Genomic DNA, 57,671 nt, shown 5'->3' with positions numbered 1-57,671 from the left:
TGAATTACTAACTAGCACGCTTTTTGGCTATGTTAAAGGAGCCTTTACTGGTGCCGATGATGACCATCCTGGTCTTTTCGATGATGCAGATGGAGGTATGCTGTTTTTAGATGAAGTGCACCGACTTGATCCTAAAGGACAAGAGAAATTGTTTTCTTATCTTGATACGGGAATGATTTCGCCGTTAGGTGATGCTGGTAAAAATAAAAAGGTTAACGTTAGACTAATATGTGCTACAACGGAAAATGTTGAAAGTAATTTTTTAGCGACTTTTATCCGGCGAATACCAGTACAAATTACTATGCCACCGTTAAATGAACGGACAATAAATGAAATTAGTGCTTTAATTATTTATTTTTATATAGAACATGCAAAAAAAATAAATAAAGCAATCAAAATTAATAATCAAGTCTTTTCTACGTTAACCAATACAAGTTTCACAAATAATATTGGCCAATTGAAAAATGATGTGCTTTTGTCAGTAGCCAGTGCTCTTGAGAAGAATCCTCAAGCAGATACTGTAAGTATAAAGCTTGCCGACTTACCGCAATCTATTTTGCTTACAAGTGCTAATGAAGAAGAAGTGCTAACGCCTAGCAAAGCTGACCTGATTATCAGACCCAAAAGCAATGTTGCAGACTTTTTAGAAAATCAGCAGCGTGATAGCTACATCAAAAAAACAATTGAAAAAATCTTTCTGCTATATAGGCAGGAAGATTTTACAAATTTTAAAACCAAGGCCTTTGAGGCAATCAACTCATTATGTGATTATTTGATTTTTAAAAAAGATGATTTGAATATAGGTGAGTTACCGCTTGAATTAATCAAGAATATGCTTAACCGCAAGGTTGGGTATCTTCAAGATAACCTTAATAATGATTTCAATGGGAATATTATAGTTGCTATTTCTTATTATTTTTATTTCCGTCAGGAAAACCATTGGCAGGTTACTATTGAGGATAGTAAGTTAGTTGATGAAATAATCGGTAAAATGAATGAGGCGAATTATATTAAACCAGTTGTGCAGCTGATTATAGACACGATTGGTAACACCTTGAATTTATATACTGATGAAATTGATCAATTATTTTTGACCATATACCTTGAAAGCGTCCAACGCGAAAAGAATTCAGATCTAATTCACTGTATATTACTAGCACATGGATATTCAACGGCAAGTAGTATTGCGGACACGGTTAATAAAATAATTGGTGAGCCGCTACTTGATTCATTTGATATGCCTATTGATATTAAACCTGAAGACATTGCACAAAAAGTGTCAGATTACATTCATGTTCGTCATGTAAAAGATGGCATAATTTTAATGGCTGATATGGGTTCATTAGAAAAAATTCCTGAATTGTTAAAAACAGAAATAAATTTTCCAATTGTAATATTTAATAATGTTTCAACACAGTTAGCATTATTTGCGGCTGACTATATCAAAAAGAAAAAGCCAATTGAAGCAATGATTAAAAATATGAACGATAGTATTCATAATGATTATCGAATTATTTATCCTAAAATGATTAAACAGGATGTAATTATTGTTTGTTGCACAACTGGTGTGGGTACAGCAATCAAAATCAAAGATATGATAAAAGAAAGTTTGCCAAGCAAAACAAAAGTTGTAGTTAAAGCTTATTCCTATGATTCATTAAAAATTGAAGATCAAGAAAATGCAATTAAGCGTAAATACAACATCTTGACAGTTATTGGAACAGCTAACCCTGAATATCAAAACATTCCATTTATATCGATTGATCAGCTAGTGAACGGTTCTAAACTAAACGTACTAAAAGACGTACTAAAGGGCGACTTAAACAGTCAAGATTTATATGAGTTTAACGATTCTATACTTAGGAACTTTAGTATTGAACGAGTTATTAACTCATTAACAATTTTAGACACCACGGCAGTAATTAAAAATATTGGAACATGCATTGAACGGCTAAACAAGTGCTTGGATAAGAGATTATCTAATCAAACTGTAATGTCTCTATATGTTCATATTAGTTGCATGATTGAACGAATTATCCGCAATCAGTCATTAGAAAATGGTCCACGTGATTTTCAGGAAGACCAAAATAACAAAAAGGGGATGGCTGATATTCGCATGGCATTAAAGCCGCTTGAAGAGATTTATAATATAAAGATACCTTTAACTGAGATTCAATATATCTATGAATTAGTATTTAATTCTGGAAATCAATAGAAATAACTTTTGACACTATAGCTCTGCTTATTGAGACAGTGTCAAACCAGTAAACAAAAAAGAGAAACCAGCAGCATATAGTACTGCTGGTTTTTTTAGACACTAACTTGGCACGATAATTGCTAATAAAATGGTGAAAGCAATAAACATTATTCTTAAGGAGGAATAAGCATGAGTGTTGTATTAGCAAGAATAGATAATCGGTTGTTACATGGAATCATTGTAACGCAATGGGCGCCACAGTCAGGATCCAATCGTGTAATGGTAATTGATGATGATACGGCAAACAATGCGGTTAGCAAGGCAACTATGAAAATGGCTCGCCCAGCTGGTAATGCAATTTCAATCATTACAGAAGAAAAAGCACTAACTAATTTTAAGAGTGGAAAATATGATCCAGAGAAATTACTTATCTTGGCTAAGGAGCCTAAAACTTTTCTCGATTTAGTTAATAGTGGGATCAAAATTGACAAACTAATTATTGGTGGAACAACTGCACGTGAAAACGGCATTGAAATTTCAAAAAGGGCATTTGCAGACGATGCTGAAATTGCAGACTATGAAAAATTACTAGAAAAGGGTGTTGAACTAATTTCACAGTATGTTCCTGCTGATAAAGAAGTTGTTGTGACCAAAGAGTTTTTAGAAGATAGGAAGAATAAATAATATGCACTTTACAGTTTTACAAATAATTCTTTTAACACTTTTAGCTTTTATTAAGCATATTGATTACTACGGTATACCGATGCTATTTGTCAATTATCCTGTATTTTGGGGTTTATTTACAGGTATCATCATGGGCGATGTTCAAACAGGTTTATTAGTTGGTGGTACAGTTCAATTAATGTCATTGGGTGTAGCTGGCTTTGGTGGTTCATCAGTACCAGATTACGGAACGACTGCAATTATCGCAACTGCCTTTGGTGTTTCGATGGGTAAGAGTGCTGGTTTAGCAATCGGATTACCAGTTGGGATGTTAGGTGTCCAATTAGATGTTATCGTTAAGATTTTGAACGGTTTCGTTGCTAAAAAAGCTAAGAGCTATGCTGATGCACGTGAATTTAAAAAGATGAACGCCGTAACATGGTTAGGACCAATCTTCTTTGGTTTGTCTGCAGCTATCCCAGTTTTCATTTCAGTTACTTTAGGTCAATCAGCTGTTAACTTTATACTACAAGTTATGCCGAAATGGTTCATGAGTGGTTTAACAATTGCTGGTGAAATGTTACCTGCTGTCGGAATTGCAATGTTACTTAACTATATGCCTACCGGTAAATTAGTTAATTACTTATTAATTGGGTTCTTCTTGGCAGCCTTCTTAAAAGTTCCAATTATCGGTGCTGCAATTATTGGTTTTGCCGCTGCATTTTCAACTTACAAACAAGCTGAAAAAGAAGGTCAGGCTAGAGCAGCTGCTGATGCTGCAAATGTAACTTCTGGTATTGGAGAGGATGAATAGAATGAATAAGAAAAATCAAAAAGATGTTTATGGTCCAATTGTAACTAAGAAAGACTTACACAAGGCTAATTACCGCTGGCTGATGAGTGTTGAGACATACAATTACGAAACTCAACAAGGTGCTTCTGTAGCCTATGCATTGTCTCCAATTTTGCGTAAAATATATAAGAATGATGATGATTATGTAGAAGCTTTGGACAATCATTTCCAATACTACAATACTCAACCTTGGCTTGCTGCTATTGTTTTGGGTGCTTGTGTGGCAATGGAAGAAAAGCAAGGTTTAGCTGCTAAGACCGCAATTAACGATTTTAAAGTTGGTACAATGGGACCATTAGCTGGAATCGGAGACTCATTATTAATGACAATGATTCCAACGATTATGGGTTCAATTGCTGCCTATATGGCTTTACAAAATAATCCATTTGGAATTTTGCTTTGGGGAGTTCTAATTGCAATTATCTTTTTCCTTCGTATGCATTGTTTCGAGTTTGGTTATCGTCAAGGGTCAAAAATTATTACCGAATACGGTGATAAAATTAATTATTTAACAGAAGCTGCTTCTGTTTTGGGAATTACAGTTGTTGGTTCATTAATTGGCTCGGTTATCTCAGTTACTTCACCATTAAAATTTCAGTTTGGTAAAGTTTCAATGCAGATTCAACCAATGTTAGACAAAATATTGCCACAAATGATTCCGGCATTACTTGTTTTGTTAGCTTATAAGCTATTGAAGTCAAAGAAACTAAGTATGACTTGGGTTATTTTGTTATTTATTGTAATCGCAATGTTTGGAGCAGCTTTTGGATTTTTAAAGTAAGGAATACCTATGAAGAAAATAATTGTTATTACTCATTACACGCTGGCAAAAGGCTATCAAGAAACGTTAACTGGTTTAACAAGCGATCAAAAAATTGTCTCTTCGATTTGTGCTTACATGGATAATGAAGGAACAGATGAATTGAAGGATAGAATTAGCAAATTGCTTAATCCAGATGATGAGTTTTACTTGCTGACAGATTTGGGTTTTGGTAGCGTCAATCAAGTTGTTAGTCAATTCATGTCTGACAACGTTCATGTGATTACGGGCGTTAATTTACCCTTCACACTTGAACTCGCTTTAGCAGTAAAAAATAACCAACCAATCAATATTGCTAATATGGTTGATGAAGCAAGACAACAATTATTTCAGGTATCAACGATTGATTCAACTGGCGATGACGATGATGAATAGGTGAGATGATGAGCACTTTAGATGACGTATTACACTTTAAAAATGAAAAAAGCAGAACGATTTCTGCTGAGAATAAAACGGGTGCACCTGGTCAAGCTGCAATGGCAACTGGTAAGTTAGGGCCACAAAGAAAGGGTAGTGCTGATATTTCGCTAGAAGAAGGCGAGACGGTCACTTTAGCTGATATTGATGGTCCAGGTGAGATTCGTCATATGTGGTTTACCGTTACAGATAAAACAACTATGGGTAGCTTTGTACTGAGGGATTTAGTCTTAAGAATGTACTGGGATGATGAGGAAACTCCTTCCGTTGAAGTTCCACTAGGCGATTTCTTTTGTAATGGTTTTGGAACACGCTGTATTGTGAATTCTGTGCCAATTGTTGTTAACCCAATTGGCGGCATGAACTCCTACTTTAAAATGCCTTTCAACAAGCACGCTAAAATTACTATTACTAATGAGCATCCAGCATTTATAAAGCATTTTTTCTACACTATTAATTATGTAGAAAAGCCTGAACCAGAGGATGATTTATTGTATTTCCATGCTTATTGGAATCGTGAGGATCCAGTTAAAAAAGGCCAAGATTACACTTTGATTGATGGTGTTAAAGGTAAAGGCTACTATGTTGGAACCTACATGGCACTTTGTGCACTGCAAAGGTATTGGTGGGGTGAAGGCGAATTTAAATTCTATATTGATAACGATGAGCAATATCCAACGGTAACTTCAACTGGTACTGAAGACTACTTTGGAGGTGCGTGGGCCTTTCAAAAGCAAGAGTATGGTCATTTACCGGAGACGTATACTTATTCAACACCATATCAAGGCTATCCATTCCATGAAACTCAAGACCATACTAGAGATATGTTCAGTGCGGGTAAGCCTGATCCTAACTCAGTTCACGCTTGCGGAAATGATGGACTACCACAACACGGTTTGTATAGATGGCATTTGCCTGACCCCATTGCTTTTTCTGAAAGCTTAAAAGTTACTTTCCAGGATATCGGTAATAACGACATTACTTTGTATGAACGTTCTGATGACGTTTCAACTGTCGCATATTGGTATCAGAGCGAGCCGCACAATCCTTTCCGAAAATTTTTATCAAGAGAAGAACGGTTACCTAGATAAGATGTATTTATTAAGGCACTGGTATTATCGCAAGATAATGTCAGTGCTTTTTTATTGGAAAATGTGCACAAAAAAATCCCAGTACTGACTACCTAACAATACTGAGATAAATACCATTTTAACGGAAATACTTATTTAATGCCACTGCAAATTAATAATAACAATAAAAAATTATTATAATTATTTGTCACCACTCATAATAGTGTTTTTAACAATAACGTAATCAACTAATTTAATAGAACTAAGATCTTTTCCACCTGCGTAGGAGATAGAAGACTGTAAATCTTCTTCCATTTCTGTCAAAGTATCAGCAATTGACCCACGGTATGGCACTAGCATTTGCTTACCTTCAACGTTACGATAAGCGCCCTTTTGGACTTCTGAAGCAGATCCCCAGTATTGCTTATATGTTTTGCCATTGATTTTGATGACATTACCGGGAGATTCTTCATGACCAGCAAGCATTGAGCCAATCATTACCATTGTTGCACCAAAACGGACAGATTTAGCAATATCGCCGTTATAACGAATACCACCGTCAGCAATTACAGGTTTACTTGCAACTTTACTACACATTCTTAAAGCGGCTAATTGCCAGCCACCTGTACCAAAGCCAGTCTTTAGTTTGGTAATGCAGGCACGGCCAGGGCCAACACCGACTTTAGTGGCATCTGCTCCTGCATTCTCTAATTCGCGAACTGCTTCTGGGGTAGCAATGTTTCCAGCAGTTAAAAAAGTGTCAGGCAATTTTTCTTTGATGTACTTAATCATGTCAATGACATAAACCGAATGACCATGTGCAACGTCAATCGTGATGTATTCTGGAACAATGTTCTCTTTGGCTAGTTGATCGATAAAGTCGTATTCACCTTGTTTAATTCCTACTGAAATTGATGCAAATAGCCCTTTTTCGTGCATCATTTTAATGAAGTCAAGGCGCTTTCCAGGCTGAAAGCGATGCATTACATAGTAATAACCATTTTTGGCCAACCAGACAGCAAGTTCATCATTAATGACACTTTCCATGTTAGCCGGCACAACTGGAATTTTAAATGTTCGGTTTCCAAACTTAACACTTGTGTCTGCATCGTGTCTACTTTTGATGATTCCCTTATTGGGAACAAGCTGAATGTCATCATAGTCAAAAGCTTCCACACTAAAATAATTACTCATGAGTAAATTAGCTCCTATATAAATCTTGGTTTTGAACCAAATTACTATAATCAAAAAGCCTTTTTTTGTCAATATAAAAATCGAACTATTTAAAATAACCTTGTGGTTATAATTCGCATTTAAATTTGACTACATAGCTATAAATTGCTAGACTATTTACGTGATATTTGTAGATTTTGATGAGGTGAATGAAAATGACAGCAGTTGCAGTTGTTGGAAGCCAATGGGGCGATGAAGGAAAGGGTAAAATTACCGATTTCCTTAGTAAGGAAGCTGCTTATGCAGTTCGCTCGAATGGTGGTAATAACGCTGGACACACAATTGAAATTGATGACCAAACTTTTAAGATGCGCTTGATTCCATCCGGAATTTTTGCATCAGCTAAGGGTGCGGTTATTGGTAATGGTGTAGTAATTAATCCAGAAGTATTATTAGGTGAAGTAAAAAGCCTAGAAGAAAGTGGAATTGACACCAGTAAACTAAAGATTTCAAACCGTGCGCATATTATTATGCCGTACCATATTTTGCAAGATGAGTACCAAGAAGAGGCCAAGGGTGCAAACAAGATTGGAACTACCAAAAACGGAATTGGCCCGGCATATATGGATAAGGCATCTAGAGTTGGTATCAGAGTTTGTGACTTGCTTGAAAAAGACACCTTTGAAGAAAAACTACGGGCTAATTTAAAAGAGAAAAATGAACTCTTTACCAAAGTCTATGGTAAAGATGCACTTAAATTTGACGACATTTTTGACCAATACTATGAATATGGTCAAAAAATGAAGAAATACGTTACCGATACCTCAGTTTTGGTTAACGATGCGCTTGATAACAATGAAAAAGTTTTGTTTGAAGGTGCTCAAGGAATTATGCTTGATATTGATGAGGGAACATACCCATTTGTCACTTCATCAAACTCAATTTCAGGTGGAATTGCCAGTGGAATGGGTGTCGGCGCTAATCGCTTAAACACAGTAATTGGTGTCTGCAAGGCTTACACAACTCGTGTAGGTGCTGGCCCATTCCCAACTGAACTTAATGATGAAACTGGGGATTTAATTCGTGAAACTGCACATGAATATGGAACAGTTACAGGACGGCCACGTCGTGTGGGTTGGTTCGATTCAGTTGCTTTGCGTCACGCTAAACGTGTTTCTGGAATTAATGGACTTAGTCTTAACTTGCTAGATATTTTTAGTGGTTTTGATACAGTAAAAATTGCTACAGCATATGAACTTGATGGCCAAGAGATCGATTATTACCCAGCAAGCTTAAAAGAATTAGAGCGTTGCAAGCCAGTTTATGAAGAACTTCCTGCTTGGCAAGAAGATATAACTGGTGCAAAATCTTGGGATGATTTACCAGAAAACGCTCAAAAGTTTTTAAACCGCATTTCTGAATTAGTTGATATTCCACTAGTAACAGTTTCGGTTGGTCCTGAACGTGAACAAACGATTGTTTTACGAAATCCATGGGAAATATAATCTATGCTAGAACGTTACACACGCCCAGAGATGGGCAAAATTTGGTCAGATGAAAACAAGTATGCTGCTTGGTTAAAAGTTGAAATTGCGGCTACTAACGCTTGGTGTGAAGCAGGAGAAGTTCCAAAAGAAGATGCAGAAAAGATAGCTAAGAATGCTAGCTTTACTGCTGAAAGAGTAGCAGAGTTGGAACAAGTTACGCATCATGACGTTGTTGCTTTTACGAGAACGGTATCTGAAAGCCTTGGACCTGAGAAAAAGTGGGTTCATTTCGGTTTAACCTCAACTGATGTTGTTGACACTGCACAAGGATATATTCTAAAACAAGCAGATGAGATTATTCGTCAAGATCTGCATGAATTAAAAAAGACGATTGCTGAAAAGGCGCGTAAATATAAAAATACTGTAGAAATGGGCCGAACACATGGTGTCCAAGCCGAGCCAACAACTTTTGGCTTGAAACTTGCACGTTGGTATGCCGAAATTAATCGTGATATCGAACGTTTCGAGCATGCAGCCAAAGGTGTTGAATCTGGTAAAATTTCGGGTGCAGTTGGCACTTTTGCTAATGTTCCGCCAGAGATTGAAACGAGTGTTTTAAAGCAGTTAGGATTAACGCAACAACCAATCACCAGTCAAGTTTTACCACGTGATTTGCACGCTGAGTATATTGCTACTTTAGCATTGATTGCTACTAGTATTGAAAATTGGGCAACTGAAATTCGCGGTTTGCAACGTTCAGAGATCCATGAAGTTGAAGAGCATTTCCGTGCTGGGCAAAAAGGTTCATCTGCGATGCCGCATAAGCGTAATCCAATTGGTTCAGAGAATCTTTGTGGAATGGCACGAGTACTGCGTGGACATATCGTAACGGCATATGAAGATGTAACGCTATGGCATGAGCGGGATATTTCTCATTCAAGTGCTGAGCGTATCATTTTACCTGACAGCACTATTGCAATTGATTATATGTTAGATAGGTTTAACCGAATTTTGACTAACCTTGATATCTTCCCAGAAACAATGCTCAAAAACATGGACAAGACATATGGCCTAATCTATTCGCAACGCTTACTGCTGAAACTAATTGATGAAGCAGGTCTTTCTCGTGAAGATGCTTATGATATGGTTCAAAAGCTAACAACTAAATCATGGAATGAAGGAATTTCATTTAGAAAACTAGTTGAAGAAAGTAAAATAATGGATTATTTGTCAGAAGCTGATGTAGCGGATGCATTTGATTATCATTATCATTTACGTCATGTTGATGAGATTTTTAAAAAAGTTGGATTAGAATAATTAAAAAAGCAGTTCATATCACAATGAACTGCTTTTTGTTTGTCTATAATTGTCCACTTAGTTCGAGATAATTGCCACTTGGACAAAAAGGCTAGATTTAAAATAAAAATAATAGTTTAATTAAATCATTAAGTAATGAAGGGCAGGTGAGAATTGTGAAAATAAAAATAGAACTAAATCCTGATTTAGATGATGAAGATACATGTGTAACTATTAATGCTAAAGCTGTTACTCCAGAAGTTGAACAGATATATCAGCAATTACAGGGGATTAATAGTCATCCTGATCAAATTGAAGGAAAAAAAGAGAATGTTTCTTATTATCTGAGCTTGAACGAGATTTTATTTTTTGAAACTGAAGATAAACAGGTAATTGCACACACGTGCAGGGATGCATTTATTGTTGATTATAAACTGTATGAACTGGAGAAGTTATTAAGTAATCAGTTTATGCGTGTTTCAAAATCAACCATCTTAAATTTAAATCAAATTTATTCATTAACACGTTCAATTTCGAACTGCAAAATTAATTTTCGCGATTCTTATAAAACTGTCTATGTTTCGCGGCACTACTATCGTAATCTAAATGATCGACTCAATGAAAGAAGGTCTTAATAATGAGAAAGCATAAAATTAGAGAACTATTTTGGGGGTTGGCATTCGTTGCTGCAGCTGTTTTCTTAGTTCTTAACCAATTACATTTATTAACATTTCATTTGGGAATAGGCACAATTATCTGGACAATAGTCTTTGGTATTTGCTTAATTGAAAGTGCCGTAAATAAGAGCTTGTTTGGGGCAATTTTCTCAATTGCTTTTCTATTAATTGTTTATGCAAAGCCACTACATATCGTGAAGCTCGTTCCATGGACGATTTTAATCGCAGCACTATTACTTTACATTGGTTTCACAATGATCTTCAAAAAAAGCTTCTGGCCCAAATTTTATTTTGGCTATAAAAAAGATGATTCTGATCAAGGCGATTTTACTGAATCTAGCAACAGTACGATTGAGGGCGAAGACATAGTAATTAATCAGCATTTATCATCCGTTTCGCGCTATGTTCATTCACAAAGTTTACGTAGAGTTACGGTTAACTCATCTTTAGGCGAAGCCGAGATATACCTTGATCAAGCTAAACCTGCAGGCGCATTTATCACTATGGATATTAATGCTTCGTTAGGAGAAGTAGAGATTTACATTCCTAAATCATGGAAAATTGATAGCAGGAGACTAGATGTGACTTTGGGCGAACTAGAGATTAACGGGGAGTCAACTGGTGGAGGACCTACTTTAGTTCTAACTGGTCAGAGCAGATTAGGAGAGTTAGAAATTTACTATGTATGATGAGATATTAGCTGACGTTATTGAGGATAGGGAAATCAAGATTGCAACAAAGCAATATCCTCAAAACGTGAGAACTTATTGCCTGGGAAATAAAATAGTGGGTATAAGTACTTACTGGAAAAATGGATTTCATCCTTATTCTTTAAGTTTTGCGGCTTATCTCAGCCCTAACTTTTCCGCAGCGGAGTTAGAACGAGTTTATCTTCAAATTGTTGCAGACTTAACTAAGAAGGCGCAGCAGGAGAACTGCCAGGCTTTGATTACTTATGACTACGTGCCACAGTTACTTTTCAATTTTTTAGCGCAAGATGCTGGCTTCAACTTGATTCGGAAAACGGTTGAACCCAAAATGTCATTGCAAAGTGCTATGGAGGGCTTAACACCAATAAAGAAGAGTAACTTAAAAGCTATTACTTTACATCAAGTACAACTTGATTCTGAGATGCGTGAAAAAATAGCGCAAATTTCTTTTAGGGATTATCAGAGAAATCACTTAGCCAATCCAGTAGCTGAAATACCTCTAGCTGAATGGGATAACATGGTTTTTGCAGATCAGTTAGAAGATGCACCATTAGCATTGGTTTCTATGAATCAAATTGAGTCGTATTGCTTTTCTTTTGAAGATAATCCAAAAGAACTAACATTAGGTTGGATGGGAGCAGGTGACTTGAGTAGATTAATGGAGTTACAACAAATATTGTTACTGTGGGCAAACAAGAACTTTCAAGTTTTATCTGGAGAGTTTGATTCGACCGATCAGCTTTCAATGAAAACATATTAGCAATATGCATTTGAACTTTGTCCAGTTTATGAGACATATTTAAAACGGCTATAGAAAAAGACGCTATTACTTTGAAGTGAGCGCCTTTTTTCTATTAAAACTGATAGCGATATGAATAATAAGGAATTTCCCAAGTTTGCTTATTTGCTGGGACCAAATCATCACTGATTAAGTATTTTGGCAGAAGTGCTGTTGCTTTGCCTTGCTTCACTAGTTGCAAGATCATCTCGAGTGAATCAATTTCGATGATTTCGCTTTTATTTGATGCTAGCTGTAAAGTTAAATCTCGAAACGGACAATTGAAATCAGCGTTGATTGCGATAGGTATTTTATTGTTTTCAGTGCCTTTTCCAGTTAAAAAGCAGGACTGTAAGCTACTTTTCTCTGTTAATAGGTAGTTGGAGGAGCTGATTGGAACGAAAGTCATTACAATATCATAGGTCTTTTTAGTCAGCATTTCCTGAATCGCATCAGTATTTTTAATAATCACTTCGTAGCGATCAATTAAGAACTTGGTCTTCTTAGTAATCAGATAGCCAAAAAGAAGTTCAGCAATCAAGATTTGTGGTTTGCTGGTTGTTAAGCTCGCTTTTAAGTCCTGATAATTTTGTAAGGTTGTAGTTGCAAATTTATACATTTTTTCCCCACTGCTAGTTGGTCTAACACCTAAATTAGAACGAACAAAAAGTGGAGCATTAACTTCTTTTTCAAGGGCTTTAAGTCGTGCGGTAATATTTGATTGGGTATAGCCAAGCTTTAATGCAGCTTTGTTGATTGATTTTAGCTCATAAATTGTTTTAAAAATAGATAAATCGTTAAAGTTCATGTTACACCATATCATTAAAAGTGATAGCCCTATTATAATCTCGGATTATGCAGAGCGATTTTTGTCTAATATACTAATTTTGTAATCAAAGGGGGAACTTAATATGACTACAAAAATTGGTATCAATGGTTTTGGCCGCATTGGCCGATTAGCTTTACGTCGTATATATGACATCGATAGTAAAGATTTGGAAATCGTTGCAATTAACGATTTAACCTCACCAGCTATGTTAGCACACTTGCTAAAATATGATACAGCACATGGAAATTTTAAGCACGATGTTTCTGCAACAGATAATAGTATCGTGATTGATGGCAAGAGTATTCCAGTCTATGCTGAAAAAGATGCAGCTAAAATACCTTGGGTAAAAAATAACGGAATCGAAATTGTACTTGAATGTACAGGTTTCTATACTTCTACTGAAAAGGCTCAAGCTCATCTAGATGCAGGAGTAAAGAAAGTTTTAATTTCTGCTCCAGCTGGTAACATGAAGACAATTGTCTATAATGTTAATGATGACCAGATAAAGCCAGAAGATCAAATTCTTTCAGCAGGTTCGTGTACAACTAACTGTTTAGCACCACTTGCTAAAGCTATGAATGATGAATTTGGCATCAAAGAAGGAATCATGACCACGCTTCATGCTTACACTGCTACCCAAATGATACAAGATGGTCCAGATCGCGGAGGCAATGTGCGTAACGCTCGTGCTGCAGCTGCTAATATTATTCCGCATTCAACTGGAGCTGCTAAGGCAATTGGCTTAGTTATTCCCGAACTAGAGGGTAGACTTACAGGAATTGCTGAACGTGTTCCGGTAATTACTGGTTCATTAACTGAGTTAGTAGCAGTTGTGGAAGAAAAAGTAACCGTTGAAGAGTTCAACAGAAGAGTTAAAAAACATACTGAGAACAGTGTAACTTTTGGCTGTAATGAAGATCAGATTGTTTCTTCTGATATTATTGGGACAGAATTTGGTTCTGTCTTTGACCCAACCTTAACTCAAGTTGTTTCAGGTAAAGACGGAAGTCAAATAGTTAAAGGTTATGCCTGGTATGATAACGAATCAGGCTTTGTAGCACAAATGATTCGTACCTTGGAGAAAGTCGCAAAAACAAACTAAACTAATTTTAAAATCATATTCTAAATAAAAGTAAACTCCTAAACTGAGACCAACAGTTTTGGAGTTTTTATTGATTTTCCTAATAAGCAAAAATAGCTCCGAAAATAATTCGGGGCTATTTGTTTTCATTATATTTATGCGCTAACTCGTTCATCGTGCCAAGATAAAATCATTTTGACAATGGCATTAGCAACATTGAGATTTTTTAAGAGCGGACCATGTGAATAGGTTCCGATAAAATTGCGGTAGCGGAGCCCTTCAACATGATCTTGGGGATTATTGCCGTAACCTTCAATCATTTCACCCAGGGGATGCAACTTATCTGAATCGTCAAAGTAAGTCTGACCGGAGTGGTTTTCAAAGGCTCTAACTTCGCCCCATTCACTCATATAGCGGGTATCGCCAATCATTCGCTTATCTGCTTTAAAAACGGTATGAAACGGTAGAATGTCTAGGCCTTTAATTGTGACACCGGAATTAGTTTTGTAATAAGTGCCAACAAGCTGATAGCCACCACAAACTCCTAGCATCGGCTTACCGTCATTGATGTATTTAGTTAAAGTTTCCTTGTGTCTTGGCAAGTCCTTAGCAATGACAGTTTGCTCAAAGTCCTGACCACCGCCAAAAAAGACGAAGTCGTAGTCAAAGGCATTAAATTCATCACCTAAAGAGACGTTATCAATTTGGGTTGAATAGCCTTGCTTTTTTAACAAGTAGCGAATGATTTTGACATCTCCGGAATCACCGTAAGTATTCATCAAATCTTCGTATAAATATGCAATTTTAATTGTTTTGTTTGCCATAAAAACCACTCCAACTATTACTATCTCGTTAAAGTATATCTTAAAGGAGCAGGAGGGGCAAAAGATAATTACTTCGTATCTTCTTGTGCTGCGAAATGATTAATTGGACCATATTTTGAGCCGACTTCAATTGGGTGGGCGATTGCTTCATAAGTAAATTCCTTGGCAATCCTGACACTATCAAGAATAGAATTGCCTTTAGCTAATTCAGCCGCAATAACGGCAGATAGGGTATCTCCTGTGCCGTTAATTCTTTCAGTATTGATGAAAGGCTTGGTGAATTCGTAGAACTTACCATCTTCAGCTAGTAACACGTCAGTTACCTTAGACTGACTGGTATCGTCATGGCGGCCCTTCATTAAGACATTTTTAGCACCCATTGCTTGCAGTTTCTTAGCACCTTGACGTACTTCATCTGGTGTAGCTAATTCAAGTCCGGTTAATTTTTTCTGTTCATAAAAATTAGGCGTAATGATGTCAGCCAGTGGCATCAGGTCGTCTAAAAAGGCCTGATAAGCATCATCATCTAAGAGGGTATCACCATGTTTGGTCATAATAACGGGATCAAGGACAATTTTACCCATGTCATATTTACGCAGATTTTCAGCAACACAGCCAATAACTTCTTTGTTGGCAAGCATACCAGTCTTTAATGCATCAATTTTGAAGTCGTCATTTAAGACTTCAAATTGCTTTTGGATAAATGGAATAGGCATAACTTCTTGCGCAAAAATACCAGTAGTGTTCCCAGCAACTGCTGCAGTTAGTAATCCCATTCCGTACACTCCACGTGCGTAAAACGAGTGGAGATCGGCAGTCATGCCTGCACTACCATCGCTATCGTTTCCCGCAATGGTTAGAGCAATAATTTCTTTTTTCATTATTATGTATCCTCTTTTTAATCAAAACTTTATGTCCCAAGTATAACGTAAAACAGGTGTAATGTTATAATTATTTCTTGTAAAAAAAGCGGCAAATAGTAGAATTGTAGTAAATCGCTTTCTTCTAGGAAGGAAACACAACATGTTAAAAGAATACATTATGGCAATTGATGAAGGTACAACATCAACTAGAGCAATGATCTTTGATCATGAGGGCCACAAGGTTTCTGCTTCACAAAAGGAATTTTCACAGTATTTTCCGCAACCCGGTTGGGTTGAACATAAGGCCGAAGAAATCTGGCACGCTGTTCAAACTACCATTGCTAATACCATTATAAATTCGGGTATTCGCCCAGAACAAATTAAGGGAATTGGGATTACAAATCAGCGTGAAACGACTGTTATTTGGGATCGAAAAACTGGTAAACCAATTTATAATGCAATTGTTTGGCAGTCAAGACAAACCACAGAATTGGCGGAGAAGCTCAAGGCTGATGGTTATGGTGAAATGATTCATAAAAAAACTGGTTTAATCATTGACCCGTATTTCAGTGCAACTAAGATTCGTTGGATTTTGGATCACGTTGAGGGCGCACAAGAAAAAGCCGAAAAGGGAGATCTTCTATTTGGTACCATTGATAGCTGGTTATTATGGAAGTTAACTGATGGTGAAGCTCACATTACGGATTACACCAATGCATCAAGGACAATGCTTTTTAATATCCACGACTTAAAGTGGGACGATGACATTCTTGAATTACTCAACATTCCTAAGAAAATGTTGCCGGAAGTTAGATCAAACTCTGAAATTTATGGCTATACAAAGTCTTACCGCTTTTTTGGTGGGGAAGTACCAATTTGCGGTATTGCAGGTGACCAACAAGCAGCACTAGTTGGCCAGTTGGCATTTAAGAAGGGTATGGTTAAAAATACTTACGGTACCGGCTCTTTTATCGTTATGAACACTGGTGAAGAACCAACCGAGTCTGATAATAACTTATTAACTACGATTGCGTATGGTTTAGATGGTAAAATTAACTATGCACTTGAAGGCTCGATTTTTGTTTCTGGTAGTGCCATTCAGTGGTTGCGCGATTCGATGAAGATGGTTAAAACGGCTGAAGAATCTGAAAAAGCCGCTTTAGCATCCAAGTCAGAGGATGAAGTTTATGTTGTTCCAGCCTTTACTGGCCTAGGAGCACCGTACTGGGACTCAGAAGCTCGAGGAGCAGTGTTTGGTGTTACACGTGGAACAAACAAAAACGACTTTATTAAAGCAACACTGCAATCCTTGGCATATCAGACCCGAGACGTTGTTGACACAATGCAAATTGATTCAGGAATCGAAATCCCAACTTTACGTGTTGACGGTGGCGCTTCAAATAATGACTATCTACTACAATTCCAAGCAGATATTTTAGGAATAAAGATTGAACGTTCTCAGACTTTAGAGACAACTTCGATGGGAGCTGCATTTTTAGCAGGACTAGCAGTTGGCTATTGGAAAGATGTTGATGAACTAAAAGATATTTTTGTTGTTGGTAAGACGTTTGAAAGTAAGATGGAAGAGTCAAAACGTAAGAAGTTATACCAAGGCTGGAAGAGGGCTGTTAAGGCAACTCAAGTTTTTGCTCACGGTGAATAAGTGCGATAATTAAGTAAAAAGGAGTTGAGCAAATTGGCACATGATCGAATTGTAAAATTAGACGGACCATTAAACTTTAGGGACGTTGGTGGCTATCAAAATAAGGCAGGACAAGCTGTTAAGTGGAACAAAATCTATCGTTCAGATTCCCTTAGTTCTCTATCAAATGAGGATAAAGAGCACCTTACAGATTTACATGTGACAATCGACTGTGATTTGCGTTCGCAATACGAAAAGCAGTCTTCTCCTGATAAGGCTTGGCCAAATGTTCACTATGTTGACTTGCCTGTTTATTCTGAAAATCCAGAAGATCGGCCCAACGGACACAAGATGTTTCGCTTACTTCACCACATCCCAGATTTGAGCAATAATTTCATTGGTCGGATTTATCAGCAAACTTTATTAAGCGAGCACAGTCGAAAAATGTTTGCGCGCATTTTTACCGAATTATTGGAATTGCCAGAAGGGGATGCGCTTGTCTACCATTGCAGTGCTGGGAAAGACCGTACGGGAATGGTATCAGCTTTAATCTTGATGGCACTTGATGTTGATGATGATACAATTGCACGGGACTATTTACTGACAAATAAGTTATATGACTTTGCAGTTTCACGTCAGCTGCCAAGTAACGATGAAATAGCGCAAATGGTTGCAAAAATGAATGTCACCAAAGGAGAAGGGACAGCCATTAGAGGCATCACAGAAACCATCCGTGGTGGCTGGGGCGATTTTGCAACATTCTTTAAAAAAGAGCTTGGCTTTACAGATGCTGATTTAAGCCAATTAAAGGAAATGTATTTAGAATAAAAAGTATTAATCAAAAAGCTGCTAGCCAATTTATTATGAAGAAGGCTAACAGCTTTTTAGTTTAAAGTACTGATACGAAAGGAGACACATAATGTCCAATTTAAAAGTTATCCAAGCAGATATTACAGCCTTAAAAGTAGATGCTGTCGTAAATGCTGCTAACAAGACGTTGCTAGGCGGGCTAGGAGTTGATGGGTCAATTCATCAAGCAGCAGGTCCTCAGCTATTAGGAGAATGTCGTCAGCTTCATGGCTGTGAAACGGGACAAGCCAAGCTTACTAAAGGATATAACTTGCCCGCTAAATTTGTTATTCACACTGTAGGACCAATATACTCCGGGGCAACCAGCGATAATAATCTATTAAGTGATTGTTACATTAACTCACTTGAATTAGCTAAAAAGAAGGGGTTGCATAGTATCGCCTTTCCTGCAATATCAACGGGAGCATATGGCTTCCCAATGGAGAAAGCAGCAAAGATTGCTTTTGCTACGGTTAAAAATTGGTTAGAGTCAAATAGCTCTTATGATATTGAAGTTCTAATGTGTGCATTTGATAAGAAAACACTTGAACTATATCATAATGAATTGATTAAGTAGACTAATTTGAAATAATATAATATATATTCCTGCATTAACATTTTAGTTAATGCTTGAGTATACTAGCTATACAAAGGACAGCCCCCTCGTTACCGTTTAGGACAGATTTTATCTGACACGAGGGGGCTTTTATTAATGAAAAAATATGGGCAAGTTGAATAAAAATATAAACAAAAATGAACTCTAATATTAGAGTTCATTTTTCCTTTCATATGTAGGGATAAACGTCCAAAAGCAGGAAGAAAAGATTTTAAATAAAAGCACCAACTATGAATGTATAGTTGATGCCTTTGAAATCAGCAATTAGCTATTTGTCAGACTTTTTATTTCTTGCCCAAGCAAGTACTAAAGCACTAGTCAAAGTGATTGATCCAAGTGCAATGGTTGTTAATTGTGACTTTTTCTCAGAGCCTGTTTTTGGCAGTTGGTCGTCGGTAGGGGAGTTAGCTGAATTTAGGCTATCAGCATTGTTATCTAGAGAATTATAGCTACTTGGACTCGAAGTAAGGGCAGCTGCTTGACTATTATTTGCTCCATTAGCTATTTGATTATTGCCTGTGTTGGTAGGCTGTGCTGGGCTACCAGTAGTTTCACTTTCAGTTGGAGAAGCGTTTTTACTATAAATATAAATAATGCTCTGTTTAGTATTACTAAAGAACCCTGTAGCATTTTTAGGCCGACTCTTTAAAGTATAACCAGCAATTTCTTTAGCGGTTGAAACATAACCATCATTTAGATTACCGCTTAAAACTTCACTAGATGCAATCGCTTTGCCGTTTTCATCTTGATAATGGACAGTGACATCCTCTCCTTTGATAGGGGCGGAGGATTCAGGATTTTTAATGTAAATAAAGGTAAATTCTTTTTCTCTATCTTCATCGTTATCATAAATACCGGTAATAGGGGACTGACCAGCCTTTAAAGTATAACCTGCGACGTAATCGCCAATAATTGAATAGGGATCGCCAAGATTACCAGGGAAAATAGTATTTTCTCCAATTTTTTTACCTGATTCATCGACATGGTGAATAGTAATAGGTAAACCCATGCGGACATATGTTTCACCCTTTGTAAAATTACGTTTTTTACCATCTAGGGTTATGGCACGTGACTTCATTAATTGTTCAGAAGTAAATTGCTCTGTTCCTTCGGGATGAGTTGTTGTTCCCTTACCGACATTAAGCCAAATTCCTTCAGTATCTAATCCTACATCATCCAAGTATCCTGGAGGTATACTATCTATATCATCGATGTCGCCTCCATATACTGTTGTAAGGTCAGTGTCTTTCCCTAGAACAAGCGTATTTAAGTTAGGCAATCCGGCTAGCATAAGAATATACTCCGGTGCACCTGTAGCAATATTTTCAATATTAAGCTTACGTAAATTTGTACAGCCATAGAAAGTAAGGGAGAAATCAGACTCATCGATATCAGGTATATGGAAGTGTTCTAAATTTAGCTCGGTTAAACTCTTACAATTCATAAACATTTCATATAGGACGTAAAGTGAGGAAGTGTCGAAACTTGATATATTCAAGTCAACGAGGCTTTCATTTCCTGAAAACATACCGCCCATACTTGTCACTTTTGCAGTATTGAAATTAGAGAGATCAAGTGCAGTTAAAGCCGCACAGCCATTAAACATATACTCCATGGTAGTCACGTTAGCAGTATTAAAGCTAGACAGATTGAGAGTGGGCAAAGCAGAGCAACCACTAAACATAAATTCCATAGTAATCACGTTAGCAGTGTTAAAACTGGAAAGGTTGAGTGAGGTCAGGGAACTGCAGTCTGAAAAAATCTCATACATGCTCGTAACGTTAGTAGTATCAAAATTAGAGAGGTCAAGTGAAATTAAGCTACTACAACTATAAAACATGCGGTCCATATTTGTCACTTTTGCAGTATTAAGAGCTGAAACATCTAGGTAGTCTAAATTACTACAGTTGGCAAACATAGCTCCCATGTTTGTGACATTGGCAGTATTGAAACTGGAAATATCAAGTGAGAGCAAATTTTGACAGTTACGAAACATGAAAGCTGTACTGGTTGCTTGAGAAAGGTCGAGATATTCTAGACCTACAATTTTTGATGCATATGAAAAACCGTCGAACAAAAAGTTGGCGTTATTTGAATCATCAAGGCTTATTTTGCCAGTAATGATAATTTGCTTAGCACGTTTAAGCTTTATAGAATTTCCTTCGCTATTAGAAAGGGTATAGTTAGAAATACGATCGGCATAGTTGGTAATATTTGTATATGTTCCACCAAGAATGGTGAGTTCATCAGTGTCAAGATCGTACGAAACTTGTAGTCCAGCGGCAGTTCCATCAATCCGCTTTTTACCTATATCAGTCTCAGTAGCCTGATTTGCTACTGAATCTTGAACCAAAGCTGGTTCACTTATGTTTGTATCATCATTGATAACATCATCTTCTGATGGGGTTGGAATTTCATCTGTAGTATCTCTTTCCTGTGGTGTTGTTTGACTTGTAAGGTCACTATCTGCTTTGACTAATCGGGGATTAATGGAAATCAAACCTAGTAAAATAGCAGCTGAGCTACTAAATAGAGTTTTTCCTCTTAAGTTATTTGTCTTTTTCATTAGTAAAGGCACCTCATCAGTTATTTGTGTACATAGCTAGTTATTACATATGTACTAGTATATTTATATTATATTTGTGTATATGCCAAAATCAAGTCAAGAATTGGTGCACTTAAAACGATAAAGAAGAAAATCATTACAGTACAAGTGAAAATAAATAACACTCCATTTGTAAGAGAACCAATACATTTTCAATGATGATAAGAAAGTTGATTATCAAAAATAACTATACTCAACGTCGATGAAATGGTGCTTAGAATCTAAAAAACAGGTTTTAATATAAAAAATATTTTTCTCAAGAATGAATTGAGAAAATTAAAAACACCAACATAACTGTCCAATTATAGTTGGTGCTTTTTAGGGACAACGCGTAGTTATTTACTAAACTTTTTAATTTTTGTCCAAAGAAGTGCTAAAGCGTTGGTTAAAGTGATTAAGCCAAGTGCAATAGCTGCTAGTTGGGCCTTTTTTTCAGAGCCTGTCTTTGGCAGTTGATTGTTGGTAGAGTGGCTAGCTGAATGCATACTGTCAACTTTGCTACCAAGTTCATTTGTGCGATCACCATAACGACTTGAGCTGGAAGGAGTAGCACTATTTGTTCCATTGCTTTTGTTTACGTTATTCCTGCTTCTGTTACCCTTGTTATCAGTTTGGTCTCCTTCAGCCTTAGAGGAAATCTTACTATAGACGTAAGTAACATTCTGGGTAGCATCACTGAAGAATCCAGTAGCGTTTTTTGGCCGAGCCTTTAAAGTATAACCTGCAATTTCCTTAGCGGTTGAAACATAACCGTCGCCTATATTTCCGCTCAAAATCTCATTAGGTGCAATAGTCCTGCCTTGTTCATCTTGATAATGAACAATGACGTCTTCTCCTTTGATAGGAGTGGACGATTCGGGATTTTTAATGTAGGTAAAGGTAAACTCCCGTTCCTTGGCGTTATCATTATCATAAATACCAGTAACAGGGGACTGACCAGCTTTTAAAGTATAACCTGCAACGGAGTCGCCGATAATTGAATAAGGGTCACCCAAATTACCAGGGAAAATAGTATCTTCTGCAATTTGTTTTCCGGACTCATCGACATGGTGGATAGTAATAGGCAAGCCCATGCGGACATATGTTTCAGCCTTTGTGAAGTTCCGTTGTGTACCATCTATGGTTGCGACACGTGCCCTCATTAATTGCTCAGAGTTGTATTGTTCTGTTCCTTCGGGTCTAATTGTTGTACCGTTGCCAACATTGAGCCAAATTCCTTCCGTATCTAGTCCTACGTTTTCCACATGAGTATTGGGATCATCTATATTGGCTATATCTTCGCTGTATACTGTTGTGAGATCAGTGCTTTCACCAAGAACAAGAGTATTTAGGCTAGGCAATTTGGCTAGCATATCGTCGTACTCTGGAGCACCTGTATTAATATTTTTAATGTTGAGTTTCCGCAAACTTGTACAATGATAGAATGTTTCTTCGAAACTTGCCTCACTTGAATTTGGAATATGGAAGTTTTCTAAATTTAACTCAACTAAACTGGTACAGTTATTAAAAGTTCCAGTTAGGTCTACAGGTAAAGCGGTCTTGAGACTTGATATGTTTAAGTCGATGAGATTTTTATCATCTTTAAACATACATGACATGTCTATTACTTTTGAGATATTGAAACTAGAAAGGTCAAGAGCGGTTAAAGCTGTACACGCCATAAACATACATGACATGCTTGATACATTAGTGGTATCAAAGCTAGAAACGTTGAGTGAGATCAAAGATGAGCAATCACTAAACATATACGCCATGCTAGTCACGTTAGCAGTATTAAAGCTAGAAAGATTGATTGAAGTCAGAGATGAACAACCACTAAACATATACGCCATGTTAGTCACGTTAGCAGTATTAAAGTCGGAAAGACTGATTGAAGTCAAAGATGTACATTCATCAAACATATATGCCATGTTATCTACATTAGCAGTATTAAGGCTAGAAAGATCGAGTGAAGTCAAATCTTCACAATCCCGAAACATGGAAGCTGTACTAGTTGCCTGGGAAAGGTCTAGGTATTCTAATCCTACAATTTTAGATGCAGAACGAAAACCAGCGAATAAATAGGCGGCACTATTTGAAGGGCTAAGACTTATTTGGCCAGTGATAACAATCTGCTTAGCATAGCCAAGCTTTATGAAATTTCCTTCACCGTCAGAAAGGGAATAGTCAGAAAAACGATCGTCCAAAAAACCGATTTGTTTGTATGTTCCTCCCAAAATGATGAGTTCATCAGTGTCAAGGTCATAGGAAACTTGCAGTCCAGCGGCAGTTCCATCAATTCGCTTTTCACTTACGTTAACACCAGAATCTTGAACGGTTATTGGAGCTTGACTCACGGCGGGTTCATCAGTATTTGCGGCTTCACTAGCGATATCTTCTGATGGGGTTGGAATTTCACTGGTAGTAGTTTCTTCCCTAGAAGTCGTTTGACTAGTAGAGAAACTATCGGCTTTGACTAACTGAGGATTAACGGAAATTAACCCAAGCAAAACGGTAGCTGAACTACTAAGTAGAACTTTTCCTGTTACGTTGTTTATTTTTTTCATTATTAAATGTACCTCACCATTTATTTGTATACATCTCGTTCATTATATATGTATGCGTATTTCCACATTATATATTTATGTATGTAAAAATCAAGATAACAGTAAAAGGAAAAATTTCGATAATTTGATAACAAATTACAAAAGAAGCTCTTGATATCTCTGCAAAAATAACAAGCAATTATATATTATAGGTTGGTAAAATTATGTTTAGTAAGAACTTTAAAATTTTAAATAAACTGACTTGAAAGAATAGTTAGGCGAAAAATCACGGTAAAAAGGAAAACTATTATTTTGAAAAATTTTTCAAAAACAGTGATTTTCTGCTGTTTTTTAATGGAAGCTTAATACTTGTAAACTGAAAGGATAATTCAGAGCATTATATTAAAAATGGAGCAGTGGATTTGAAATTTAGAGTATAAAAGAGAATCGTATTGATTCGCTTTTTCATATCGTTTAATAACTAACTCAATTTCTTTCCCTTACGACTATTACGCTCCTATCAAACCTTCAAATATTGATAAGAAACCTAATCCTAGAAGAGCCAATTGCGAACTTTTGTTTTACACCCGTTTGTGGCAAACTCCGGCTTGCAGTGCTTAAAGCTGCGTTCTTTGCTTGTGATTTATAAGTTGTTAGGAGAGCTATCTTTGAACTAGTAACAACTGAGTTGCTCTTTTGCTAGCTGTATTTGCAGCATTGTCTGCTTTAATACCAGCAATGGCAGATTCGTTTAGAGCGTACTGGTGCTTTTGACTGCGAAATGCAAAATACTTTTAGTTAATATTAAAATTTGCATCATACCATTGCCTATATAGCAGAAGACTGTTCCGAAAAACTCAGGAGCAGAGTAGTTTTATTACTATTAATTAATAAATTTCGAAAATAACTAGTTACTATTATATTTAGATGTTATACTTTAACTGTATGCACAGAGCATCTCTTGCCATAATTACACATTAAGAGACTAATTTGGCGTCATGCTTGTTTTTTTATTAATAAGTATGAAAAATTTGATATATATTAAAAAGTCCTTCACTTTCTTTTTTAGTGAAGAATAGATTGTGTTTGGCTAATTGTTCACATAGTTGTTTAAACTGAGCGTACAAAAGTTACTGACAAATCAATAGCATAGGTAAAGGTATAATTATGAAAAAAACTAGTGATTTCAAAAGTAAAATTTTGCTGAGCACCTCAGCATCCATCTTACTTGGATTAATTCTCTCTAATCCTCGGTTAGCTAAAGCGGATAGTTTATCCACTGACCAAGATAACCAGTCTGATTCTCCTGCTACGCGCACAGTAAAGCCTAATAAGGCTGGGAAAAATACCATAAGGAAGTCTGATCAACGTAATCGGCCTAATTCTCCTGCTACGCGTACAGTAAATCTTAATAAAGCTGGGAAAAATACTGCAAGGGAGACTGATCAAAATAAGCAGCTTAATTCTTCTGCTACGCGCACAGTAAACCCTAATGAAGCTGGAAAAATTGCCGCAAGGGAGACTGATCAAAATAATCAGCCTAATTCTTCTGCGACTCCTGATACTCGCTCAATGAGCCCTGATGAAGTTGAAGAAAATAACGCAGTTAATACCGCTGACTCACAAATTGGTTCGACAGGCACCAGAGATACTGTCTCACAAGCTACTTCAGCCAGAACTGATACCGCCCAATCAGTATCCCCGCGTGAATCCAATGTGGTTACAGGTCAACTCTTTTTGGGTGGGGGGTCTAAGTACTACCCCAAAAGTGAACTTCAAGCCTCCTATAATTTCGAAACGGACGAGCTAACTATTTTTGGGGGGACATATTGTGATCCTAAAGTCTATACCACCGGTGTTAGCTATTATACTATTGCTGAAGGTTCTATTTGGGTCAAGACTCCTTGGGGCAATTATAATACGTACGAGCTTAAGAATACCAAAAAAATCAAAATAGTAGGCAAAATTAGTCCTGGATTAGAAATTTTTGATATATACTCTTTTGGTAGTCTGTTTGCTGACCTCACGGACCTAACAGAAATTGAGGGACTCGATAACCTTGACACAACAAATAGAACCAGATTTGATAGGATGTTTGCGGGATGTAGTAGTTTAACTACAATTAATCTTGATGAACTCGACACTTCAAATGTAACCAGCATAGAAAGTATGTTTGCGGTTTGTAGTAGTTTAACTAGTTTTGATCTGAACTCATTTGATACTTCTCGGGTCGAGAATATGTCGGGGCTGTTTTCCGGCTGTAGCGGTTTGACTAATCTCGATCTAAGCTCACTTAATACTTCACAAGTTACAGACATGTCTTATATGTTTGAAGATTGTACAAGTCTAACCCAACTGGATTTATCGAACTTTGATACGTATAAGACAACAGATTTAAGTTGTATGTTCGCGGGTGCGACAAGCCTAGTTGACGTAAATGTATCAAGTTTTACCTTCAATCTCAAAGAACAGATTAGTATGGAGCATATGTTTGAAGATTGTAGTAGCTTAGTTAATTTAGACTTGAGCAACTTTAAAACTCATAGGTCAGCTGAAGTTGAAGGTATGTTTCAGAACTGTACAAGTTTAAAAACTTTGAATATTAAGAATCTTGATCTAGGTTGTCTGTTTTTTGATGACATGTTTAAAGGAGTCAATAATCTAGAAGTTCTTGTTCTTGGTCATAGAACGCCCCTAATGAACGTGCAAGAATTAGAAGATTTAGAAAACTATGATCCTAACGATGACTGGGTACCAGGAGCTGGACTGAATATTCCTGGTATTTGGGCCAATGTTGGTAAAGGCACAATCGAAAATCCTGAAGCATCTACTCGCTGGACTTCCTTTGAACTTATGAAAAATCGCGCATGGTTTGAAGAAGATATTGAAGCTGGTCTAGATGAGGATCCCGATCCCGATGATCCTGATTATGATCCTGACTATAATCCTCTCGATGATTACGACCTTAACCCTGACTTGCCTGCCGAGACCTATGTTCGTGTGTGGGGGAAACCTGTAACTATTCACTATCAAGACGAAAACGGCAATGCTATCAAAGAAGATGATGTTCATCCTGGTCATGTCGGTGAAAATTTCTCTTTTTCCGCTGCTAAAATTCCTGGCTATGAATTAAAAGCAGATAGCCAGAGCACCGTTACTGGGCAGTATACCTATAATGAGCAAACAATAACTTTTGTCTATTCAAAAATAGAGGGCTGGGTCGATTCAGAAGGCTCGGACGGTTCGGATAGTTCCAACGGCTCAGACGGCTCGGACAGCTCAGATGGTTCGGATGGCTCCAGTAGCTCCGACGGCTCAGATGGATCTGACAGCTCGGATAGTTCGGATAGCTCCGACGGCTCAGATGGTTCGGACAGTTCGGATGGATCTGACAGCTCCGATGGTTCTGACAGTTCAGATGGCTCAGACAGTTCAGATGGTTCAGACGGCTCAGACGGCTCAGATGGTTCCGACGGTTCCGATGGCTCGGACAGTTCCGATGGCTCGGACGGTTCCGACAGCTCAGATGGCTCCGACGGCTCCGACGGTTCCGACAGCTCGGATGGTTCGGACAGCTCAGATGGCTCCGACGGTTCCGACAGTTCAGACGGATCTGACAGCTCAGATGGCTCGGACAGTTCGGATGGTTCCGACGGTTCCGATGGCTCGGACGGTTCCGACAGCTCAGATGGCTCCGACGGTTCCGACAGCTCGGATGGTTCCGACGGTTCCGACAGTTCAGACGGATCTGACAGTTCAGATGGCTCCGACGGTTCCGACAGTTCAGACGGATCTGACAGCTCAGATAGTTCCGACGGTTCCGACGGATCTGACAGCTCAGATGGCTCCGATGGTTCAGACGGTTCCGACGGCTCAGATGGTTCGGACAGTTCCGACGGCTCAGATGGCTCCGACGGTTCCGACAGCTCCGATGGTTCAGATGGTTCAGACGGATCTGACAGCTCAGATAGTTCAGACGGTTCCGACAGCTCAGATGGCTCAGATAGTTCCGACAGTTCCGATGGTTCCGACGGCTCGGACAGCTCCGATGGTTCAGACGGTTCCGACGGCTCAGATGGTTCTGACAGCTCCGACGGCTCAGATGGTTCAGACAGTTCAGACAGTTCCGACGGATCTGACAGCTCCGATGGCTCCGACAGTTCCGATGGTTCCGATGGTTCCGACGGCTCGGACAGCTCAGATGGTTCCGACAGTTCCGACGGATCTGACAGTTCAGATGGATCTGACAGCTCAGATGGTTCCGATGGTTCCGACAGTTCCGACGGCTCAGATGGTTCCGACAGCTCAGACGGCTCCGACGGTTCCGACGGCTCCGACGGCTCCGACGGCTCGGATGGTTCAGACAGCTCCGACGGTTCCGATGGATCCGATGGTTCCGACAGTTCAGACGGCTCAGACAGCTCAGATGGTTCCGACGGATCAGATGGCTCGGACAGTTCAGATGGCTCGGACGGTTCCGACAGCTCAGATGGCTCCGACGGCTCCGACGGTTCCGACAGCTCGGATGGTTCGGACAGCTCAGACAGCTCAGATGGCTCGGACGGTTCCGACAGTTCAGACGGATCTGACAGCTCAGATGGCTCGGACAGTTCGGATGGTTCCGACGGTTCCGATGGCTCGGACGGTTCCGACAGCTCAGATGGCTCCAACGGTTCCGACAGCTCGGATGGTTCCGACGGTTCCGACAGTTCCGATGGCTCGGACGGTTCCGACGGATCTGACAGCTCAGATGGCTCAGATGGTTCCGACGGTTCAGACGGCTCAGATGGTTCCGACAGTTCAGATGGTTCAGACGGCTCGGACAGCTCCGATGGTTCAGACGGCTCAGACAGCTCAGATGGCTCCGACGGTTCAGACGGCTCAGACGGCTCGGACAGCTCCGATGGTTCCGACGGCTCCGATAGTTCAGATGGCTCTGACAGCTCAGACGGTTCCGATGGCTCAGACGGCTCAGATGGATCTGATGGTTCTGACAGCTCGGATGGTTCCGACGGTTCAGACGGATCTGACAGTTCAGACGGATCTGACAGCTCAGATGGCTCAGACGGCTCAGACGGTTCCGACGGATCTGACAGCTCAGATGGATCAGACGGCTCCGACGGTTCCGACGGATCTGATGGCTCAGATGGCTCCGACAGCTCAGATGGTTCAGACAGCTCCGACGGTTCTGATGGTTCAGACGGTTCTGATGGATCAGACAGTTCAGATGGTTCCGACGGCTCAGATGGTTCAGATGGCTCCGACAGCTCCGATGGCTCCGACAGTTCAGATGGTTCCGACAGCTCCGACAGTTCAGACGGCTCAGACAGCTCAGATGGCTCTGACAGCTCAGACGGCTCAGACAGCTCAGATGGCTCCGATGGTTCAGACGGTTCCGACGGCTCAGATGGCTCCGACGGATCAGATGGCTCAGATAGTTCAGACGGCTCAGACAGCTCAGACAGCTCAGATGGTTCAGATGGCTCCGATGGTTCCGACAGCTCCGATGGCTCAGACAGTTCAGATGGTTCCGACAGCTCAGATGGCTCCGACGGTTCCGACGGCTCCGACAGCTCAGATGGCTCTGACAGCTCAGACGGTTCCGACGGCTCAGACAGCTCAGATGGCTCAGATGGTTCAGACGGTTCCGACGGATCAGATGGCTCCGATGGTTCAGACAGTTCAGACGGCTCAGACAGCTCCGACGGTTCGGATGGTTCCGACAGCTCAGATGGCTCCGATGGTTCCGACAGCTCAGATGGATCTGATGGTTCCGACGGCTCCGACGGCTCCGACGGATCTGACAGCTCAGATGGCTCGGATGGTTCCGACAGCTCAGATGGCTCCGACAGTTCAGACGGCTCAGATGGCTCAGATAGTTCCGACGGTTCCGACAGTTCAGACAGCTCCGACGGCTCAGATGGATCAGATGGCTCCGACGGTTCAGATAGTTCAGACGGCTCAGATGGATCAGACAGCTCTGACGGTTCGGATGGTTCAGACGGTTCAGACAGCTCAGATGGTTCCGACGGCTCAGACAGCTCAGATGGCTCCGACGGTTCAGACGGCTCAGACGGCTCGGACAGCTCCGATGGTTCCGACGGCTCCGATAGTTCAGATGGCTCTGACAGCTCAGACGGTTCCGATGGCTCAGACGGCTCAGATGGATCTGATGGTTCTGACAGCTCGGATGGTTCCGACGGTTCCGACGGATCTGACAGTTCAGACGGATCTGACAGTTCAGATGGATCAGACAGCTCAGATGGCTCAGACGGCTCAGACGGTTCCGACGGCTCAGACAGCTCAGATGGATCAGATGGCTCCGACAGTTCCGACGGATCAGACAGCTCCGACGGATCGGATGGTTCAGACAGCTCCGACGGTTCAGACGGTTCAGACGGATCCGATGGTTCCGACAGTTCAGACGGCTCAGACAGCTCAGATGGCTCAGACGGCTCCGACAGTTCCGACGGTTCCGACGGATCTGATGGCTCCGACAGCTCGGATGGTTCCGACGGATCTGATGGTTCTGACAGCTCAGACGGCTCAGATGGTTCAGACGGCTCCGACAGTTCAGATGGTTCCGATGGTTCCGACAGTTCCGACGGATCTGATGGTTCAGACAGCTCAGATGGCTCAGATAGTTCCGACGGTTCCGACAGTTCAGATGGCTCTGACGGCTCAGACAGCTCAGATGGTTCAGACAGCTCCGACGGTTCTGATGGTTCAGACGGTTCTGATGGATCAGACAGTTCCGACGGATCTGACAGCTCAGATGGCTCAGATGGCTCCGACAGTTCCGACGGATCAGACAGCTCCGACGGATCGGATGGTTCAGACAGCTCCGACGGTTCAGACGGTTCAGACGGTTCAGATGGATCCGATGGTTCCGACAGTTCAGACGGCTCAGACAGCTCAGATGGCTCAGACGGCTCCGACAGTTCCGACGGTTCCGACGGATCTGATGGCTCCGACAGCTCGGATGGTTCCGACGGATCTGATGGTTCTGACAGCTCAGATGGTTCCGATGGTTCCGACAGCTCAGACGGCTCAGACAGCTCAGATGGCTCAGACGGCTCCGACAGTTCCGACGGATCTGACAGTTCAGATGGATCTGACGGCTCCGACAGTTCAGATGGTTCCGATGGTTCCGACAGTTCCGACGGATCAGATGGCTCAGATAGTTCCGACGGTTCCGACAGTTCAGACGGCTCAGACAGCTCAGATGGCTCTGACAGCTCAGACGGTTCCGACGGATCAGACAGCTCAGATGGCTCAGATGGTTCAGACGGTTCCGACGGCTCAGATGGATCCGATGGTTCCGACGGATCAGACAGCTCAGATGGCTCCGACGGCTCAGATGGTTCAGATGGCTCCGACGGCTCAGATGGTTCAGACAGCTCCGACGGTTCTGATGGTTCAGACGGTTCTGATGGATCAGACAGTTCAGATGGTTCAGACGGCTCAGATGGTTCCGACGGATCAGACAGTTCCGACGGCTCAGATGGTTCAGACAGCTCAGACGGCTCAGACAGTTCAGATGGCTCAGATGGATCAGACAGCTCAGATGGTTCAGATGGTTCCGACAGCTCAGATGGCTCAGATGGATCAGACAGCTCCGACGGCTCAGACGGATCAGACGGATCAGACGGTTCCGACGGCTCAGACAGCTCAGATGGCTCCGACGGCTCCGATGGTTCAGACGGTTCGGACGGTTCCGACGGATCAGATGGCTCTGACGGTTCAGACAGTTCAGACGGATCAGACGGTTCCGACGGCTCAGACAGCTCAGATGGCTCCGACGGCTCCGACGGTTCTGATGGTTCAGACGGTTCTGATGGATCAGACAGTTCAGATGGTTCCGACGGATCAGACAGTTCCGACGGATCTGACAGCTCAGATGGATCAGATGGCTCCGACAGTTCCGACGGCTCAGACAGCTCCGACGGATCGGATGGTTCAGACAGCTCCGACGGTTCAGACGGTTCAGACGGTTCAGATGGATCCGATGGTTCCGACAGTTCAGACGGCTCAGACAGCTCAGATGGCTCAGACGGCTCCGACAGTTCCGACGGTTCCGACGGATCTGATGGCTCCGACAGCTCGGATGGTTCCGACGGATCTGATGGTTCTGACAGCTCAGATGGTTCCGATGGTTCCGACAGCTCAGACGGTTCCGACGGATCAGACAGCTCAGACGGCTCCGACAGTTCCGACGGTTCCGACGGATCTGACAGTTCAGATGGATCTGACAGCTCCGATGGTTCAGACGGCTCCGACAGTTCCGATGGTTCCGACAGTTCCGACGGATCAGATGGCTCAGATAGTTCCGACGGTTCCGACAGTTCAGACGGCTCAGACAGCTCAGATGGCTCTGACAGCTCAGACGGTTCCGACGGATCAGACAGCTCAGATGGCTCAGATGGTTCAGACGGTTCCGACGGATCAGATGGATCCGATGGTTCCGACGGATCAGACAGCTCAGATGGCTCCGACGGCTCAGATGGTTCAGACAGCTCCGACGGTTCTGATGGTTCAGACGGTTCTGATGGATCAGACAGTTCAGATGGTTCAGACGGCTCAGATGGTTCAGACGGATCAGACAGTTCCGACGGCTCAGATGGTTCAGACAGCTCAGACGGCTCAGACAGTTCAGATGGCTCAGATGGATCAGACAGCTCAGATGGTTCAGATGGTTCCGACGGCTCAGATGGCTCAGATGGATCAGACAGCTCCGACGGCTCAGACGGATCAGACGGTTCCGACGGCTCAGACAGCTCAGATGGCTCCGACGGCTCCGATGGTTCAGACGGTTCGGACGGTTCAGACGGATCAGATGGCTCTGACGGTTCAGACAGTTCAGACGGATCAGACGGTTCCGACGGCTCAGACAGCTCAGATGGCTCCGACGGCTCCGACGGCTCAGATGGTTCAGACAGCTCCGACGGTTCAGACGGCTCAGATGGCTCCGACGGCTCAGACAGCTCAGATGGCTCTGACGGTTCAGACAGTTCAGACGGCTCCGACGGTTCCGACGGCTCAGACAGCTCAGATGGCTCCGACGGCTCAGATGGCTCAGATGGATCAGACAGTTCAGACAGTTCAGACGGCTCAGATGGTTCAGACGGATCGGATGGTTCAGACAGTTCAGACGGATCAGATGGTTCAGACGGTTCGGACGGATCAGACAGTTCAGACGGCTCCGACAGCTCCGACGGCTCAGATGGCTCCGACGGCTCTGACGGTTCCGATGGCTCAGATGGTTCTGATGGCTCAGACAGTTCAGACGGCTCTGACGGTTCCGATGGCTCAGACAGTTCAGATGGTTCTGACGGCTCAGATGGCTCTGACAGCTCAGATGGCTCCGACGGCTCCGACAGCTCCGACAGCTCAGATGGATCAGACGGTTCCGACGGCTCCGACAGCTCCGACAGCTCAGATGGATCAGACGGTTCCGACGGCTCTGACAGCTCAGATGGCTCCGACGGATCAGATGGTTCAGACAGCTCAGACGGTTCTGATGGTTCAGACGGTTCGGACGGGTCAGACAGCTCAGATGGCTCTGACAGCTCAGACGGTTCAGACGGATCAGACGGTTCAGATGGCTCCGACGGATCGGATGGTTCAGATAGTTCAGACGGCTCAGATGGCTCCGACGGTTCAGACGGCTCCGACAGCTCAGATGGCTCTGACGGTTCAGACAGTTCAGACGGCTCCGACGGCTCCGACAGCTCAGATGGCTCTGACGGTTCAGACAGTTCAGACGGATCAGACGGTTCCGACGGCTCAGACAGCTCAGATGGCTCCGACGGCTCCGATGGTTCAGACGGTTCGGACGGTTCAGACGGATCAGATGGCTCTGACGGTTCAGACAGTTCAGACGGATCAGATGGTTCCGACAGCTCCGACAGCTCCGACGGTTCCGATGGTTCAGACGGCTCAGATGGCTCTGACGGTTCAGACAGTTCAGACGGATCAGACGGTTCCGACGGCTCAGACAGCTCAGATGGCTCCGACAGCTCAGATGGCTCCGACGGCTCCGACGGCTCAGATGGTTCAGACAGCTCCGACGGTTCAGACGGCTCAGATGGCTCCGACGGCTCAGACAGCTCAGATGGCTCTGACGGTTCAGACAGTTCAGACGGCTCCGACGGTTCCGACGGCTCAGACAGCTCAGATGGCTCCGACGGCTCAGATGGATCAGATGGATCAGACAGTTCAGACAGTTCAGACGGCTCAGATGGTTCAGACAGTTCAGACGGTTCGGACGGATCAGACAGTTCCGACGGCTCCGACAGCTCCGACGGCTCAGATGGCTCCGACGGCTCTGACGGTTCCGATGGCTCAGACAGTTCAGACGGCTCTGACGGTTCCGATGGCTCAGACAGTTCAGATGGTTCTGACGGCTCAGATGGCTCTGACAGCTCAGATGGATCAGACGGCTCCGACAGCTCCGACAGCTCAGATGGATCAGACGGTTCCGACGGCTCCGACAGCTCCGACAGCTCAGATGGATCAGACGGTTCCGACGGCTCTGACAGCTCAGATGGCTCCGACGGATCAGATGGTTCAGACAGCTCAGACGGTTCTGATGGTTCAGACGGTTCGGACGGGTCAGACAGCTCAGATGGCTCTGACAGCTCAGACGGTTCAGACGGCTCAGACGGTTCAGATGGATCAGACGGATCGGATGGTTCAGATAGTTCAGACGGCTCAGATGGCTCCGACGGTTCAGACGGCTCCGACAGCTCAGATGGCTCTGACGGTTCAGACAGTTCCGACGGCTCCGACGGCTCCGACAGCTCAGATGGCTCTGACGGTTCAGACAGTTCAGACGGATCAGACGGTTCCGACGGCTCAGACAGCTCAGATGGATCAGATGGTTCCGACGGTTCCGACGGCTCAGATGGATCTGATGGTTCCGACGGCTCAGATGGTTCCGACGGCTCCGACAGCTCAGATGGATCTGATGGTTCCGACAGCTCCGACAGCTCCGACAGCTCAGATGGTTCCGACGGTTCCGATGGCTCAGATGGCTCAGACGGCTCAGATGGTTCTGATGGCTCAGACAGTTCAGACGGTTCAGACGGCTCAGATGGTTCAGACAGTTCAGACGGTTCCGATGGCTCAGATGGCTCAGACAGCTCAGATGGTTCTGATGGCTCAGACAGTTCAGACGGTTCCGATGGCTCAGATGGTTCCGACGGCTCAGATGGATCAGACAGCTCAGACGGCTCTGACAGTTCAGATGGCTCAGATGGATCAGACAGCTCCGACGGATCAGACGGCTCCGACGGCTCGGACGGTTCCGACGGCTCAGATGGATCTGACGGTTCCGACGGCTCAGATGGATCAGACGGCTCAGACAGCTCCGACGGTTCCGACGGTTCGGACGGATCAGACAGCTCCGATGGTTCAGACGGTTCAGATGGCTCAGATGGCTCAGATGGATCAGACGGCTCAGATGGATCTGACAGCTCAGATGGTTCTGATGGCTCAGACAGTTCAGATGGTTCCGACGGCTCAGACAGTTCAGATGGCTCAGATGGATCAGACGGCTCAGATGGATCTGACAGCTCAGATGGTTCTGATGGCTCAGACAGTTCAGATGGTTCCGACGGCTCAGATGGATCAGACAGCTCAGACGGCTCAGACAGTTCCGATGGATCAGATGGCTCAGACAGCTCAGATGGTTCAGACGGCTCAGACGGTTCAGATGGCTCAGACAGTTCAGACGGTTCCGATGGCTCAGATGGCTCCGACGGCTCAGATGGATCTGACAGCTCAGATGGCTCAGACAGTTCAGATGGTTCGGACGGCTCAGATGGATCCGACGGCTCAGATGGTTCCGATGGTTCCGACGGCTCTGACGGTTCCGATGGCTCAGATGGTTCTGACAGCTCAGATGGTTCTGATGGCTCAGACAGTTCCGACGGTTCTGACAGCTCAGATGGCTCAGACAGCTCAGATGGTTCCGACGGCTCTGACGGTTCCGATGGCTCAGACGGCTCAGACGGCTCAGACGGTTCCGACAGTTCAGATGGCTCAGATGGTTCAGACGGTTCCGACGGTTCCGATGGATCTGACGGCTCCGGCAGCTCAGACGGTTCGGATGGTTCCGACGATTCAGATGGATCTGACAGCTCAGACGGTTCGGATGGATCTGATGGTTCAGACGGATCAGACGGTTCAGATGGCTCAGATGGATCAGACAGTTCCGACGGCTCAGACAGCTCAGATGGCTCAGATGGCTCAGACAGCTCAGATGGTTCAGACGGCTCTGACGGTTCCGATGGCTCAGACGGCTCAGACGGTTCAGACGGCTCTGACGGTTCCGATGGCTCAGACAGTTCAGATGGTTCAGACAGCTCAGATGGCTCAGACGGCTCAGATGGTTCTGACGGCTCAGATGGCTCAGATGGCTCAGACAGCTCCGACGGTTCCGACAGCTCAGATGGTTCTGACAGCTCAGATGGATCAGACAGCTCAGATGGTTCAGACGGTTCCGACAGTTCAGACGGCTCAGACAGTTCAGATGGTTCCGACGGTTCCGACAGTTCCGACGGCTCAGACGGCTCAGACGGTTCCGATGGCTCAGACGGCTCCGACGGTTCGGATGGTTCAGATGGCTCCGACGGTTCGGATGGTTCAGATGGCTCAGACAGCTCCGACGGTTCAGATGGATCTGATGGTTCAGACGGATCGGATGGCTCAGATGGATCCGATGGTTCCGACAGTTCCGACGGATCAGACAGCTCCGACGGTTCCGATGGCTCAGACGGATCGGATGGTTCCGACGGATCGGATGGCTCGGATGGCTCAGATGGCTCCGACAGTTCCGACGGATCAGACAGCTCAGACAGTTCAGACGGTTCCGATGGCTCAGATGGCTCAGACGGCTCAGATGGTTCTGACAGCTCAGATGGTTCAGACGGCTCTGACGGTTCGGATGGTTCCGACGGTTCAGATGGCTCCGACGGCTCAGATGGATCCGACAGTTCCGACGGATCAGACGGTTCAGATGGATCCGATGGTTCAGACGGCTCAGACGGATCAGACGGTTCTGATGGTTCCGACGGCTCAGATGGATCTGATGGTTCCGACGGCTCAGACGGCTCAGATGGCTCTGACAGTTCCGATGGCTCAGATGGCTCCGACGGTTCCGATGGCTCCGACGGCTCAGATGGCTCTGACGGATCGGATGGTTCCGACGGCTCAGATGGTTCTGACAGCTCAGATGGCTCCGACAGCTCCGATGGTTCTGACGGCTCGGACGGTTCCGATGGCTCCGACAGCTCCGATGGCTCTGACGGTTCGGATGGTTCCGACGGATCGGATGGCTCAGATGGTTCAGACGGTTCAGATGGATCCGATGGTTCCGACAGTTCAGACGGCTCAGACAGCTCCGACGGTTCGGATGGTTCCGACGGATCTGACAGCTCCGATGGCTCAGATGGCTCAGATGGCTCAGATGGTTCCGACGGTTCTGACGGTTCAGATGGCTCAGACGGCTCAGATGGCTCTGACAGCTCAGATGGCTCAGATGGTTCCGACAGTTCAGACGGCTCAGATGGCTCCGACGGTTCAGATGGCTCTGACAGCTCAGATGGCTCAGATGGTTCCGACAGTTCAGACGGCTCAGACAGCTCAAACGGCTCCGACAGTTCAGATGGATCCGATGGCTCCGACGGTTCAGACGGCTCAGACGGCTCCGACGGCTCCGACGGTTCCGATGGCTCAGATGGTTCAGACGGCTCAGATGGCTCAGACGGCTCGGATGGTTCAGACGGCTCCGACGGTTCCGATGGCTCAGACGGATCTGACAGCTCAGATGGTTCCGACGGCTCCGACAGTTCAGATGGTTCAGACAGCTCAGATGGCTCCGACAGTTCCGACGGTTCAAATGGCTCCGACGGTTCCGACGGCTCAGATGGCTCCGACGGCTCCGACGGTTCGGACAGCTCAGATGGCTCAGATGGCTCAGATGGTTCCGACAGTTCCGACGGCTCCGACAGCTCAGATGGTTCAAATGGCTCCGACGGCTCCGACAGTTCCGACGGCTCTGACAGCTCAGATGGTTCAAATGGCTCCGACGGTTCCGACGGATCCGATGGTTCAGATGGCTCCGACGGCTCCGACAGCTCAGAAGGCTCAGACAGCTCCGACAGTTCAGATAGCTCTGACAGCTCAGACGGTTCGGACGGATCAGACAGCTCAGATGGATCCGATGGTTCAGACGGTTCAGACAGTTCCGACAGTTCAGATGGCTCCGACGGATCTGACAGCTCCGATGGCTCCGATGGTTCCGACGGATCAGACAGTTCGGACGGATCAGACAGTTCCGACAGCTCAGACAGCTCAGATGGCTCAGACGGCTCAGACAGCTCCGACGGCTCAGATGGCTCCGACGGATCTGACGGATCAGACAGTTCAGATGGCTCAGACAGCTCAGACAGTTCAGATGGTTCCGACAGCTCCGACGGTTCAGATGGCTCAGATGGCTCAGATGGCTCAGACAGCTCAGACGGTTCAGATGGATCTGATGGTTCGGACGGCTCAGATGGTTCGGACGGCTCAGATGGCTCCGACGGTTCAGATGGCTCCGATGGATCTGACAGTTCCGACAGTTCAGACGGCTCAGACAGCTCAGATGGTTCAGACAGTTCAGATGGCTCCGACGGCTCAGACAGTTCGGACGGCTCAGACGGCTCAGACAGCTCAGATGGTTCAGACGGATCTGATGGCTCCGACAGTTCAGACGGTTCCGACGGATCAGACAGCTCAGACAGTTCCGATGGTTCAGATGGCTCAGATGGTTCCGACGGATCTGGCGGTTCAGATGGCTCCGACAGTTCCGACGGATCAGACAGCTCCGACGGATCAGACAGCTCAGATGGTTCCGACAGTTCAGACGGATCAGACAGCTCCGACGGTTCAGATGGATCTGATGGTTCCGACGGATCAGATGGTTCAGACAGTTCGGACGGATCGGATGGTTCGAACAGCTCCGAAGGCTCAAACGGTTCAGACGGCTCAGATGGCTCGAATGGTTCCGAAGGTTCAGACCCAATCGATACGAAACCTAATGTTGACGACAAAATTGATATTGCGGTACAGTATCAAGATGAAAATGGTAATGCACTTACTGCTGATGAAATTTTAAGTGGTAAAATTGGTGATGGTTATGTCACTGCCGCTAAGGAAATTAAAGGTTATGAACTAAAATCCAGACCAAGTAATGCCGTTGGCTTTTTCAGTAGAGATTCGAAGAGCGTCATATATGTCTACAGTAAGGTGAATACTGACTACCAGGAGGATGTTCCTGAAATTGCAACAAATGGTAAGAGTAATCATCAACATCAAAAGACTAGACAGCCTAAGATTACAGAAACCAGTTATCATAAGGTCAATAAATTTGAAGGTAATACGCCAAAAAGTAGTGGAGCTACAGCACAACAATTACCAAAAACTGGTAAAAACAAGACTGCGCAGCTTCTTACAACTGCTTTAGGTTTAATTAGTGCCACTAGTGCGGCCGCTCTGGCTTGGATTAAGCGGAAAAAAGACTAATTACCTTAAGTAACAAATGGCAAATTAAAAACCACTTAGTGTTATAAAGCTAAGTGGTTTTTATCTTGCACAAAAGCACTTGACCAGTTTTAATAAAAGAAGACAATTTATAATTAAAAGGAGCAAAAATGGGACTTAACAAACCACTTTTATTTGCGCTTAGTGATACTAAGCCCGGACCAAAAAATCTAATTACAGATGTTGCTGGCATTACAGTCGGCCATAAAACCATTGTTACTGACCGTCTTAGAACAGGCGTAACAGTAGTTAAACCTTGTCAGGACAATATCTTCCGCGAAAAAATGCCAGCAGCCGCTCATGTCATTAACGGCTTCGGCAAAAGCACTGGTCTTGTACAAGTAGAAGAATTAGGAACAATTGAAACACCGCTCGTTTTAACTAACACCTTAAGCGTTGGGACTGCTTCAATGGCTCTTGTCAAAAGAATGCTTTCCGAGAACCCTGAAATTGGCCTTTCAACTGGTAGCGTTAATCCAATTATTATGGAATGCAATGACAGCTCAATTAACCATATTCGCGATTTAGGGGTTACCGAGGACGATGTCAACGCTGCATTTGATGCTGCAACTACTGACTTTGCAGAAGGTGGTGTTGGTGGTGGAACAGGCATGCGTTGCTATGAACTCAAGGGCGGTATTGGTTCTGCTTCAAGACAGGTAGAAATCGACGGTAAAACTTTTACAATGGGCACACTTGTTATGTCCAACTTCGGTCTCAGCACTGACTTAAACATTTATGGTCATGCAATTGGTAAAAAGTTTGTTGAAAATAAAGATAGCAAAGAGAAAGGTAGTATCATTACTATAATTGCTACTGACATTCCGTTTAATTCACGTCAATTAAAACGAATTGCAAAACGCTCTAGTATCGGAATCACACGTAGCGGCTCATTCAGTGGTAACGGCAGCGGTGAAATCACCCTTGCCTTTTCAACTGCGAATCGCGTCAGCCATTTTCCTGAGCATGAATTAAGTACCATTCAGGCAATCACTGATGATAAGATTGACCGTTACTTCAGAGTTACTGTTGATATCGTCAACGAAGCAATCCTCAGCTCCCTGGCCCATGGTCAAACAACTCCAGACCGTGACGGCAAACCAATTCTAGGTTTAAAGGATGCTTTAATTCAACTAGGCAATGACGAAGAAGCATTACAATTACGAAAAGATTTAGGAATATAATTTATTAGTTAGAAAGCTCTGACATTTTATAAAATGTCAGAGCTTTTTTGCTATATTTGAAACACTAAAATTATGAGTCAGCATTTTCCTAGTTCATTCAAATTAACAAAAATTTGAAATCAGCAATATAAATTACGTACTATTACTTATATTTTGAAGCTAGAAATAATGTTAATTAACTAAAAGTTGATTATAAAATATACATAAATACTTTTTATATAACTAAAGTACTTATTAACAATAATCTAAAAAGTAGCACATGTTGTTATTTAAATCAGTAACATCATTAATAGGGAATCTATAATATTATTGCCATAGAAGTATTATTACTCAAAAACTAGCAAGAACGTTATTTTGGATTTAAATATTTGTTTGATAAATAATTGTCATGTCATGAAAGTAAGCAGATTATTATTATTTTATCAGCTTTTTTTATGTTTCCATTTTTTGTTCACAATGTTTTTGGCCAATGCTAATATTTAAATACACGTGTACAATATACATAAATATATAAACCAGCGAATTTAGATTAATAGTAGGAGGAAGCATATATAAATGAGCAAAAATCACGATATTTATAAAATGAGTGAAAGGCTATTTGTCACTAGTATGACGGCTGCTGCGCTTGGTGTACTTTGTCTTAAGCCACAAACTGCTAAAGCAGATAGTGTACCTAGGGATCAAACTGTAGTGAATCGAGAAAATGCTAGCGCCGGTCAGACAAATAATGGCGATGATGGATCTGTTAATGGTAACGAGCAAACTAATTCCAGTACTGTAGACTCAGATGATAATCAAGTCCTTTCCGATAATGCATCTCTGGATAGCACTTCAGGTAATACAAATGTTGCTACTAATGATCTTAGCGAAGATAGTAGTGACAATACTTCTTTAATTGGGCAAGGCATAACTGCAGATAATGTAAAAAATAAGGACAAGATTTCTGCAAGAAAATTAACTAAATCTGCAAAGTCTCAGACATTTGATTGGGGAAACATCAAAGTTAGTTGTGATGTAAATGATGATGATACTGCTGTTATCACAATTCCGGGCAACTCGAATTCTGAGCCATTTCAGTTTGATGAATCTCTTACAAATGCCTTAATGAGAGCGTATGGTAACGTTCCACCAAAAGTAACTAAAATAGTTATAACTGGTCCTTTAAAAATAAAAGGCTCGGCTGCTTACATGTTTGATGGCTTATACAATGAAACTAGTTATGATAAGCTCGAAAATGTGACGGAAATTGATGGACTAGAAAACCTTGATACTTCTGAAGTTACAGATATGTCGCACATGTTCAACTTTTTAACGAGTTTAAAGAGCATCAACCTTAGCAATTTTGATACTTCAAAAGTTAAAAGCATGGAGGGCATGTTTGAGGGCTGTAGAAGTCTAGAAAATATTGAGCTAGGGAATTTTGATACCAAAGAAGTCACTAACATGGCAAGTATGTTTGCATTTTGTGATAAGCTACAAAGCCTTGACCTTAGCAACTTTGAAACACAAAGTGTTACTGATATGAACCAGATGTTCTATAAGTGCCAATCCTTAGGAAGTATTAATTTTAATTCCAATAATTTTATTACTAAGAATGTTACAAACATGTCGCATATGTTTGAAGAATGTATAAGTTTGACAAATCTTGATACCAGCAATTTTGATACCTCAAACACTATTGATATGTCCTTCATGTTCTTAAACTGTGAGCAGTTGCCAAAAATTGATGTAAGTAGTTTTAACACTGAAAAAGTCCAGAACATGAAACGTATGTTTTACAACTGTCAAAAAGTAACTGAACTTGACGTAAGTCACTTTAATACAGATAAAGTGACAGATATGTCAGACTTATTCAATAAATGCTACTCTATAAAGAGTCTTGATTTACGTAACTTTAGTATGAATTCGTGCAAAGAAGATTCTAAGCATGCGGGTATGCTTAGTGATTTATTTAATCTGGATACATTAAAGTTAGGCAACAAAAACTTTACGTTGCAGCGCACAAACTTATACTTATACAATAAAGATGATGATTTTATTTGGATAAATATGGGAGAAGCTAACAATCTGCCTAAGCGACTCATTCAGTGGTCAAGCATTAAGTTGGAAAATTGTTATAATCCGCAATATGATTATGATACTTATAAGCGAATATCTACTGAAAATGCCTGTTCTGTCCATTACGTTGATGACAAAGGTAATTCTTTTAAAAGCTTTGACCATGTTGAATATGGTGAAGAAAAAGATGAAATTGATCCTCCTAAGTCTATTACAGGATATACTCTTAGTGCCATAAAAGTTGATGGTGAAACATACACTAAGGATTTAGATAAAGTAAGGCCCACATTTACAAAAGAAAAGCGGGATATTACTTTTGTTTATACGGCTAACAAGCAACCAGATGATCCAAGTACGCCTGTAAAACCTGATACGCCCGTAACTCCCAACCAGCCTAATACTCCTGATCATCAACGTGTTCAAGCTGGCAATGTTACTGTTCATTATCAAGATGAAAGTGGCAACACTGTTGCTCCTGATGATGTCATGACAGGGTACGTTGGTGATGGTTACGTAACAAGTGCTAAAAGCATTACTGGCTATGTGCTGAAGACGAGACCTACCAATGCTACAGGGTTCTTTAATAATTTTCCCCAAAGCGTTACGTATGTTTACAGTGACAGGAGTTCCATTACGGAAAACATTGGTGCATCGTCTGATCCAAATACTCCAACCAGTTATAATACAAGTAATGTAAATAGACCTTCTAAAGCTCCCAAATACCCTATTTATAACGCCTCAACTAGCTCAGTAGAGCCTGAGCACATCAACTTCAGACCAGCTTCAAAAGATCCGTCTGTTAATGAAAATAATTCGAAGGCATTACCCCAAACTGGTAATAACAAAACAGAAAAAACTTCTCTCTTTGGTCTCGGTTTACTCGCAATTTTGAGCAGTTTAACCAGCGGTTGGTTTACACACAAACGCAAAGAAAATTAATAACAGTGATACTTGAAAAACAAAGCTAGAATACGATTTCTTAATTTGAATTGTATTTTGTTGCCGTGTTTAAAGAGTTTATGGCAGAAAAGTAAAATAACTAAATGAATAATTATCACTATTATATGGTTATATATGAATATTAAAATGGGATTGATAAATATATGTAATATAGTATATAAAATAACGAAAAGCGCCTAAATCATTATCCAATAGCTAAAAACGTTCTTTGCACCTGTATATCAACATTTTTATATCGTGATTTTTGAAAATCTAGGTTTAATAAAATTAAGTTATAATGCAAATGTTTCAGTATAAGTACCCCAGTTTATACTAAACTGGTCTATACTCCTGCCACAGAGCCGTTCATCAGACTTTTAGTGTTATAAGTTACAAGTATTAAACTATTAACTATAAGTGTCTATTAGTTTATACTATACTTTTAAAAAAAGACGTGTTACACTTTAATAGTCATAAAAGTAATTTATATTATTCAAATTTTATTCAAATTTTGTTTATTTGAAAGAACAGAAAAGCAAGTGCATAAAAATGAATAGACAAATAAACGGGCATTTAAAATTTAAGAAATTACTATTGAATACCTTAGCAATGATGGCTTTTGGCACAACTTTAATTGGGACTAATCCTGTTTTTGCTACCACTATTGGTTCAAAAACTTCTTTTCCAAAAGTTTCCGACAGAAAATTAGCTACTTCTGGTGCAGGAAAAAGCGCCGTGCCTAAGAAGGAAAAATTAAGAAGAAGAACACTAAAAAAAGGTGAAAAAGTTGGTTCACAAACTTTTATCCTAGGTGCTTCTGACGGTACAATGACAGACACTGAGAATGCAGGTACTGTTCCAACTCCTAGTGACAAAGGATATGTTACCGTGCATTATCTTGATAGGGCAGGTAATCAAATTTTGCCTTATAAGACCTTGCAAGGCAAAATTGGTCAAAGCTATGTAAGCTACGCCCAGAATATTCCAGGATATACACTATCTAATCATCCAGAAAATGCAACTGGTATTTTCTCCGCCAATCAACAGTCAGTTAATTACATCTATAACTATACAGACAATAAAGCTAACCTTGATACAAAGAAAGCCGGAGCTGGTGTTAGGATTGCTAATTCTAACACCATCAATCACGATTCACAGAACTCCAAAAGCAGTATGCAAAGCTCTGTGGATTATGGCTCTCTACCGCACACAGGTATAAACAAACCTATGCAAGTAGCTATTTTAGGATCAGGATTCTTATCAATATTTGGAGGTTTGATAGGGATGCATAGTAGTCGTAAGGGAACGAACTAAGTAAGCTATCAAACATGAAAAGCATCGAGTAATTATTAAACTCGATGCTTTTTGCATGTTATCTTTATGACTAACCAATTTTCGGTAATCAAAACCTATTAATACGTATAAAAAGTTATTATCGCTTAAAAAGGCTTTAATCAGCAGTTCAGCTCTAATATCTTTAGGACTAGTTCCCAACCTCAACTAGTTAAAGCAAACAAAGCTGTTACTAATCAAATGATTAATAAACAAAATCCAGGTAATAAGGCTGCAGCAAATCTAGAGAGCCATTTCCATTCAAACGAGAACTGTGGTCGAAGAAAGTCAACCTGAATCAGCTAGTGACAATGACTCAAATAACATCTCGTCCCCCCTTCTAATGATAGTACTAACGAGAATCATACTAATCAACCTAATACTGCCCCTGAGAAAGATAAGATATATACTGGCAATATTAAGGGATGGGATTTCACCTTTAACAAAACCAAGGAATTGCTAAGCATACATGGGGGAACAATGGTAGCAAAAGAAAACTGGCCAATTGGTATCACAGATTGGTACATTGAAGCGCCCAATGAACCAGACAGCTACATACCACTTTATTCCGTTAAAAAATAGAAATTGTCGGAAAAGTAAAAATAATTGGTAGTGCATTTTCCTTATTTTTCGAATTGCCATATTTAGTTGAAATAAGCGGCTTGAATAATCTAGACTTTTCCGAAGTCGCTAGCATGCCACACATGTTCGAGTTCTGTTCCGCACTAGAAAAAATAGATTTGGAATCCCTAGATACTTCAAATGTTACTAATATGTCATACCTATTCCAAGACGATTACTCATTACGCGACATTAATATTGCTAATTTCGATATGTGTAATGTTATAAATTTTTCTGGAATGTTTGCTAACTACGCGAGCTTAAAAAAGCTAGACATAAGTAATATTAATTCTGTTGGTAGCTCAATAGATTCTATTTGGGAAATGCTATCGGACGTGGTTATTTAAATCCTCTAGTATTAGGTAGTAAAACGGCTCTAGTTTTAGAAAACAATAAGGTCCTAATTACTCGGAGCTAAATATTCGATGCACATGGCTAAATGTCGGTAGGAGTTTTCAGCATTCTGTCAAAAACATAAGTTATCTATTCAAAGTTCTACAGGTATCATTCATAACCAAGTTGAAAGTGGAAACACGATTGCCCTGGATAAAATCTTAAGTGGCAGCATTAGCGACGGTTACGTCACATCTGCTAAAAAATCAATGATTATATTTTTAAAAAACGTCCAGAAAATGCCACTGGTTTCTTTCATAGTAATCCACAAGGAATTATTTATATTTATTGTCCCTGCAATCATTAGCTCACCAATAGCGAATGACACAAAAGACTCCGCATAATCTTGTAAGTAGTACCAGATCTAGTCATATTCAGCATGTGGATAGCAACACTAGTAGCCAAAATCCAAATCATGTTTCTGTAAATTCACAATTGCCTGAAACGGGTTCTAATCGTAATCAACAGCTTTTAACACTTCCTATTGGATCTATTATTACAATAAGTACAGGGACCATTACTTTATTAAGCACCAAAACTAAAGTTTCTTAACACAGATTAGTATATATATATATATATATATACTAATCTGTGCTTTTGTGTGTTAGTCGTGTCTATAATTATACTTCAGTTCGTTGCTTGTTATACACTATAGCTTAAGCTTATCGGAAAAATATATTAAATTACTATTGATTAATTGGTAGTTAATTCCTAAAATATAATCATGGACATTTTACTTTTTAATTGTACTATCAAAAAGTAAAATAAATAGTCCAGCATTCATGAACATAAATAAAGAAGCACTTTTAAGCTGTAATATTGAATATCTATTTTGTTTTCAAATCGCAATAGTTTTTTGAGTATTCACTATTAAGTAACTAAAACTAGGCTACATGCTACATTGCTTAAATTACATGTTTTGTTTACATTTTCGCTTTTATTTGCGTATCTATACAAAATATAACTGGACAGAAAGGTACTATCCACAATGAGGAAAATAAATAATTCAAAGAGCAAACTACTATTTAGCAGTTCTGCAACCCTACTTTTAGGCTTATTTTTGACTAATCCTCAATTAGTCAAGGCTGACAAAGCAACTACTAAAGATTCCCAAACGCCAACAGAAGAAGTTGTAAATAATACCAACAATAGTGTATCTACAACTGAAACAACTACTAATAGTGCTACATCGCCGACACAAGGGGGCAATGATGATGCACCGGATGATGACATTGTCTATGATAGCTACCAAGGTATCAAGTTATACTACAATAATACTAGTAAAGTGTTAACAATTACTGGTGGGACTCGAGCAATTCAAGCTGGAACTTCTTTTTCTAATTTGGTTTTACATAAGGACAATAAAGACTACTCACTTAAACTAGCAAAAAAAATAAACATTGTTGGCAGAGTAGATCTTGGAACAGACGGAGCCAAGGAACTTTTTAGTGGTTTTGAAAATATTGAGAAAGTCACTGGAATGAACAAGTTAGACACTTCTAAGTGTACTAGTTTTACTTCAATGTTTTCATATTGTGAAAATTTAGTTGATATCGATGTTTCAGGTATGGACACATCCTCAGTAAAATATACATACCAGATGTTTTTTAAATGTCCTAAATTGCGTAGTATAGACTTATCAAGTTGGACCGCTCCGAACTTAGTCGATGTGCGTCAAATGTTCTGCTGGGATGAGAGCCTGGTTTCAGTTAAATTTATCAGTCATACTTCCGGTGCCTTAAGCTACCTCTCCGATCTCTTTTATGGTTGTAGCAGCCTGACTACTGTAGATTTAAGTAAAGTAGTTTTAAACAATAATCCTTTAACTAATCCCACGCAGACACTGCTTAGAGCATTTCAAGGTTGCACTAGTCTTAAAGAACTAGATTTATCTAGTTTAGATATGCGTAACATTGAAACTCCAGATATGCTGTATGATCTCCCTAAACTGACTGTCTTAAAACTAGGTAAAAAAACTAGGTTAGATAATGACTGTGGCTTAGAAAACCCTGGTACGTGGCTAAATGTCGGTAAGGGACACACTATTAGTAACCCAGAGGGTAAAAAAAGATGGAGTTCAAAAGAGTTAATTGCTAACTATTCTAGCAGTGCAAGCTCGTCAATGGATTTTGTTGAAGATACATATGTACTTTTTGGTGAACCAGTTACTTTACAGTATTTAGATGAAAATGGTTCAAAGATTCATGAAGACACTACTTCCTGCGGCATTATGGGAGAAGAAGGCGTAATTACTGCTGAAAAAATTCCTGGATATTTTTTAAAAGAGGGTCAGCCATCTTACAATATTACCTATACTGACAAAGCGCAAACCTTCAAATTGGTTTACACTACAACTCCACCAACAGGTGCTAATGTTACTGTTCATTACCGGGATGAAGCTGGTAAGGCCATTGCTGATGACGTGGTCTTATCTGGTTATTTGGAAAGCGAATATAGTTCAGAAGAAAAAACTTTCCCCGACTATGTTCTAAAAGACAAGCCTGCTAATGCTAAGGGATATTTTAGCACCATACCACAAGAAGTTACTTATGTTTACACTAAGAAGACCGTATCTAACGTTACTGTTCATTACCGAGATGAAAATGGTCAATCCATTGCTGATGACGAAGTCCTTTCTGGTAAACTCGACAGTAGTTATGAGGCCAAGTCTAAAGATATCGATAACTATGTGTTAGTTAAGACACCTGATAACGCTAAGGGACATTTTAGCAACGACCCACAAGAAGTAACGTATATCTACACTAAGGTAGATGGAGGCAACATCACTGTTCACTTTAGAGATAAAGCTGGTAAAACCTTGGCGCCTGATCAAGTTCTCACTGGTAAGCTTGATGATTCATATGAAACTAAGGCTGAGGAGATTAAAGACTACGAGGTAGCTGAGCAGCCTAATAACGCTACTGGTAAATTTACTCATGAACCACAAGAAGTAACGTATATCTACACTAAGGTAGATGGAGGCAACATCACTGTTCACTTTAGAGATAAAGCTGGTAAAACCTTGGCTCCTGATCAAGTTCTCACTGGTAAGCTCGATGATTCATATGAAACTAAGGCTGAGGAGATTAAAGACTACGAGGTAGCTGAGCAACCTAATAATGCTACTGGTAAATTTACTCATGAACCACAAGAAGTAACGTATATCTACACTAAGGTAGATGGAGGCAACATCACTGTTCACTTTAGAGATAAAGCTGGTAAAACCTTAGCGCCTGATCAAGTTCTCACTGGTAAGCTCGATGATTCATATGAAACTAAGGCTGAGGAGATTAAAGACTACGAGATAGCTGAGCAGCCTAATAACGCTACTGGTAAATTCACTCATGAACCACAAGAAGTAACGTATATCTACACTAAGGTAGATGGAGGCAACATCACTGTTCACTTTAGAGATAAAGCTGGTAAAACCTTAGCGCCTGATCAAGTTCTCACTGGTAAGCTCGATGATTCATATGAAACTAAGGCTGAGGAGATTAAAGACTACGAGGTAGCTGAGCAGCCTAATAACGCTACTGGTAAATTTACTCATGAACCACAAGAAGTAACGTATATCTACACTAAGGTAGATGGAGGCAACATCACTGTTCACTTTAGAGATAAAGCTGGTAAAGCCTTGGCGCCTGATCAAGTTCTCACTGGTAAGCTTGATGATTCATATGAAACTAAGGCTGAGGAGATTAAAGACTACGAGGTAGCTGAGCAGCCTAATAACGCTACTGGTAAATTTACTCATGAACCACAAGAAGTAACGTATATCTACACTAAGGTAGATGGAGGCAACATCACTGTTCACTTTAGAGATAAAGCTGGTAAAACCTTGGCTCCTGATCAAGTTCTCACTGGTAAGCTCGATGATTCATATGAAACTAAGGCTGAGGAGATTAAAGACTACGAGGTAGCTGAGCAACCTAATAATGCTACTGGTAAATTCACTCATGAACCACAAGAAGTAACGTATATCTACACTAAGGTAGATGGAGGCAACATCACTGTTCACTTTAGAGATAAAGCTGGTAAAACCTTGGCGCCTGATCAAGTTCTCACTGGTAAGCTTGATGATTCATATGAAACTAAGGCTGAGGAGATTAAAGACTACGAGGTAGCTGAGCAACCTAATAACGCTACTGGTAAATTTACTCATGAACCACAAGAAGTAACGTATATCTACACTAAGGTAGATGGAGGCAACATCACTGTTCACTTTAGAGATAAAGCTGGTAAAACCTTAGCGCCTGATCAAGTTCTCACTGGTAAGCTCGATGATTCATATGAAACTAAGGCTGAGGAGATTAAAGACTACGAGGTAGCTGAGCAGCCTAATAACGCTACTGGTAAATTTACTCATGAACCACAAGAAGTAACGTATATCTACACTAAGGTAGATGGAGGCAACATCACTGTTCACTTTAGAGATAAAACTGGTAAGACCTTGGTGCCTGATCAAGTTCTCACTGGTAAGCTCGATGATTCATATGAAACTAAGGCTGAGGAGATTAAAGACTACGAGGTAGCTGAGCAACCTAATAACGCTACTGGTAAATTCACTCATGAGCCACAAGAAGTAACGTATATCTACACTAAGGTAGATGGAGGTAACATCACTGTTCACTTTAGAGATAAAGCTGGTAAGACCTTGGTGCCTGATCAAGTTCTCACTGGTAAGCTCGATGATTCATATGAAACTAAGGCTGAGGAGATTAAAGACTACGAGATAGCTGAGCAGCCTAATAACGCTACTGGTAAATTCACTCATGAACCACAAGAAGTAACGTATATCTACACTAAGGTAGATGGAGGCAACATCACTGTTCACTTTAGAGATAAAGCTGGTAAAACCTTAGCGCCTGATCAAGTTCTCACTGGTAAGCTCGATGATTCATATGAAACTAAGGCTGAGGAGATTAAAGACTACGAGGTAGCTGAGCAACCTAATAATGCTACTGGTAAATTCACTCATGAACCACAAGAAGTAACGTATATCTACACTAAGGTAGATGGAGGCAACATCACTGTTCACTTTAGAGATAAAGCTGGTAATACCTTGGTGCCTGATCAAGTTCTCACTGGTAAGCTCGATGATTCATATGAAACTAAGGCTGAGGAGATTAAAGACTACGAGGTAGCTGAGCAACCTAATAACGCTACTGGTAAATTCACTCATGAGCCACAAGAAGTAACGTATATCTACACTAAGGTAGATGGAGGTAACATCACTGTTCACTTTAGAGATAAAGCTGGTAAGACCTTGGTGCCTGATCAAGTTCTCACTGGTAAGCTCGATGATTCATATGAAACTAAGGCTGAGGAGATTAAAGACTACGAGATAGCTGAGCAGCCTAATAACGCTACTGGTAAATTCACTCATGAACCACAAGAAGTAACGTATATCTACACTAAGGTAGATGGAGGCAACATCACTGTTCACTTTAGAGATAAAGCTGGTAAGACCTTGGCTCCTGATCAAGTTCTCACTGGTAAGCTCGATGATTCATATGAAACTAAGGCTGAGGAGATTAAAGACTACGAGGTAGCTGAGCAACCTAATAACGCTACTGGTAAATTTACTCATGAACCACAAGAAGTAACGTATATCTACACTAAGGTAGATGGAGGCAACATCACTGTTCACTTTAGAGATGAAGCTGGTAAAACCTTGGCTCCTGATCAAGTTCTCACTGGTAAGCTCGATGATCCATATGAGGCAACGCCTAAGGACATTACTGACTATGAGTTAGTTAAGATACCTGATAATGTTAAAGGACAATTTAGTAACGCCCCACAAGAAGTTACATTTGTTTACACTAAGAAGGCTGGGGCTGATGTTATTGTTCACTTCCAAGATGAAGACGGTAATACCATTGCCCCTGATGAAACCCTCTCCGGTAAACTCGATGCTAGCTATACAGCTAAACCTAAAGATATTACTGACTACGAGTTAGTTAAGACACCTATGAACGCTACTGGTACCTTTGGCCACAAAACTCATGACGTCACTTTTGTTTACACTAAGAAGGCTGGGGCTGATGTTATTGTTCACTTCCAAGATGAAGACGGTAATACCATTGCCCCTGATGAAACCCTCTCCGGTAAACTCGATGCTAGCTATACAGCTAAACCTAAAGATATTACTGACTACGAGTTAGTTAAGACACCTATGAACGCTACTGGTACTTTCGGTCATGATGCACAAGAAGTAACATTTGTTTACACTAAAACTCGTGTTAATCCTACACCTACTCCATCTCCTACACCAAGTAAGGGTTCGGATACCCCAATAGCTGGGGCAGATGTCACTATTTACCATCAAAATGAAGCTGGTAAAACCCTTGCCCCTAAGGAGATCTTAAAAGGTAATTTAGGTGAAGGATATGTCTCAATGTACAAGGAAATCGCTGGCTACATACTGAAAGTTCGACCGACCAATGCAACTGGATTCTTTGATTCTGTTCCTCAAAGTGTTACTTATGTATACAGTAAAGTTAAGTCTGTTGGTAACGCTTCAATAGCTGGTAAACCTAAAAAGAAGGCAAAGCATAAAAATAAACGTAAGCGTAGCGTCTTAAAAACTAAAAATAAAAGAACTCACAAGCAGAGTAGTTTTAAAAGAAAAAAGTAAGCAAGTGCATAAGTATTTACCTACTATAGCAATTGATGAATTTAAAACCCAGTTAGCCTTCCTTATAGAGCTAACTGGGTTTTATCTTGCACAAAAGCACTAGACTAATTTTAATAAACAAGTGGCGAGATTATATTTTTGCGATCAAAATTGGCTAGAGTCGAATAACTTTTATGATATTGATCACATTTGATAAAAAGCTAGTCATGTTACCAATAAACTGGGGACCTGAATTTTTAAGACAAACAGACTACTTGCAAGAAGCAACTACTTAAAATCGAAGCTTGTGCACAGTACGTAAAAATAGACAAACAAAAGAACACGATTCTGATTAAAAACAGAACCGTGTTTTTAAGTTTCAAATAACTATAAGATATTAATCTTTAAAGTTATTCTAGTTAATACAAGTAATTGGGGATAGACTAATCACTATTGTGTTTTTTCTTATCATCTAACTCAATGCCAAATAGACTACTTAATAATAATACACATAGACCTAATAATGAGAATGTATTGTCTTGCGTAAACCCAGTTTGAGGTAATGTCCTTTCTTTCGAAGAGGCGGTAGAAACTGAAGAGACTTGATCTTTTTGAGAATCAGTTTTTTGTGCACAGTGGCCTGAAATTGCTGACTTCTTTTGGCTAGCTTTATTAGTGGTGCCAGTCTTACTGTTACTTTTTGCCGGAACAACGTTTTCGTTCTCATTATCAGTGCCGATTTGGCCCGCTTTTTGATAAACATAAGTAACATTCTGAGGGTTGCCACTGAAAAAGCCAGTTGCATTATTAGGACGTTCCAGTAATACATAACCAGGAATTTCTTTTGTATTTGAAATATAACCATCGCCAATGTTGCCACTTAAAATTTCATCAGGACTAAGTGTTTTGCCGTCCTTATCCTGATAGTGAACAGTAACATTTGCTGCCTTACTTGGTTCAGGAACACTCGGGGTGCTTGGAGCAACTGGTGTTTCAGGCTTTTTAGTGAAGTGAATGTAGCGATCGGCATCTGTAGCTGGATTGTAGTTTGTTGTTAATTCGTCTGAAGACCAGTTTTTTGAAGCTTCCGGATTATTGTCATTATTATGTGTACCGTGACCTACGTTAACCCATTTTCCTGGCGTATTAAGCTTTGCATCCTTAATGTTGTTCTTATTACCCAATACTAAAATATCTAATGAGTCTAGGTCTTCCAACATTTCGTCAGAATTGGTTACAGCAGACATATCAAAGTTGTGAATATCTAATTCTTTTAAAGCATTGCTTTGATAAAACATCCATTTCATATTAGTGACTTTTGAAGTATCAAAGCTACTAAGATTAATTTTGGTTAGTTTAGTACTTTGGAACATGTATGCCATGTCAGTAACTTTTGAAGTATCAAAACTGCTTAGATCCAGTTCTTTCATATTTTGTAGATGATAGAACATTGAATTCATATTGGTAACATTCGTGGTTTTAAAGTTATTGCCAAAAGTTATGTCAGTTAAGTTATCACAAACACTGACTAAGTGGGACATATCAGTGACATTTCTAGTGTCAAAACTGCTTAAATCTAGTTTAGTTAAGCTATAGCATTTGCTAAAAAGTCCAGCCATGTTAGTAACATTAGCAGTGTTGAACTTACTCAAGTCTATGCTTGGCAGCTTTGCACATAGATAGAAAAGATGCTGCATGCTTTTAACACTTGAAGTATTGAAGCTGTTCAGGTCAATGCTAGTTAAATTAATGCATTTTTCAAACATTGAAGTCATATCAGTAACATTACTGGTATCAAATTTTGTGGAGCCATTAGCAGCTGTTAAAGTTAAGTTTGTTAGAGCTTCACAATCATAAAACATTGAGTTCATAATTGTGACGTTAGTTGTGTTTAGTTGACTAACATCAAGTGACGTTAGCTTTTGACACATACTAAACATGTGATCCAGGTTAGTAACGTTAGCAGTATTAAGCTGGCCTAGATTTAAACTAGTTAAATTAACATCATGATCAAACAAAAATGATATGTCGTTTACGTCAGAAGTATCAAGTTTTTCTAACCCATTGATTGTGGTTAAATTATCTAGCTCACTAAAAAGCCCTCTAATTGAACCACTTAACTTGATAGGGCCAGTAATATTAACTGTTTGAATTTTTGTCGTATCAATAGCACCTAAATTATCACGAATGCGTCTAGGGTCTGTTATCGTTTTAGAACTTCCAGGGATCGTTAGTGTTTTACTGACGTCATCATAGGTTACATCATCTATCCCATTCCAATTTACAGTTTGAGCTGATTGAGTTAGTGAAGAGACAGGAGTATCAGTTTCTGTTTGTACTTCTTGGTTATTCTCAGTTGGTGCAGTTGTTGGGCTTTGCGTATTTTCTGCTTGTTCTGCACTGGCTGAGTCAGAGTCTACTTTGTTTGCTTGATTGGCGGGTGCTGATTGACTAGTTGGCAAGCTGTCAGCTTTTACATGTTTAATATTAGTAGAAATACCAACTAATGCAGAAGATGCAATAGCGCCAAACAGTATTTTCTCTGCTTGTTGAACCTTGATTTTTTTGCTCATTTTAATATTCCCTTTACTTTAACTCCTAACATGTTTAATTTGGGCATTATTATATCATCGATGAGAATAAAGTGTTAGTGATTTGCATTTCATAATTGTATATAGACATATAAAAACAGCCCTTAAGCGATAAGTGCTTAAGAGCTGCTATTTATTTGTTTTATTAGAAGTTAGCTTTCTTAACATATCTGTTTTTGCCGACAATATAGAAACGTTTGCCGTGGATTTTTACAGAGCCACCATAAGTTACAACAGATTTATGCTTTTTAAGAACTTTTCTGTTAGCTCTTTTACCCTTTGCGTTATATAAATATGCATTGTGAGTTAATCTACGTTTAATACCAGAAATATTATTAGCCTTAACGAAGCTATTGTCTCCTAAAGCGTAGTATTTCTTACCATCAATTATTTTAGTGCCATATGTTGCAATAGATTGGCCAGCAAAGTATTCACCGTTTTTAAGAGCACCATTTTGATCATAAACGTAAGTGTTATGCATTACTGCGCGGTAAACCGGTCTCTCAATTGGTTTAGGAGTAGATGGAGTAGTTGGTTTGGTTTCAGTATTGTTGTTAGTAACAGGTGCGGTAACAGTAGGCGTTGAAGGAGAGGATGGGGTTACACTTGAGTGATCTTCAGCAACTTTGACATAAGTTACTGTCTTATCAGTGTCTTTATCATCATCTTGTTTACTATCAACAGGGTATTTAGCAAGTAATTGAGAAGTGGAGAGCTTGTCTTTTCCCGCAGGCTTTTCAGGAGTACCAGTACCTACTTCTTGCCAGATGGCTTTTGTATTAAAACCAGTTTTATTGAGATTATCATTTACATTGAACGTAAAGTTGGTTAGACCATCCAAACCCTCAAGCATGTTGCTCATAGTGATGGCTTTGCTTACTCCAGAAGAATTACCCAACTTAAATTTACCAATATCTAATGAAGTCAGGCTCTTGTCGCCAGTAAACATGTAATCCAGCATATCAACTGCTGATGTATCAAAATTGTTTAAATTCAATTTTGTTAGACTTGAGCAGCCATTAAACATACTAATCATGCAAGTAACTTTGCTTGTATTGAAGTGGGATAAGTCTAGGTTAGTCAAGCTTGAGCAGCCATAGAACATTGCTCCCATGCTAGTAACGTTTGCAGTATCTGTAAGGCCGTCAATTTCTTTTAAGCCTGAGCAGAAAGCAAATAGATTATCCATGTTTGTTACATTTGAGGTATCAACATTAGTAAGATCAATCTTTTCTAGTTTAGGAAGACTGCTAAAAAGCCCAGAAGCTGAACCTTTGATAGTTAATTTACCCTCAAAGTTAATGCTCTGAATCTCATCGTATTTAATACCATTAATTGCACTAATTGGTGTAGGATCAGAACCATCAGGAGCTGCTATTGTTCCTTCAGGGATGGTTAGTTCATGTGTCTTTTGATTATATGTGACTTTCAATCCATTCCAGTCTTTTACGATTGGTGTATCTTTGTCAGCATCCGCATTACCTTTATCTGCAGTGGTTTGCTCAGTAGTTTGAGCAGGTGCAGTAGTTTTGGCGCTGGCAGTGGTTGGACTAGCAGCTACCAATCCCAGTGCTGCTAGTGCCATACCGCAAAATAATAACTTTTCTTTCTTTTGTTGAATATTATTGTGATTATCCATGATATCCTCCTATAGAATAAAGTTAAGTACATTTACAGTATATTAGGACAGGATAAAACTAACCATTAAATTTCATAATATAATTTAAATCAAATTATAATTGACCAAATTTCTAATATCAGAATTAATAATTTGTCTAAATAAAATTTATGACTGACGAAAAAAGCCTGTTACTTTGTTGAAATTCCCAAAGTAACAGGCTTTTTGCCTTATTAATTTGATTTATTTAGCATTTTACTAATACACGTATATGAATAGCAGAAATTTTAGATTTCATTATTAATACACGTGTTTCAGCCAAATTATCTACGCCAAGTTCGCACTAAGCACCAGCAGATAATGATGAAAAAGATAATATTAAAGCCAAGTATACAAGCACTGATTACACTCATTTTTTGGAAAAAATGTGGGTGGATACGTGAGTGAACCTGAACGCGTTTTTTGACCACTTTCTTCTTATTTTTAACAGGTAAAGAAATTTCTTTCTTATTTTCTTTGGATTCAGAATTAGCAGTTAGTTCTGCAGCGGCAAGATTTGCTTTAGTTGCCTTAACTTTACTGATTAAGTCGCCCTGGACCACAGTTCGATGTTCACCATAGCCATATTTTGAAGTGTTGAAATCGGAACAGGTTATCAGTGTAATCATGCTTTTGTCATTAACATTATTTTCGACTTCAACCTGAGTAGGTTTGACTGCAAATGAAATACTTTTTGTTTCATAGGCATAAATATGA

31 protein-coding genes (2 of these 31 cut by a window edge) are annotated in these 57,671 nt (G+C 40.9%); 22 read left to right on the top strand and 9 right to left on the bottom strand.

Annotated features, from left to right (window positions below):
• The 6 genes from DKL56_RS07425 to DKL56_RS07400 all read left to right on the top strand — a co-directional run.
• Positions 1-2,215, top strand: partial view of a sigma 54-interacting transcriptional regulator gene (locus DKL56_RS07425; protein ID WP_162542523.1) — the 3' portion only. The gene continues 506 nt to the left of window position 1, outside the view; 2,215 of the gene's 2,721 nt are visible here — the last part of the coding sequence; its start codon lies beyond the left edge, outside the window; the stop codon is at positions 2,213-2,215.
• A 171-nt stretch (positions 2,216-2,386) separates the two neighbouring features.
• A complete protein-coding gene (locus DKL56_RS07420) occupies positions 2,387-2,881 on the top strand; it encodes a PTS sugar transporter subunit IIB (protein ID WP_109715950.1) in 495 nt (164 codons plus the stop codon).
• A 1-nt stretch (position 2,882) separates the two neighbouring features.
• Positions 2,883-3,674: a PTS mannose/fructose/sorbose/N-acetylgalactosamine transporter subunit IIC gene (locus DKL56_RS07415; protein ID WP_046307936.1), complete on the top strand. Its 792-nt coding sequence runs from the start codon at positions 2,883-2,885 to the stop codon at positions 3,672-3,674.
• Between the two features lies 1 nt (position 3,675).
• Positions 3,676-4,494 (top strand): PTS system mannose/fructose/sorbose family transporter subunit IID, encoded by an 819-nt coding sequence (locus DKL56_RS07410; RefSeq protein ID WP_046307934.1) that lies wholly within the window; start codon positions 3,676-3,678, stop codon positions 4,492-4,494.
• 9 nt (positions 4,495-4,503) lie between these two features.
• Positions 4,504-4,908, top strand: coding sequence for a PTS sugar transporter subunit IIA domain-containing protein (locus DKL56_RS07405; RefSeq protein WP_109715949.1), 405 nt, complete (start codon positions 4,504-4,506; stop codon positions 4,906-4,908).
• Between the two features lie 8 nt (positions 4,909-4,916).
• Positions 4,917-6,041 (top strand): glycoside hydrolase family 172 protein, encoded by a 1,125-nt coding sequence (locus DKL56_RS07400; protein WP_109715948.1) that lies wholly within the window; start codon positions 4,917-4,919, stop codon positions 6,039-6,041.
• Positions 6,042-6,221: 180 nt separating this feature from the next.
• Here DKL56_RS07400 and DKL56_RS07395 read toward each other — a convergent pair whose 3' ends face one another.
• A complete protein-coding gene (locus DKL56_RS07395) occupies positions 6,222-7,214 on the bottom strand; it encodes a GMP reductase (RefSeq protein ID WP_109715947.1) in 993 nt (330 codons plus the stop codon).
• A gap of 194 nt (positions 7,215-7,408) precedes the next feature.
• Between DKL56_RS07395 and DKL56_RS07390 the strand changes: the two genes are divergently transcribed.
• From DKL56_RS07390 to DKL56_RS07370, 5 genes are all read left to right on the top strand, one after another.
• Positions 7,409-8,698 carry an adenylosuccinate synthase gene (locus tag DKL56_RS07390; protein ID WP_109715946.1) on the top strand — a complete coding sequence of 430 codons (1,290 nt, stop codon included), beginning with the start codon at positions 7,409-7,411 and terminating at the stop codon, positions 8,696-8,698.
• Between the two features lie 3 nt (positions 8,699-8,701).
• Positions 8,702-9,997, top strand: a complete 1,296-nt coding sequence (purB, locus tag DKL56_RS07385) for an adenylosuccinate lyase (protein ID WP_109715945.1) — start codon at positions 8,702-8,704, stop codon at positions 9,995-9,997.
• Between the two features lie 155 nt (positions 9,998-10,152).
• On the top strand, positions 10,153-10,611 hold the full coding sequence (locus DKL56_RS07380; protein WP_046308190.1) for a LytTR family DNA-binding domain-containing protein: 459 nt from the start codon (positions 10,153-10,155) through the stop codon (positions 10,609-10,611).
• 2 nt (positions 10,612-10,613) lie between these two features.
• Complete coding sequence (locus tag DKL56_RS07375; RefSeq protein ID WP_109715944.1) at positions 10,614-11,342, top strand: LiaF transmembrane domain-containing protein; 729 nt, start codon at positions 10,614-10,616, stop codon at positions 11,340-11,342.
• Positions 11,343-11,439: 97 nt separating this feature from the next.
• Positions 11,440-12,123: a hypothetical protein gene (locus tag DKL56_RS07370; protein ID WP_162542522.1), complete on the top strand. Its 684-nt coding sequence runs from the start codon at positions 11,440-11,442 to the stop codon at positions 12,121-12,123.
• Between the two features lie 94 nt (positions 12,124-12,217).
• On the opposite strand, the gene DKL56_RS07365 is transcribed toward DKL56_RS07370, so the two are convergent.
• Positions 12,218-12,949 carry a LysR family transcriptional regulator gene (locus DKL56_RS07365; RefSeq protein WP_162542521.1) on the bottom strand — a complete coding sequence of 244 codons (732 nt, stop codon included), beginning with the start codon at positions 12,947-12,949 and terminating at the stop codon, positions 12,218-12,220.
• Positions 12,950-13,052: 103 nt separating this feature from the next.
• On the opposite strand from DKL56_RS07365, the gene gap reads away from it, so the two are divergent.
• Positions 13,053-14,072: a type I glyceraldehyde-3-phosphate dehydrogenase gene (gene gap / locus DKL56_RS07360; RefSeq protein WP_109715941.1), complete on the top strand. Its 1,020-nt coding sequence runs from the start codon at positions 13,053-13,055 to the stop codon at positions 14,070-14,072.
• Between the two features lie 134 nt (positions 14,073-14,206).
• On the opposite strand, the gene DKL56_RS07355 is transcribed toward gap, so the two are convergent.
• Both DKL56_RS07355 and thiD read right to left on the bottom strand, forming a co-directional pair.
• Positions 14,207-14,875, bottom strand: a complete 669-nt coding sequence (locus DKL56_RS07355) for a type 1 glutamine amidotransferase (RefSeq protein WP_046307904.1) — start codon at positions 14,873-14,875, stop codon at positions 14,207-14,209.
• Positions 14,876-14,943: 68 nt separating this feature from the next.
• A complete protein-coding gene (gene thiD, locus DKL56_RS07350; RefSeq protein WP_371258111.1) occupies positions 14,944-15,756 on the bottom strand; it encodes a bifunctional hydroxymethylpyrimidine kinase/phosphomethylpyrimidine kinase in 813 nt (270 codons plus the stop codon).
• Positions 15,757-15,898: 142 nt separating this feature from the next.
• On the opposite strand from thiD, the gene glpK reads away from it, so the two are divergent.
• The 3 genes from glpK (at position 15,899) to DKL56_RS07335 (ending at position 18,806) form a co-directional block, all read left to right on the top strand.
• A complete protein-coding gene (glpK, locus tag DKL56_RS07345) occupies positions 15,899-17,401 on the top strand; it encodes a glycerol kinase GlpK (RefSeq protein WP_046307899.1) in 1,503 nt (500 codons plus the stop codon).
• A 33-nt stretch (positions 17,402-17,434) separates the two neighbouring features.
• Positions 17,435-18,208, top strand: a complete 774-nt coding sequence (locus DKL56_RS07340) for a tyrosine-protein phosphatase (RefSeq protein ID WP_109715940.1) — start codon at positions 17,435-17,437, stop codon at positions 18,206-18,208.
• A 91-nt stretch (positions 18,209-18,299) separates the two neighbouring features.
• A complete protein-coding gene (locus DKL56_RS07335) occupies positions 18,300-18,806 on the top strand; it encodes an O-acetyl-ADP-ribose deacetylase (RefSeq protein ID WP_109715939.1) in 507 nt (168 codons plus the stop codon).
• 307 nt (positions 18,807-19,113) lie between these two features.
• Here DKL56_RS07335 and DKL56_RS07330 read toward each other — a convergent pair whose 3' ends face one another.
• Both DKL56_RS07330 and DKL56_RS07325 read right to left on the bottom strand, forming a co-directional pair.
• A complete protein-coding gene (locus tag DKL56_RS07330; protein WP_109715938.1) occupies positions 19,114-21,411 on the bottom strand; it encodes a BspA family leucine-rich repeat surface protein in 2,298 nt (765 codons plus the stop codon).
• 374 nt (positions 21,412-21,785) lie between these two features.
• A complete protein-coding gene (locus tag DKL56_RS07325) occupies positions 21,786-23,996 on the bottom strand; it encodes a BspA family leucine-rich repeat surface protein (protein WP_109715937.1) in 2,211 nt (736 codons plus the stop codon).
• A 1,146-nt stretch (positions 23,997-25,142) separates the two neighbouring features.
• Between DKL56_RS07325 and DKL56_RS07310 the strand changes: the two genes are divergently transcribed.
• From DKL56_RS07310 to DKL56_RS07280, 7 genes are all read left to right on the top strand, one after another.
• Positions 25,143-39,545 (top strand): MucBP domain-containing protein, encoded by a 14,403-nt coding sequence (locus tag DKL56_RS07310; protein ID WP_162542520.1) that lies wholly within the window; start codon positions 25,143-25,145, stop codon positions 39,543-39,545.
• A gap of 128 nt (positions 39,546-39,673) precedes the next feature.
• The gene (locus DKL56_RS07300; protein ID WP_109715934.1) at positions 39,674-40,747 is read left to right on the top strand and encodes a P1 family peptidase; all 1,074 of its coding nucleotides are present in this window, start codon (positions 39,674-39,676) and stop codon (positions 40,745-40,747) included.
• Between the two features lie 555 nt (positions 40,748-41,302).
• Complete coding sequence (locus DKL56_RS07295) at positions 41,303-43,744, top strand: BspA family leucine-rich repeat surface protein (protein WP_109715933.1); 2,442 nt, start codon at positions 41,303-41,305, stop codon at positions 43,742-43,744.
• Between the two features lie 549 nt (positions 43,745-44,293).
• Positions 44,294-45,058, top strand: coding sequence for a MucBP domain-containing protein (locus DKL56_RS07290; RefSeq protein ID WP_109715932.1), 765 nt, complete (start codon positions 44,294-44,296; stop codon positions 45,056-45,058).
• A gap of 653 nt (positions 45,059-45,711) precedes the next feature.
• Positions 45,712-46,044, top strand: coding sequence for a BspA family leucine-rich repeat surface protein (locus DKL56_RS07985; RefSeq protein ID WP_420812390.1), 333 nt, complete (start codon positions 45,712-45,714; stop codon positions 46,042-46,044).
• Between the two features lie 251 nt (positions 46,045-46,295).
• Positions 46,296-46,397 (top strand): MucBP domain-containing protein, encoded by a 102-nt coding sequence (locus DKL56_RS07995; protein WP_476737640.1) that lies wholly within the window; start codon positions 46,296-46,298, stop codon positions 46,395-46,397.
• A 681-nt stretch (positions 46,398-47,078) separates the two neighbouring features.
• Positions 47,079-52,727, top strand: a complete 5,649-nt coding sequence (locus DKL56_RS07280) for a MucBP domain-containing protein (protein ID WP_109715930.1) — start codon at positions 47,079-47,081, stop codon at positions 52,725-52,727.
• Positions 52,728-53,149: 422 nt separating this feature from the next.
• Here the strand turns inward: DKL56_RS07280 and DKL56_RS07275 are convergent, their stop codons facing one another.
• The 3 genes from DKL56_RS07275 to DKL56_RS07265 form a co-directional block, all read right to left on the bottom strand.
• Complete coding sequence (locus tag DKL56_RS07275) at positions 53,150-55,279, bottom strand: BspA family leucine-rich repeat surface protein (protein WP_109715929.1); 2,130 nt, start codon at positions 55,277-55,279, stop codon at positions 53,150-53,152.
• A gap of 163 nt (positions 55,280-55,442) precedes the next feature.
• Positions 55,443-56,936 (bottom strand): BspA family leucine-rich repeat surface protein, encoded by a 1,494-nt coding sequence (locus DKL56_RS07270; RefSeq protein ID WP_109715928.1) that lies wholly within the window; start codon positions 56,934-56,936, stop codon positions 55,443-55,445.
• Between the two features lie 302 nt (positions 56,937-57,238).
• A protein-coding gene (locus DKL56_RS07265) for a class A sortase (RefSeq protein ID WP_109715927.1) crosses the window boundary here: on the bottom strand, positions 57,239-57,671 show its 3' end. It continues 521 nt past the right edge of the window; the window shows 433 of its 954 coding nt (coding positions 522-954); its start codon lies beyond the right edge, outside the window; its stop codon occupies positions 57,239-57,241.

The sequence above is a fragment of the Lactobacillus apis genome, assembly GCF_003150935.1.
GTDB lineage: Bacteria > Bacillota > Bacilli > Lactobacillales > Lactobacillaceae > Lactobacillus > Lactobacillus apis.
This window is presented reverse-complemented; position numbering and strand designations above follow the sequence as displayed.

What these genes read in the sequence shown, in the direction of transcription:
- DKL56_RS07420 (WP_109715950.1), top strand. Translation starts at nt 2,387, where the DNA reads ATGAGTGTTGTATTAGCAAGAATAGATAATCGGTTGTTACATGGAATC.
- DKL56_RS07415 (WP_046307936.1), top strand. Translation starts at nt 2,883, where the DNA reads ATGCACTTTACAGTTTTACAAATAATTCTTTTAACACTTTTAGCTTTT.
- DKL56_RS07410 (WP_046307934.1), top strand. Translation starts at nt 3,676, where the DNA reads ATGAATAAGAAAAATCAAAAAGATGTTTATGGTCCAATTGTAACTAAG.
- DKL56_RS07405 (WP_109715949.1), top strand. Translation starts at nt 4,504, where the DNA reads ATGAAGAAAATAATTGTTATTACTCATTACACGCTGGCAAAAGGCTAT.
- DKL56_RS07400 (WP_109715948.1), top strand. Translation starts at nt 4,917, where the DNA reads ATGAGCACTTTAGATGACGTATTACACTTTAAAAATGAAAAAAGCAGA.
- DKL56_RS07395 (WP_109715947.1), bottom strand. Translation starts at nt 7,214, where the DNA reads ATGAGTAATTATTTTAGTGTGGAAGCTTTTGACTATGATGACATTCAG.
- DKL56_RS07390 (WP_109715946.1), top strand. Translation starts at nt 7,409, where the DNA reads ATGACAGCAGTTGCAGTTGTTGGAAGCCAATGGGGCGATGAAGGAAAG.
- purB (WP_109715945.1), top strand. Translation starts at nt 8,702, where the DNA reads ATGCTAGAACGTTACACACGCCCAGAGATGGGCAAAATTTGGTCAGAT.
- DKL56_RS07375 (WP_109715944.1), top strand. Translation starts at nt 10,614, where the DNA reads ATGAGAAAGCATAAAATTAGAGAACTATTTTGGGGGTTGGCATTCGTT.
- DKL56_RS07365 (WP_162542521.1), bottom strand. Translation starts at nt 12,949, where the DNA reads ATGAACTTTAACGATTTATCTATTTTTAAAACAATTTATGAGCTAAAA.
- gap (WP_109715941.1), top strand. Translation starts at nt 13,053, where the DNA reads ATGACTACAAAAATTGGTATCAATGGTTTTGGCCGCATTGGCCGATTA.
- DKL56_RS07355 (WP_046307904.1), bottom strand. Translation starts at nt 14,875, where the DNA reads ATGGCAAACAAAACAATTAAAATTGCATATTTATACGAAGATTTGATG.
- thiD (WP_371258111.1), bottom strand. Translation starts at nt 15,756, where the DNA reads ATGAAAAAAGAAATTATTGCTCTAACCATTGCGGGAAACGATAGCGAT.
- glpK (WP_046307899.1), top strand. Translation starts at nt 15,899, where the DNA reads ATGTTAAAAGAATACATTATGGCAATTGATGAAGGTACAACATCAACT.
- DKL56_RS07335 (WP_109715939.1), top strand. Translation starts at nt 18,300, where the DNA reads ATGTCCAATTTAAAAGTTATCCAAGCAGATATTACAGCCTTAAAAGTA.
- DKL56_RS07330 (WP_109715938.1), bottom strand. Translation starts at nt 21,411, where the DNA reads ATGAAAAAGACAAATAACTTAAGAGGAAAAACTCTATTTAGTAGCTCA.
- DKL56_RS07325 (WP_109715937.1), bottom strand. Translation starts at nt 23,996, where the DNA reads ATGAAAAAAATAAACAACGTAACAGGAAAAGTTCTACTTAGTAGTTCA.
- DKL56_RS07310 (WP_162542520.1), top strand. Translation starts at nt 25,143, where the DNA reads ATGAAAAAAACTAGTGATTTCAAAAGTAAAATTTTGCTGAGCACCTCA.
- DKL56_RS07300 (WP_109715934.1), top strand. Translation starts at nt 39,674, where the DNA reads ATGGGACTTAACAAACCACTTTTATTTGCGCTTAGTGATACTAAGCCC.
- DKL56_RS07295 (WP_109715933.1), top strand. Translation starts at nt 41,303, where the DNA reads ATGAGCAAAAATCACGATATTTATAAAATGAGTGAAAGGCTATTTGTC.
- DKL56_RS07290 (WP_109715932.1), top strand. Translation starts at nt 44,294, where the DNA reads ATGAATAGACAAATAAACGGGCATTTAAAATTTAAGAAATTACTATTG.
- DKL56_RS07280 (WP_109715930.1), top strand. Translation starts at nt 47,079, where the DNA reads ATGAGGAAAATAAATAATTCAAAGAGCAAACTACTATTTAGCAGTTCT.
- DKL56_RS07275 (WP_109715929.1), bottom strand. Translation starts at nt 55,279, where the DNA reads ATGAGCAAAAAAATCAAGGTTCAACAAGCAGAGAAAATACTGTTTGGC.
- DKL56_RS07270 (WP_109715928.1), bottom strand. Translation starts at nt 56,936, where the DNA reads ATGGATAATCACAATAATATTCAACAAAAGAAAGAAAAGTTATTATTT.